We start from the raw sequence: 57671 nt of genomic DNA on the forward strand, positions 1-57671 counted from the left end.
CACTTGGAACCTGAATTCGGGATTCATAAACTGTGGGGCCTTAAAAAGCAAAACGTAGTGTACGCAATTGGTAAATCAATCACCAACCGTACCTCAAACACCAATGTTGGCGAGCTATGCTTAAAATATAATGGTGGCGGGCACTTAAATGCAGGTACTTGCCAAGTAGAAACAAGCCAAGCAGAAGCCGTACTTAGTGAGTTAATCGATACAATTACAAGTGATGGTTAGGCATTAAAATTTAGCATTTTTTAAACTATTAATAGAGCGAGTAAATTGACGTTTACTCGCTTTTTTTGTGTATAAAAATACTAAAGTATGCTTACAAAGCTATTACGATGGAGAACTCATACTCAAAGTAAAAGGCTTGTAGTTCGCTAGTAAAGCGGCTTTTACAAGGTAGTAGCACTAGGCATTGCACGTGGAAGGTAGAAAAAGCATAACCTAAAGCTATAACGTATTAGCTAAAGCTCATCACGTTCAAATAAAATTGCAGTTAAATGCAACCTTTCAAATAGTTAAAGACCTTACTAAGCTCTAGCTCATATTAAACACCAAGAAAAAGCCAAAAATTATCTTTAGCTAGCTACTTACCGGAATGGCAAAAAGGACCTTACTTGGCGCTCTGTAAATAACTGTACTGAATAAAATAGTAACCATTCTCGCTTTCATAGTCAGTATTGGGCGATGAGCTGTCAGTCAGAGTTCCTCTGTATGAAGTGAAGTTTTATGCGTTTGACTATCAGCTTGTTGGCAATTTTTTCAATTCATTCTTAAAATTTATTTTGTTGTTATTCTTGAGTAGTTATCGTTTAATAACATAATGTTCTTTAAAGATAACGACTAGCAAACCTTCATCTCTTTAATGAAAGCTAATGTCGGACCACATATAAGGAAATAGGTATAAAATGGACACTACAATACGGAAAGCTGAATCAACCGATATCCCTGCAATAAAAATGCTGTGGCAGTTTTACCAATATCATCAGAGTATATTTGACTTAGAAGATGTTGGTTTAGATGGTTGCTATGATATTGATGAAGGATATTTAGAATGTGTAGTTCGTGGTGAGGAAGACTGCATTATTTATCTTGTACTCGTTTCTAACCAAATTGCTGGTTTTGCTACCGTAGAACCAACTGAGATCGCTGGCAAAGAAATACCTGAGTTGGCTGATATTTTTATTCTACCCAAATATCGCAAACAAGGCATTGCCAAATTCGTTATTCAAAATTTGATACCTGTTGAAACAAATCAGTGGCATGTAGCAGTTCACTTAAACGATAGTTTAGCGTTGAAATTTTGGAATAGTTTGTTTGCTAAATTAAATGTTGTGCGTGTTGATAAAGTTGATCCTCCTGAAACAGAAGGTTACCACGAGTTTGTTATCACAAATGCCCAATAAGATTACAAGGTCTTCTGAGCTTTAGTCAAATTCGGTAAAGAGCGAAAAGCAGACGTTAAATCTCATCAAAACGATTAAAAGGATAAAGGATTAAACAGGACGGACCGATTAAACAACCTAAATCCAAAAGTGCAAACTATTCTGAAAATTGGGGGTAACAATGACATTAAGAGAGAGAAAAAAGCTATTCATCTCTAAGCTAGTTGAAAAAATGAATGATAAAAATGCTGTCCCATGTTTCTTTAACATTGAAAAAGTTATTAAAGGGGTAGGTTTAGCAATTGACTGCTTAATTGAAAACGAAGCAAATGAAAGAGATAAAACTATTATTTTTGTTAGCTATGGTGACGAAAACAAAGAGGCGGCAAAGATACTTAAAGAGTTTTGTTTAGAACAGTACCCGACAGCATGTAAAAACAGCTTTGACTACGAAATTTTACACCTACCAAACAATTCGGTAGAGGCTGCTCTTTTAAAGTTGGTTGATATATCCCGTAATAGCTCAAGCATGCTCTATTGGGCGGACAGTCTTAACTGGTTCAAAAAATTGCCATCAAATACCATGCACGTTATCGACTTTAATCCATCCGAAGTCGTGCGAGGGGTAAATAAACAAGACCAAGAAAGCATCACTGTTAACAATAAGTCTTATAATCAGGATAACGTCAATGAAGAGTACTTTGGATTAATAAATGCTCACCCCACATTACGAGATAGCTTGGAAGGTTCTCTGGCGGATTTATTTTTTGAAGAAGCTCAAAGCTTAATAATTCGCCCTATACCAGCTCCCATAGGTTGTAAATATGATGACCCAATTACTATAAACTCACCAGCCTGGCAAAAAGAAGCCTGTGTTGCATTACGCCGCTATCAGGGCAAGGAGTGTAAAGACGGGTTCAAGTGGGATACTTCCAATGACGCTTGGAAAGACGTAGTTGTCCACCCAATTGTTGAAAATGTTCGAATGATCGACAGTCTAGAAACTAGACAGTGTTTAATAGGGCAAGTAACTATGGTTACACCCAATAATGCCGATGCTTACTTATCTACGGCGTGGCTTCACCCTTTTTACAGAAGAGAAGGCAAGTTATCATACCTGTATCAGGGGTTAGCAAATATTTATGGTAATTTCCAAGTTGAGCAGCCTAATACCAATATGCAAGCATTTATAGTCAAGAATAAAAGTAAACTCGATGTAGGTTGAATGTCTTCTTTTTGGCTATTTTAATGAAAGGACACAGCAATCCCCTACAAATTCAACTTACGGTGCTACATATGTGCTACACATAAAGCAAAAGCGGTTACAATATACATCATAACTCATTGATTTAATTGGTAGCCCCTGCAAGAATCGAACTTGCAACTGCCCCTTAGGAGGGGGCCGTTATATCCATTTAACTAAGAGGCCACAAATAAGCGTGTGCTTAGAGGTGTGAATTATAACGGTATCTGGTTTTTTATATCAAGCGACAACTGAACTTAATTGCTTGATAAGTATATATCTTCTTTATTTAGTACGTATAACGGTATTAATTTTCGGCTAGTGGCAACAACTTGCTTGGTGTCTATGTTAATAACACGCGCATTGACCGCAACCCCATTACGTCGATAAATTAAAGTACCTGCAAGTACGTGGCTGGCCATTTGGTCTTCATTAAGTTTTGCTATATCACGCGATAAAACAAAGTCGCCACGGCTATTTACGTCTATGGTTTCTGTGGTTTTAAAATCGACAACACCATAACCAAATTTTTGTAATTGATGGATTAAGGTTTCAGATATTTGATTTCCAAGCTGATTTGTGTTGTTCAGTGTGGCATCTAAATTAACTAAGGTTGTAACCGCAATATTTAAATGCGCATTAGTATCATTACCTGATTCGAGGGTGTCGACTAGATCGAGGGCCATTTGCTCTACGTAATTAACCAATGTTTGATGGTGGTTAAGGGGCATAAATTGTTGTGATGAATCGTATTCGTCATGTACATCTACTTTAGCCGACGACAGCATTTCCGGTGTTTGCTCATGCTGTGTGTTTACATCTACGCGGGTATTTGTGTTTTGTTGCTGTTGAGTAATATGTGTCATAGAACACCCAGCCAATGCTAGCATGCTAAAAGCGCTAAGCACACTGTTTAATGTATAACGCATAATCACCTCACTCATCCGCTTGCTTAAGCATTATGCCATCAGTTCGGTAGCTGCTGTTAAGCGCATCAACAACTGACTGAGGAATAAAGCCTTGTGCACTGCCTACAACCGCTTTACTTTTCAAACCAACAATACGAGCATTTACTAATACCCCCCCTTGGTGGCTCACTAAGGTACCGGCTAGGACGTAGTTAAAATTTTGATCTTGATTTAACTCTAAATAGTCGCGACTAAATACAAAGTCACCCGCCGGTGTTACTCGCATAAAGTCGGTTGTTTTAAAATCAATGACCGGTATACCAAAACTATGCAGTTCGTGCATAAAGCTTTCTGATATCTGATTTCCTAATAAACTGCCATCGTTGTAGTTATCATCTAAAAATACAAAGCTTGAAACAGCAAGTGGTGTTTTATCATTTACGTACTGTAAGTTTTCGACCATGTCTTGCATTATGCCACGCACGTAATGGTTAATATTTTTACGCTTGGCGGGCATTGATTTAGTGTAGTTATTTTGCTCAACCAACCCAGACTGAAAAAGTTGATTATTTACAACAGGCGACGCAACTTCGCGTTGCTCACTTACAAGCATTACAGGGCTATTGCTTTGCGGTTCTTCTACTTGTTCTGACTCCATGCCATTAAACATTTGCGAACAGCCAAATCCCAATGGCAAACATAATGTAATTAGTAGGTTTCTCATTTTGTGCTCCAAATTAGTATTCGCTGCGGTATAAAAGGCCGTCGCGCTGCTGAATTTTTTCATTTCCCCACATTACATTAATAGGGATCTCGGTACTGCCTGCTGATAAAACTTGTTTGCTGTTTATATTAACTAGTCGCGCATTTACTATATATGCATGCTGCTGACGAGTCACAGTACCGGTAACTATTAAGTCAATTTTTTGACGTTCACGTAATTTATTTAAATCGCGACTTAGTACATTATCGGCATTACTCGATAATGTTATATTATTGTCTAATCTATACTCTACCGTATGGTAACCAAGCTGAGTCATTTGGGTTAATAGACTTTCTTGGATTTGCTGGCTAAGCCCTGAAGCTTGCTCTGTCATTAACTTGGTGTCGAGCCCATCAGCAAAATAAAAGCTACTTACACCAATGCGGGAGTTACGACTTAACGGCTCTTTTAAATGACTAAGCTGCACTGTTAGCGTATTTACATAATCATTAACTGTGTAAGGTGCCATAGCCGCTTTAGGAGCGCGTGTGCTTATACTTGGCGCTGGTTGCGGTATCAAACTGCAAGCGGCTAAGTTAACTAATAATAGGGGTAATAAAAGGCGCATAATTGCCATCCTCTTTCAAATATACAAAAGATAAAGCAATTATTATGCCTAAAAGGTGTTTGAATAATTTTGCTCGTTAACCTACACTAATGCTTAACCTAAACCCGATTAACATGCCTACCTCAACTATTTGTTTAAACTATAGTTTAATGGGTTTATCTGTGTAACTACTTACTATGCAATCGAGTTTATAAAGTTTAAATACTTCGCAATCCGCTTTGGCGTTATTTAACTTTTGATATGAACCCAGTTTTAAGCGGTAAAATGTTTTATCGTTAATACGGATTTGCTCTACGTTAGTCTCTATTTTTTTTCTAAACAATGGAGCTGCCTGTATGTTCAGGTTTTGCCATACTTTTTTTAAGCTTGGCTCAGAGCTAACTGATGCCACTTGTAATGAAAATGAATGCTTAAGCGTATTTAATTTTACAGCTCGTTTTTTACTGTAGCTATGTTTAGGCGCTTTCGAAAGCGCTTTTATGGTATGAGCAGCTATAGGATTGCGTGTATCAGCACGAGTATAACGTTGGTTGGATTGCGTTATCGCTTTAGTGTTAATAATGTCGATATGGTTAACTAAATAAGTGATCTCTTTTTCGAGCCTTAAAATACGCTCAAGGCCCGCTCTAGCTTGTTGCCATTGCATTGCTGCATCTTTTAACTGAGCAAGCTCTAAGGCCGTAATTGACACATATTCTGGTAAATTACTTGGTTTTTCTAACTGGTTTACTTCTGACGTAGAAGCACAGGCAGTACAAAATACAAACGTTAAAAGACTCAGAATTATATTTTTATTATTATTTTTATGTTTAAACATGTATTCGTTATCCTGAAAGCAGTGTAATTACACTTACATTTCAACTAAACATTCTTATAAATTATACCAATTCGCTTAATTAAACATTATTGCAAGTTGGTACTAAGTGTTTAACTTTAAATAGGCCATGGGAACAACTCATTTCAGCTTTAATTGTGTTTTAAAAAACAATTAACGCGGGTCCCTTTATCCTTAAGAAAACATTTAATACAAATTTAGTGCCAATTAACACAAAAACAACAATATAACTTAAAAACCGCGCATTTAAACATATTCAATCCTTAAAATAACAACAGTTTTTGAGTTGTTGTATTTTTAGATACTACGTTTGCAACAGTGTATTTAACCCACAATTTCGATAATAACTTCATCCCCAAAAGCTATTGACGCGTAAATTAGCCTTGTTTTCACTGAAAACCTCTGGCTAGAGAAAATAAATTTAAATATCACCATAATTCAATATGTTAGTATATCTCTTAACCAGAGCTCTGGTTAAACATTAAAAAAGGCGCCATGTTGGCGCCTTTTTATTATTAACGTTATCTTTTAAATTAAATCAACGCTTTAATAAATGCTTTTAGTTCATCTGCAAATTCATCACGGCGTAGTGCAAATTCAATAGTCGCTTTTAAATAACCAACTTTACTTCCACAGTCGTGGCTACGGCCTTTTATAGCGTATGCATCTACTTTTTCGTGTTCCATTAGCATCGCAATTGCATCTGTTAACTGAATTTCATCGCCTGCCCCTTGCGGAGTTTTTGCAAGTAAAGGCCAGATATTTTCACTTAACACATAACGACCCACTACCGCTAAGTTTGATGGTGCTTCGTCTACAGGTGGTTTTTCTACCATATTCATAATTGGCGAGCTTTCGCCCTGCTTTAACTCAACGTCACCTAAATCAACTACACCAAATTGGTTTACTTGTGCCATTGGTACTGGCTCTACCATAATTTGGCTGTGCTTGGTTTCGTTAAAGTGTGCGATCATTTCTGCTAAGTTATCTTTTTTAAGATCGCTCTCTACATCATCAATAATTACGTCTGGTAAAATAACTACGAACGGTTCGTTACCAATAATCGGTGCCGCACAGCTAATAGCATGCCCTAGGCCTTTGGCTTCACCTTGGCGTACGTGAATAATGGTTACGTCTTTAGGGCAAATAGCTTGCACTTCGGCAAGTAATTGCCGCTTAACACGCTTCTCTAAAGTAGCTTCTAGTTCAAAACTGGTGTCAAAGTGATTTTCGATTGAGTTTTTACTTGAATGCGTTACTAGCACTATCTCTTTAATACCGGCAGCAACTGCTTCATTAACTACGTATTGAATTAAAGGACGGTCTACCACTGGCAGCATTTCTTTAGGAATTGCTTTTGTTGCTGGTAACATGCGAGTACCAAGGCCCGCTACGGGGATCACTGCTTTCATTATGTTTTCCTTAATCTTTTATTATACTGAAAATGGATATTGAATCGCTTCGTGGCATTGATAGCCTGTTACTTCGAAATCGTCTCGTGTTACCCACGTTTCTATGTCTTCTAACGATTTAATTTTTGGATTAATTTTTAGTTGAGGCGATGCAAATGGCTGACGTGTTAACTGCACATCTCGCATCAACTCAAGTTGGTTTTCATAAATATGTGCATTGGCAATTTTATGGTATGCCTTACCCGCTTTATGACCAGTAATTTGAGCTACTAGCGCCAATAATACAAAGCATTGTATTTGATTAAAGTTCAAGCCAAGCGGCACATCACAACTGCGCTGATAAGACGTTAAATATAAGGTATCGCCAAGCAACGAAAAGGTGTGCGTATGCATACACGGGCGCAAACAACCAAGCTCAAATTCGCCTGGGTTATAAAACGTGATTATCTCACCACGGTCATCAATGCCATTTTTTAAGTTATTAATAACTTTAGCGAGCTGATCAAGTGTTGAACCATCTGGGCGTTGCCAACCACGCCCTTGTACGCCGTAAACGCGTCCCATGTCGTCCTCACCTTTACGGTTAGGATTATTAAGCCATGCGTTATTATCGTTCGCATTAGCATCCCATGTTTTACAGCCAATATCACGAAACTGCCCAGCACTGTCGTAACCACGTAAGTAACCTAGTAATTCAGCAATCGCTGCTTTGTAGTAACTTTTTCGTGTGGTGATCATCGGAAACTGATTATTAGCTACATCGTATTCTAAATCAGCATTAATTACAGTTAAACAACGCGTACCTGTACGTTTGTTTTCTACCCACTGCCCTTCGTCAACAATACGCTGACATAACTTTAAATATTGTTTCATGTTTTTTGTATTATGCCTTAGCTGTTGTAACGTGTTGTGGTTGCTTATAAGCCCAAATTAATAACCCTAATCCGCCTACTATCATAGGAAGCGAAAGTATTTGCCCCATTGAAATAAAGTCAGCAAATAAACCGAGTTGTGCATCTGGTTGGCGGAAGTATTCAATACAGAACCTAAACACGCCATAACCTAATAAAAACACACCGGCTACGCTGCCTGCCGGACGAGGCTTTTTAATAAACCATTGCAAGATTAAAAAGAGCACTAAGCCTTCAAAAAATGCTTCGTATAATTGCGATGGGTGACGCGCAAGCGGACCGCCCGTTGGAAATACCATTGCCCATGGCACGTCGGTAACTCGGCCCCATAACTCACCGTTTATAAAGTTACCAATACGTCCGGCTAAAAGCCCTACAGGAACCAATGGTGCAACAAAGTCGCCCACTTGAAGCAGTGACTTTTTGCGCGTCCACGAAAAAATTGCGACGGCGGTTATAACGCCAAGTGTTCCACCATGAAACGACATGCCGCCCTGATCTATTCTAAATAAATACAGTGGGTTTTCTATAAAGTAACTAAACTGGTAAAACAATACGTAGCCAATACGCCCGCCTAGTATTACCCCTAACATGCCGTAAAACAGTAAATCGCTTACTTGGTCTTTAGTCCAACCAGAGTTTGGTTTTGACGCTTGACGATTTGCAAACCACATCGCAAATGCAAAACCTATTAAATACATTAAGCCGTACCAACGTACGCTAAGTGGCCCAACTGAAAAAATTATTGGATCGATTTGAGGAAACTCAAGTGCCATAAAAATAAACCTTTAGCTAAAAACCATTTTGATTGCGATAACTACAAGCAGCACCGCGAAAACTTTCTTAATTGTATTAACAGGTAAATAATGAGTTGCTTTAGCACCAATAGGTGCAACAAACCACGACGTTAATACAATACCAAATAACGCAGGAAGATACACAAATCCTGCAAAACCATGTTCTAAATCAGTCACGTGCCAGCCGGCACTGACATAGCCAACAGAGCCAAATAATGCAATAACAATTCCGCAGGCTGCGGCACAACCAATTGCTTTTTTTATATCAACCGAAAAATAATTAAGCATAGGGACTATTAATGCGCCGCCACCAATACCTATCAAACCTGATAACCCGCCCATTATTGCCGAAATCCCGCCTAAAATAGGACCTGCTGGTAACGGTTTTTCTGACATTGGTTTATTACGAGTTGAGAGCACCATTCTCCCTGCTATAAATACAACACTTACAGCAAACACAGTGCGCAATATTTGCTCTGGAATAAGGCTTGCTGCAAAGCCGCTAATAAGCGCGCCTAAAGCCACACCCGACATAACCCAAGGCGCAATTGCCCAAGGCACATTATCATTTTTATGATGAGCCAACGCTGAAGAGGTGGAGGTAAATAAAATAGAAGCAAGTGACGTTGCAATAGCAATCACTAATACATGATCTGCTGAGGTTACATTAAATGACAGCAGTAACGCACTGAGTACTGGGACAATAATTAAACCGCCGCCAATGCCTAGTAAACCCGCTAAAAACCCGACAATACAGCCTAGTAGTGCGCAGCTTGCGACTAACAAACCTAAGTCATACATAGTAATCTCAAATACCCTTTGGAGACTTATATATTAAAGGATTATAAAACTAATAGCATCTTCGTATTTAAATTAATTCGACGCACTTAGTTATTTTGGCGTGTAAAACAAGTCACCTAAGTGATGTTCTAACATAAAATTACGTGTTAAACGCAGTACTTGCTTTGCAGTCGACTGCGCCAAACATGCAGTTAGTAATTGTTCCATATCACTTACACTTAAACGTCTGAGTACCCACTTAACTTTATTAAGTGATGATAGATTCATGCTTAAACGTCTGTATCCCATAGCAATAAGGAGTATTGCACCTTCAGGATCGCCGCCTAACTCTCCACATAAACTAAAAGGTAACTCATACTGTTCGCACTCGCAGGCTATTTTATTAAGCACTCTAAGTACGCCAGGGTGATAGGGATTAAACAACTCAGCAACTCGGGCATTTGCTCTATCTACCGCTAATAAATACTGCGTTAAATCGTTACTGCCTACGGAGCAAAAATCAACTTTTTTAGACCACTCTGGCAGCATAAATACGCTTGATGGCACTTCAAGCATAATACCTATATCGGGTCTTTCTATTTGTTGTTCTGGGTATTTTTCACTTAGCTCAAAATAAGCCTGCTCAAACAATGCGAGTGACTCGTCTACTTCTTCGGTTCCGCTGATCATTGGCAGCATTATTTTTAAATTACCTAAACCTATATTGGCTTTAAGCATGGCTTTGAGTTGATCTAAAAACAATTCAGGGTGATCAAGGCTGATACGAATACCACGCCAACCTAAAAATGGGTTTTCTTCGGTTATGTTAAAGTAATCAAGAACCTTATCGCCACCTATGTCTAATGTTCGCATAACCACAGGATTGGGATGATAGCTAGTTAGTACTTCTCGATACCAATTTTCTTGCTCTGATTGCGAAGGAAACTGACCTTTTTGCATAAACCACGCTTCGGTTCGATAAAGCCCTACACCGTCACAAATATGTGAACTACTTTGCTCGGTATTAAGCTCAAGGCCTGCGTTCAATAATAAGCTAACATGCTCACCGTCAAGCGTAATTGATTCTGAGTCTTGCTCTGCTAAAAAGCGATTATTAAGTAGATTATCTTGATGCTGTAATTCGGTGTATTCATCCATTAACATTTGCGATGGCGATATGTATAAACGCCCTGCAAATGCATCTAAAATCATTGATTTACCGTCAAACTGCAATAAAGGTAAATCCTCTATACCCCAAATAGCAGGAATACCCATTGCACGCGTTAATATAGACGCGTGACTATTTGCTGAGCCATTTACACTAACGACACCGGTTAAATGCCCTTTTGGTACTTCTGCAAGCATTGCTGGTGTTAACGTATTGGCAATCAAAATTGTATTGGGAGGGTAATTTTTAACAGCATGTTCGGTATTTACAAGATGATGCAGTACCCGCAAGCCAATGTCTTTAACATCAACGGCGCGCTCTTTTATGTAAGGGTCTTGCATGGCATTAAATTGAGATATTAAACGCTCTATTACAATTTTTAATGCACTTTTAGCACACCAGCCTTCTTGTAATTGCATTTCTACATTGTGGCCTAAACTTTTTGCATCAAGCAGCTGTTGGTAAACATCAAATACAGCAAGAGCTTCGTGCGGAATAGAATCACTTAGCGTCATCGAAAGGGTACTAAATTCTTTACGCGTTGCAGCTACGGCTTGTGTAAACAAACGGCGTTGCTCTGTTGTATCATGATCTTTTTTGAGTTCAATCGATTTAAAATCAAGTTTAGGCAAAAGCACAAATGCCTGTCCAATACCGATACCCGGCGCACTCGATACGCCTTTTAATACCGATGTTTGATGAGATGATTCATCTTGGCGCAAAACTTCTTTAATTTCGGCATGTGCTAACTGTGAAGCCAGTTGAGCAGAAAGCGTAATTAAAAATGACTCTTCATCTTGGCTAAATACACGCGCCATTTTTTGTTGAACGACAATAACACCCAATACTTTTTTTTGATGAACAACGGGTACAGATAAAAAAGCGTTGTAGCCTTCTTCATTTACTTCAGGGGAGAGCTTAAAACGCGGATGCGATTTAGCAAATGCAATATTAATAGGTTCTTCGCGTTGCGCTACTAGGCCAACTAAACCTTCGGTAAAACCAATTCTAAACTTACCTACCGCATCGGGGTTTAGTCCTTCGGTTGCCATAAGTACAAAATTGTCTTGGCTGTAATCTGCAAAATAAATGGAGCAGCACTGGGTTTTCATGGCATCTTTCACCATTTGCACAAAGCACACTAATGCGCTGTCTAAATTCGCTTGCCGCGATACAGACTCCGCAATAGATCTCAGTGTAGCCAGCATACCCTGCTCCTTTATTGTATCGAGAAATTACTACCTTTTACTTCGCCAATGATCTTTATGTTGTTCTCTCTTATTAAAAGGCATGGCGAAAGGAGCAAACTCTTTCATTACTCGTCGATAAACATCCCGTTTAAACGATACAACCTGTCTTACAGGATACCAATAACTTACCCAGCGCCAATCATCAAATTCAGGATGATGGGTTTTAAGTAAATTTACATCTTCGTCTTTACAGCGTAATTTTAGTAAAAACCATTTTTGTTTTTGCCCAATACACACCGGACTAGAGTCTCGGCGGATTAATCGTTTGGGTAATTTATAGCGTAACCAATGTTTTGAGCTTGCGACTATTTCTACATCTTCTGGTCGCAGCCCTACTTCCTCGTGTAACTCGCGGTACATGGTTTGTTCTGCTGTCTCACCATCATCAACACCACCTTGGGGAAATTGCCAAGAATGTTGACCATAGCGTCTGGCCCAAAACACCTGTCCCTGATTATTGCAAATTACAATTCCGACATTGGCACGAAAACCTTCGGCATCAATCACCTTAGTGCCTCATTTGTAAGTCGATTTTTTATGATTGTTCCACATAACCCGCAATACGGCAAATACTATTACGAGTTTTACTCTGCTTACCCACAGCTTGTGCATAACTTTTGTAAAACACGCTCATTTTGCAAACAAATCCACAATATGAGATCTAAAAACTGACTTTCTCCACAGAATCTGTGGATAAACTTGTTCATACATCTGTATTTATCCCTGCAACTCTAATCTCACTTAATTAAAGCTGAACTATAAAACACAAAATTACAAAGCAGTTCAGTTACTTAAGTTAATTCGCTCACTTTTTAGCGTGTGTAAAATTACAGCAAACACCTCATGTACAAAAAACACACAAACGCAAAGATATCCACGGCTTAGCTGATTTGCTATCATGACAAGGTGATTTATTCAACTCAAATTAGTGATATGCGACCAACAAAACCACATTCAATTAATGACCTAATAAAGCGGGTTGATAATATTGCAGGCCTGACACTTGGCCATTTAGCCAATGAGTATAACTTTAAAACGCCTGACGATTTACTGCGAGAAAAAGGCTGGACGGGACAATTAATAGAATACGTTTTAGGTGCAACTGCAGGCTCTAAACCACTACCCGATTTTGAAGATTTAGGCATAGAGCTAAAAACACTCCCTATTTCTTATAAAGGGAAACCACTGGAAACAACATTTGTATCTGTAACGCCACTAATGAACGTGACGGGGATGACGTGGCATACCAGCAGCGTTCGCAAAAAGCTTAATCACGTTTTATGGCTACCTATTTTAAGCGAGCGTGATATTGCTCCATTTGATAGAACAATCGGCAGTGGCTTTTTATGGCAACCCACACCTGAGCAGGACGCTTTATTACAGCGCGACTGGGAAGAGCAAATGGAGTTAATTGCACTTGGCCGAATTGACGAAATATCGGGCCATTTAGGCGATGCAATGCAAATACGCCCAAAAGCGGCCCATAGCAAAATAGTCACTGATGCCATTGGCCCTAATGGGCAAATAATAAAAACCCTGCCCCGTGGCTTTTATCTAAAAACCAGCTTTACTGGCGAGATTTTAAAACAGCAATTTCAGCTTTGAGTGCTCTGTAAAGTAATAAGACTTAAACAAAGAGTTATTATTTGTGAATTTTCCTTTTCGCACTGCGTGCGCGTCAGCAAGCTTAACACCTACAACTTATTTTCATCTCTTTGAATAAAAGTATCAGGCATAAAAAATCCCCGCTTGTGCGAGGATTTTATCATCTAAAATTAAAAATTAGATTCTATATAAAATAGAATTACTGACCTTTAACTTCTTTAAGACCGTTGTACGGTGCTTTATCGCCTAATTGCTCTTCAATACGTAGCAATTGGTTGTACTTTGCAACACGGTCAGAACGGCTCAATGAACCTGTTTTAATTTGACCTGCAGCAGTACCCACTGCTAAATCAGCAATTGTTGAATCTTCAGTTTCACCAGAACGGTGAGAAATAACAACAGTGAAACCAGCGTCTTTCGCCATTTTAATAGCTGCTAACGTTTCAGTTAGTGAACCGATTTGGTTAAACTTAATTAAGATTGAGTTAGCAATACCGTTGTCGATACCACGTTTTAAAATCTTAGTATTAGTTACAAATAAATCATCACCTACTAATTGGATTTTATCACCCATTAGCTTAGTTTGATGTGCAAAGCCATCCCAATCAGACTCATCGAGACCATCTTCGATAGAAACTATTGGGTACTGTTCAGTAAGATCTTGTAAGAAGAAGTTAAATTCTTCAGAAGTGAATTTTTTACCTTCACCCTTAAGGTCGTAGATGTTTGCTTCTTTGTCGTAAAACTCAGATGCAGCACAATCCATTGCTAAAGTAATATCTTTACCTAGCTCGTAACCTGCGTTTGCGACAGCTACTTTGATTGCAGCAAGAGCCGCTTCGTTAGATGCAAGGTTAGGCGCAAAACCACCTTCATCGCCAACTGCTGTTGAATGGCCATCAGCTTTAAGTACTTTAGCAAGGCTATGAAATACTTCAGCGCCCATACGTAGACCTTCGCGGAAGTTAGTAGCGCCAACAGGTTGGATCATAAACTCTTGGATGTCTACAGAGTTATCTGCGTGCTCGCCACCGTTGATGATGTTCATCATTGGAAGTGGCATTGAATAAACACCCGGCGTGCCGTTTAAGTCAGCAATATGTTCATAAAGCTCAACCTTTTTAGATTGTGCAGCTGCTTTTGCTGTTGCTAGTGATACAGCTAAGATTGCATTGGCACCTAGTTTTTCTTTATTTTCGGTACCATCTAAATCTAGCATTACTTTATCAACAGTACTTTGCTCTAATGCATTTTGACCAGCTAAAGCGTCAGCAATTTCTTTGTTGATATAACCAACTGCTTTTAATACGCCTTTACCTAAATAACGCGTTTTGTCACCATCACGTAACTCTAATGCTTCGCGAGTACCTGTAGATGCACCAGAAGGTGCTGCAGCACGGCCCCATGAACCATCAGCTAAATGAACATCAGCTTCAACAGTTGGGTTACCACGCGAGTCCATAATTTCGCGACCAATTACTTTTACGATTTTTGACATCTTGATTCCTCTATATTCCCAAAATGGTGAGTTCGACTAACTTTACTACGTTTTATATAGTTTATACCAATTGCATTAAATTAGTGAGCTATTATAGCGCTAAGAAAATAGCTCAATAACAAGGCAGAAATTATGACATATAGTTGTTCTATATGAGTAATTTTTAACGCAGTGAGTAAGTTATTTAATGCGATACAATGCTCATGTTTTTAATAAAATGGGTATTAGTCAGCCCTTAAAACAAAAAAGCCGTGCAATATGCACGGCCTTTTTAAATTACGATGACGCTTTTTGGTGGATATGAGCGGCTGCTACAAACCCTTCAAATAGCGGGTGACCATCACGTGGGGTTGACGTGAATTCCGGGTGGAACTGCGCGGCAATAAACCAAGGGTGATCTTTATTTTCGATAATTTCTACCAGTTTTTTATCTTCTGATAAACCGGTAAAGCTTAAACCTGCTTTTTCTAATTGCTCTACAAAGTTGTTGTTAACTTCGTAGCGATGGCGATGACGCTCAACAATTTCATCACTACCGTATACTTCATGTACTTTAGAGCCCGGTGTTAAATGACATTTTTGAGCGCCTAAACGCATTGTGCCACCTAAATCAGATTCAGCATCACGCGTTTCAACATTGCCTTCTGCATCTAGCCATTCAGTAATTAAACCAACAACAGGTGCTGCAGATTTTGCATTAAACTCGGTTGAGTTTGCATCACTAAGGCCTGCAACATTTCGTGCATATTCAATAAGCGCTACTTGCATACCTAAACAAATACCTAAGTAAGGCACTTTATTTTCACGCGCATATTTAGCCGCTAATATTTTACCTTCAACACCACGACCGCCAAAGCCGCCTGGCACTAAAATAGCATCTAAATGCGAGAGTAACTCAACACCTTTACTTTCAAGATCTTGTGAATCTACGTATTCGATATTAATTGTTAAACGGTTTTTAAGGCCCGCATGCTTTAATGCTTCGTTAACCGATTTGTACGCATCTGGTAATTCAATGTATTTACCAACCATACCAATTGTCACTTCACCTGTTGGGTTAGACTCTTGATAAAGTACTTGTTCCCACTCAGCTAAATCAGCTTCTGGTGGATCTAAGTGAAAACGACGACATACAAAATTATCTAATTCTTGCGACTTTAATAATGCTGGAATTTTATAGATGCTGTCTACATCTGGTAGTGAAATAACCGCTTTTTCTTCTACGTTTGTGAATAATGAGATTTTTGCACGCTCATTATTTGGTAGTTTACGGTCAGAACGACAAATAAGAATATCTGGTTGAATACCGACTGAGCGTAACTCTTTAACAGAGTGCTGAGTTGGTTTAGTTTTCACTTCACCGGCAGGGCCTAAGAATGGCACTAACGTTAAGTGAATAAATAGCGCGCGTTCGCGGCCAATTTCAGTTCCCATCTGACGAATTGCTTCAATAAACGGTTGTGATTCTATATCACCTACTGTGCCGCCAATTTCTACAATAGCAATATCATAACCTTCAGCACCGTCGTATACACGTTGCTTAATATCGTTAGTGATATGTGGAATAACCTGAATAGTTGCACCTAGGTATTCACCACGGCGCTCACGACGTAATACGTCTTCGTATACACGGCCTTGTGTGAAGTTATTACGACTAGTCATTTTGGTACGAATAAAACGCTCATAATGACCTAAATCAAGGTCAGTTTCTGCGCCGTCTTCTGTAACGTATACTTCACCGTGTTGAATTGGGCTCATTGTGCCTGGGTCAACGTTGATGTAAGGATCCAGCTTTAAAATGGTAACATTTAAACCACGGGCTTCTAAAATAGCTGCCAACGATGCTGCTGCAATACCTTTACCCAACGAAGAAACAACTCCGCCAGTAACGAAGATAAATTTTGTACTCATGCGAACCCTAGAATATCAGGAATTAAAAGGAATATAACACCCAAAGAAGAGCCTAAGGGTATATCATCAAGACGGGGCGAAATTGTACCAAAACACGGCTTATCAATCCAGCTAAAAATAGCAAATGTGTGCACAAAAAATGTGCATAATTAAATTACAATTTTTTAATCGCATCCCATGCGCGATCCATTTCTTCAAAGGTGGCAGTATCTAAACTTTTGCCTTGTGCATGCAAATAAGCGTTTACCTTTTCAAAACGCGCTGAAAACTTATCATTAGCGCTACGAAGCAGTTGTTCGGGATCTCGTTTAACATGGCGTACAACATTAACAGTGGCAAAAAGTAAGTCGCCAAGTTCTTCTGCGGTATGATCCGACAAAGGGTCCTGTTCAATCGCTTCTTTTACTTCAAGCACTTCTTCGCTCACTTTATCAAGAGCACCATGATACGTTGGCCAATCAAAACCAAGAGAAGCCACGCGTTGTTGGATTTTTTTAGCTTTGCTTAAACTTGGCATATTTGCAGGAATATCTTGCCAAAAGGAAGGTGATTCGCTTTTTGCTCTGGTACTGCGTTCTTGCGCTTTTATTGCTTGCCACTGCTGCGATAATTGCTCAGCAGTGAGTACTTTTTTATCGGCAAATACATGTGGATGACGACGGATCAATTTGCTGTTTAATTGCTCAACTACATCATTAAAATCAAATAGGTTTTGCTCTTGAGCTAGTTGGGCATAAAACACGATTTGAAATAACAAATCACCGAGCTCACCTTTAAGCTCACCTAAGTTGCCTGACTCAATACAGTCAGCAACTTCGTATGCTTCTTCTAATGTATGCGGCACAATAGATTTAAAATCTTGCTTGAGATCCCACGGACAACCGCCCTTGGGATCTCGCAGTGTGTTCATTATGCTAAGAAGTTGTGTAAGCGCTGCATTATCATTCATGGTTAATGACCACGCTTGGCATCGTGTACACCTTCAATTTGGTGTAACTTAGAAAGAACACGGTTAGTACCCGATAAGTCATGTACTTCTATTTGCATTGTGAACACTGCTAACTGATTATCTTCAACTGTATTTACATTCATATTAAGTACGTTGACTTTTTCGTTAGCAAGTACTGAGCTTATATCGCGTATTAGCCCTGAACGATCGGTTGCTTCTATTTTAATACTTAGTGCGTATGAACCACTAATATCGTCTGACCAACTCACTGCAATAACACGCTCTGGGTGTTGTGCCTTAAGGTGGTTAAATGAGTCACAATCCTCACGATGCACCGCAATACCACGCCCTTGCGTAATATAGCCGATAATTTCATCGCCAGGTACAGGGCGGCAACATTTTGCAACATGGCTCATTAAGCTACCAACGCCATCAACTACAATGCCGTTTTTATCACCCGTTACTTTACTGGGTGCTTTAATACGAATTACCGGTTCGTCTTCTGTGCGGTCGGTAACAAAATTTAGCATTTGATTGAGGCGTACATCACCCGCACCAATGGCAACCATTAAATCGTCAAGCTCTTTAAAGTTAAACCGCTTTATTGCTGGCTCTAGAGCTTTATAGCTTAAACCTAATTTTTGCAGTTCATTATCAAGTATTTCTTTACCAGCACTTAAGTTTTTGTCGCGATCAAGTTGCTTAAACCAATGATGTATTTTAGCTCTTGCACGCGATGACTTAATGTAACCTAGTGACGGGTTTAACCAATCTCTACTCGGATTAGGTTGCTTTTGTGTCAGTATTTCTACTTGATCCCCAGTTGTAAGTTGATGCGTAAACGGCACTATTTTGCCAAATACTTTTGCACCAATACAGCGGTGGCCAACGTTCGAATGAATATAATAAGCAAAATCAAGCGGTGTAGCGCCAAGTGGCAAATCAATAATATCGCCACTGGGTGTAAATATGTATACGCGGTCTTCAACCACCTGATTTTTAAGCTCTTCAGCTAAATCGCCGCCATCAACTACTTCTTCTTGCCATTGCAGTAATTTACGTAGCCAGCTAATTTTTTGCTCATAACCCGAGCCACGCCCTGGTAATGCGCCTTCTTTATATATCCAATGCGCTGCCACACCCAGCTCTGCATCTTGGTGCATATCTTGGGTACGTATTTGAATTTCTACAGTTTTACCTTCAGGGCCAAATACCACGGTATGAATAGACTGATAGCCGTTTTGTTTCGGCGTCGCGACGTAATCGTCAAACTCTTTATTAAGATGACGCCAATTGGTATGCACAATACCCAACGCACCGTAGCAGTCTTGCAAGCGCTCAACCACAATACGCATAGCACGAATATCAAACAGTTGATCAAATTCGTAGTTTTTTTGCGCCATTTTTTTATAAATACTGTAAATGTGTTTAGGTCGACCGTAAACTTCAGCCTCTATGCCTGCTTCACTCAAACGGCTTTTGACTTGCTCCACCATATCTTCCATATAAGCTTCGCGTGCTAAACGTTTATCATCGAGTTGCTTAGCAATATTTTTGTAAATATCAGGACGAAGATACCTAAACGATAAATCTTCAAGCTCCCACTTTAATTGCCCAATACCGAGTCGATTAGCTAGTGGGGCAAAAATATCGGCAGTTTCTTTTGCAGCAATAACGCGATCTTCTTCGCCAGCATCTTTTACGTTACGTAAATGGCAAACCTGCTCAGCTAACTTGATAACCACTGCACGGACATCTTCAACCATGGTTAACAGCATTTTTCGAATGTTATCGACTTGCACCGTGCCTTTGCCTTGATGCGATAAAGTGCTAATAGTCGCCATTTGCGCAACGCCTGTTAGCAGTATGGCCACATTACTACCTAGCTGCTCTTCGATCACTTCTAAAGGCACTAAGCCATCTAAAAAATATGGGGTTAAATACGCCGTCGCTAACGATTCAGCATCAAGATTTAACTCAACTAAAATCTCAACCATTTCAATGGCTGTGTTTTGTCGACTCTGACTATTACTGTTAACACACAGTGCTTGCGCTTGATTAAGCATCTCCGCCTTTTCAGCACAAAGTTTGAGTACTTTAAGACGAGTCGCAAAATCACCTGTTTCAACTTGCTGATGTGATTGACGTGTAGCTACCATAATGCGCTTTACCTCCGTTGAAATAACGCCATAGTTTCGATATGTCCTGTATGAGGAAACATATTCATTAGCCCTATTTTATTAAGCTCAAAGCCTGCTTGCGAAATAATAGCGCTATCACGGGCTAAAGTAACAGGGTCGCAAGAGACATATAAAATTGTTTTAAACTGCTTTAAAGGTAGTTGCTCTAAAACAGCCATTGCACCAGTACGAGATGGGTCTAACACTAATACATCTAAATCTTTACTAAACCACGGCGCATTTTGTATTTTTTGCGTTAAATCAAAGCAATAAAACTCGGCATTGGTAATAGAGTTAGTTTGCGCATTTTGAGCCGCCATTGCAACCGCTGAAGTAACACCTTCTACGCCAATAACTGTTTTTGCTTGTTTTGCCAACACGAGTGAAAAGTTACCAATGCCGCAAAATAAATCTAATACGCTTTCATCGCCATTTAAATTAAGCCAGTCTGCGGATTGCTTTAGCATAGCTTGATTAACTTGCGCGTTTACTTGGATAAAATTACCTAAACCAAATTCAAACTTAAGATCAAATTCTTTTAAATAATAATACGGCATCGCAAAGTGTGAATGTTCAATCACGTCACTTTCACTTTGCCATACAATCTCATATTTATGACTTGCAGTAGCCTGCTCGACTAATATTTTAAACTCGTCGGGGATTGTTTTTGTATGACGAATAACAACAAAGCTGTGCTCGTCGCTTTCACACAATTGCAGATGACTGATACTGTGCAGCGACTTATGTTGATTAATTAAACTATCAAAAAGTGTAAATACATCTGCGAATGCTTCACTCAATACTGCACACTGGTTAATACTAACAATATTTTTAGAACCACTCGCCCTATAACCCACGCGTATTTTTTTAGCCGCTTTATCAAACATAACAGCAATACGGGCGCTGCGCCTGTAATGCGTTGACTTGCTTAATAATGGCGCCTCCCAATTTAAGTTTTTTTGTTTGGCGAACTTTTCAAATAACTGGTTAACCGCCGTTTGTTTTTCAATGACTTGTTGGCTTGTCTCTAAATGCTGTAATTGACAGCCACCGCAGTGATTATAATGTTCACAAAAAGGGGTTACGCGTGCATCACTTGCTTTAATAATCTTTTGCGTTGCCGCGCTACTGTAGCGGGCTTTATCATCGATTATTGTTGCTTTAACTTGTTCGTTAGGTAAAGCACCACTAACAAAACACACTTTATTATTATGCTTAGCTATACCACGCCCTTGATGATCCATTGCTGTTATATCAAGTACCACTGACTTTTTTTGTAGCGGCTGTTTTTTAGCTTTAAAAATTTGTGCCATTTGGCATTACCTTAAATAATTATTGGTTAAAACAATTGATCTTCAACGATGGTAGATGCTTTGAGAATAGGTGTTGATCCGTATATACTCAAAGGATACTAATAATGATAAAAATGCTTCCATTATGACCAAATTAGGCTTACGCGATTCTGTTTTAACACTGACCCTGATCCCGACGGTGATCATTGGATTGTTACTTGGTGGGTATTTTACAATAAATCGTTACATTGAGCTTGATGAAATTTTATATCAACAAGGGACTACTATTTCAGAGCCTTTAGCAATTGCGCTTGAACAACCACTACAAGAAAAAAACAAACAACTACTTAATCGACTAATTAGCTATACTCATAATAAGCACTCACCCACAGTAAAATCGATTGCCATTTTTGATGATAATAATCAGCTCATCATGACCAGTAATTATCATCGCTCTTTTGATAAGTTAATTAATCAAAAAGCAATGCAAAACTTAAATACTACTCAAGTGCAAAAGTCAGATGAACTCGTCACGTTTTTTACCCCCATTTTCAATCACACTAGCCAAGATTTGAAATGGGAACCGAGTCAATTACAATCACCTTTAGGCACGGTTATTTTACAGCTAAATAAAGATCAAGCTGTAATAGGCCAACAACGTGCGCTATTAATAAGCGGTATTGTTATTATTCTATCTTTGGTGTTTGCCGCTATTTTAGCATTAAGACTTAGTCGTATGTTTATGACGCCGCTTAATAAACTCGTACTTGCCACCGACAAGTTGGTTGAAGGAAAAAGAAATACGGGACTAACTGATACCATGATCGGTGAGTTTGAACTATTGCGGGAAGGTTTAAATACGATAGCCCATACAATGGTAATGCAAAAAGATGAAATGCAAAAAAACATCGATCAAGCAACCAGTGATTATCGTGAAACATTAGAGCAGTACGAAACTCAAAATATCCAGCTCACGATGGCAAAAAAAGAAGCGCAAGATGCCAACAGAGTTAAGTCTGATTTTTTAGCTAAAATGAGTCACGAACTACGTACCCCTTTAAATGGGGTGATTGGTTTTACACGACAACTTTATAAAACACCGCTAAATAAACACCAAAAAGACTATTTAGACACAATTGAACTTTCTGCAAATAGCCTGATGACGATTATTAGTGATATTTTAGATTTTTCTAAATTAGAAGCCGGTGCAATGGAACTTGAATCAATTCAGTTTCAACTTAGGGATGCCATAAACGAAGTAATGACATTGCTCGCTCCGAGTGCTCATGATAAGCAACTTGAATTATCTATTTATATTAATCAACAAGTCCCTGATGACTTAACTGGCGATCCAACTCGTTTTAAACAAATACTTATAAACTTATTAAGTAACGCTATAAAATTTACTGAAAAAGGCTCTATAAAAGTAGATGTGAGTTACCGATTACTTGATGAAGAGCGTGCTTCTTTATTAGTTTCAGTAACTGATACGGGTGTTGGTATTCCTATGAATAAACAAGACTCACTGTTTACCCCATTTGGCCAAGCTGATTCAAGTATTACCCGAAAATTCGGTGGCACGGGCTTGGGGCTTATCATTACCAAACATATTGTTGAAGCAATGAATGGCCGAATAACACTCAACTCAGCACCTGGTAACGGCACGTGTTTCACATTCAACAGTATATTTAGATTACCGAATCACGTATTTACCAACGATTTACCGAGTAAATCTCTCATTGGTAAACGTATTTTATATTTAGAACCGCATGAGCATACTCATCACGCTGTTCTATCGTTATTAACACAGTGGCAAACATCAGTTACAGCCTGCTTTAACGAAACCAGTTTTTTAGACGCTATAACAAATAAAGAGCATAAATACGATATTTGCTTAATAGGCCACATGGCTTCTGTTGATGATATGCAGCAATTAAAAAGCTATGTAAAATCAGTTCGCGAATCGACTGACTACTTATATTTAATGTTAAATACAGTTTCGCACAATATGCGAGAAGCGTTTATAGGCAGTGGTGCTGATGCGTGTTTAAGTAAACCACTTAACCACCGAAAACTGTGTGAAGTACTTGCAGCACCATACAGACTAGACCACCCTGTTCATAATATTGAGCAGAATGAACACCAGTTACTTCCACTTAAAGTACTCGTCGTTGATGATAACGATGCTAATTTAAAGCTTCTCCATACTTTATTAAGTGAACAGATTGAAGTAATAGAAACCGCTCATAACGGCTCACAGGCTTATAGTTTAAGTAAAAGCCATAAATATGATGTCATCTTTATGGATATACAAATGCCAATTATGGACGGTATTACTGCATGTAAACTTATTCAAGAGTCATCTCTAAACGAAGATACACCAATCATTGCAGTGACTGCTCATGCACTGAATAGCGAAAAAGAGCAGCTACTTAAAGATGGCTTTAAAGGTTACCTAACCAAGCCTATTGATGAAGACATGTTGAAACAGATAATCAGCGAACATAGCCCGCAGACACCTGTTAATCGTGATAAAACCAAAAATGAAGTACCACAAAGCCCTGCTCCTTTCGAAAGTAATCGTATAGATTGGGCATTAGCACTGCAACGTGCTGGTGGTAAAAATGAGCTTGCTCTTGAAATGCTCAACATGCTGTTATCAAGCATACCTGAAACACTTAGCTTACTTGCAAAAGCAATTGATGATACCAGTTGTAAACAAGTGCTAAGCATTGTCCACAAGTTCCATGGAGCGTGTTGTTACACAGGTGTACCAAGACTTAAGTCATTGGCAGAGACCATCGAAACATCACTTAAGAGCGAATGTATACTTGAGAGTATAGAACCAGAGCTTTTTGAGCTACAAGATGAACTTGAAAGCTTACTTCTCGATTCAAAATCAGCTGAAAAATCTGAAATAGACACGCTATAATAAGCGTGTCTTTTTAACTAAAATAACTTAAGTTCGTGCTTCAAGCATTAGGCGTTTCATATCGCGGACTGCTTTTTCCAATCCATCAATCGCGGCGCGAGCAATGATAGCATGACCTATATTAAGCTCGTAAATTTCTGGCATTGCTGCAATCGGTTTTACATTATGATAATGAAGTCCATGTCCCGCGTTAACAATCAGCCCCAAATTCGCTGCGTATTTAACACCTTCACGAATGTGCTCTAACTCTTTGTGTAAATCGGTATCATTTGTTGCATCAGCATACGCGCCTGTGTGTATCTCTACATAAGGAGCACCACATTCTTTGGCTGCATCTAATTGCACTTTATCTGCATCAATAAATAACGATACTTTAATGCCTGCGTCAGTAAGCGTTTTTGTTGCGGCTTTAATTTTATCTATATTACCCGCTACATCTAAGCCACCTTCGGTTGTTAATTCTTCGCGCTTTTCAGGTACTAAACACACGTACTCAGGTTTTACTTCAAGCGCTATTTTTATCATTTCATCGGTAACAGCGGTTTCAAGATTCATACGTGTTTGAATCGTTTTAGCCATCACGTAAACGTCGCGGTCTTGAATATGGCGACGATCTTCACGTAAGTGAATTGTAATGCCGTCGGCGCCTGCGTGCTCAGCAACACTGGCTGCATGAGCAGGGTCTGGATATATAGTTCCACGCGCTTGGCGAAGCGTTGCAATATGATCAACGTTTACACCCAAAAGAATATCTTTCATTATTTTACCTGTAAAATTACGATTATTGAGAAGCACTAAAAAGCTCACGGCTCTTTAATGGCTTATTACCTAACAAAGGCTTTAATAAATATCGACTTAATTGTTTTGCCATATATAACACATCCGTTTGGCTAAAGTCATGATTTGCTATCGCATTTAGTTGTAAACCGCTAAAGCCAGAACGCGTATCTTCTTGCACTAAAAAACCAAACTCAGGAAAGTAACTATACGTTTGCGTCTCGTCTATTGGTTCACCACTGGCATCAAAACTAAAATCGACGCCATAGCCAAGTAGCTCTAATAATTGAAACTCGTATGAGCGAAGCACAGCTTGTAAATTAGCCCCACTGTTTAGGTTTTCTAAATGCGTTTTATAAAGATGAAAAACCTGTTCTATAGGTTCATTAATAGGCACTATTCGGTTAGTTAATTCATTTAAATAAAAGCCACAATAAAGCTCATCACCTTTTAAAAAAAGTGGTGTGCCATGTAGCTCAAACTTATTGATGTATTTTAGATCGTATTTACCACTGTAATGGACAAGTAGTGGTTGAAAAGGTTGTAACTGAGCTTTATGTTTAGTGGCCTGGCGGCCACTAATGCGTGCAATCATTCTAAGTTGCCCAACGCCTTCTACAAGCATATCAAGCATTACTTGCGAGTCACTGTAAGGACGTCGATGCAATAAATAAGCAGTGTAGAAGTCGCTATCCATAGATAATACTAATTATTGGTTTAGTCTTCACCATAACCTAAGCTTCGTAGTGCTCGTTCATCATCAGCCCAACCAGATTTAACTTTCACCCAAAGCTCTAAAAATACTTTGTTATCAAGCATTTCCTCTATGTCTTTACGGGCTTCACGGCCAATGGTTTTTAGCTTTTCGCCTTTATTACCAATAACCATGCGTTTTTGTGTTTCGCGCTCAACAAGAATTAATCCGTTGATATGCCAAATACCGTTGTCTTGCCATTTAAACTGTTCAATTTCAACAGTAACAGAATACGGTAATTCTTCACCCATGAAGCGCATTAATTTTTCACGGATAACTTCAGCTGCCATAAAGCGCATTGAGCGGTCAGTGACGTAATCATCCGGAAAATAAAACTCACACGGTTGTAAGCGCTTAGTTACTTCAGCTTTGATTAAGTCTATATTTTTTCCCTGTTTTGCAGACACAGGCATAATACCAACAAAATCAAACTTATCGCCTAACCACTTCATATGAGGCAATACAAGATCGCGGTCTTTAACTTGGTCTATTTTATTAATAACCAATAATACCGGCTTACCACTTTGCGATACTTTGTTCAGTACCATGTCGTCATCAGCATTCCAGTGAGTGCCTTCAACTACAAATATAATAAGCTCTACATCACCGATTGAGCTAGACGCTGCACGGTTCATTAAGCGGTTAATAGCACGCTTTTCTTCAACGTGTAGCCCTGGCGTATCGATGTAAACAGCTTGATGTTTACCTTCGGTATGAATACCCATAATACGATGGCGCGTTGTTTGTGGTTTACGTGAGGTAATACTTACTTTTTGCTCAATGATCTCATTGAGTAAAGTCGATTTACCAACATTTGGACGTCCTACAATTGCGACCATGCCACAAAACGTATCTACATCACCTTCACGAGGCTGTATTAGGGTATCAAGATTCATTTTTAATTATCTTCAATGCTTTTTCGGCAGCTTTTTGTTCAGCCTTGCGGCGTGAGCTACCAACAGAAATTATGCTATCCATTCCATCAACAATACATTCAACCGTGAATGTTTGATTATGTGCCTGGCCTTTAGTATCAACCACAGTGTAACCTGGAAGAGGCAACTTACGGCCTTGTAGATGCTCTTGCAGCAGGGTCTTCGGATCTTTTTGATTAAGCCCTGGTGAAATAGCATCCAAGCGAGATTCATACCACGCTAATATAAGCTCGCCACAGCGGTCGATACCTGAATCTAAAAATGCAGCACCAATAATTGCTTCTACTGCATCGGCAAGCGTTGACTCACGACGGAATCCGCCACTTTTAAGCTCACCCGGACCTAAGCGTAAATAATCGCCCAAGCCAAATTCAAGACCAAACTCGGCAAGAGTTTGACCTCGTACAAGTGTTGAGCGCATACGGCTTAAATCACCTTCACGCGCTTTAGGGAATTTGGCATAAAGTGCATTAGCAATCACAAAGCTCAAAATAGAGTCACCTAAAAATTCTAGTCGCTCATTATGTTGACCTTTGTGGCTGCGGTGCGTCATTGCCTGCTCAAGTAAACCTTGATCAGTAAATACATAGCCAATTTTGTCATATAATTCTGTTACATTTTTTTTCATTGTTACTGAATATTACCTAGGCGCTCAAAGCGAACACCAGTTGGAACCCATCCTGGTAAAATATCATCAGGGCCATTCTCAAATTCAAAACTCATCCATATAAAGACAGCTTTACCCACCAAGTTTTCTTTTGGTACAAAGCCCCAAAAGCGACCATCTTGGCTGTTGTCGCGGTTATCACCCATCATAAAATAATGATCAGCAGGAACAGTCCATTCATCAGAAGGCGTGCCCGGTTGCTGGTAATAACGCCCTTTTCTTTCAGGCGCTTGTGGGTTGATTAAAATATCATGCGTAACTGTTGTTAAATTTTCATTTACGCGAGCTAGAGGCATTGGGCCTTGTTTAAATTCGTTATCATTAATTAATTTAAAATCAATTTTATTGAATTCATTACATAAAAGCTCACCCTGCTGGGTTTCGCCTTCTTTACAATTAGGCTGAATATATAAACGTTTATCACGATAAACAACTTTATCGCCAGGTAAACCTATTGTACGTTTAATATAGTCAACTTTTTCATCTAACGGGTATTTAAAAACAACAATATCACCACGTTCAGGTTCACCCATATCAACTAATTGGGTACGCCAAACAGGGTCTTTTATTCCATATGAGTACTTTTGCACTAAAATAAAATCACCAACTAGCAGCGTAGGCATCATTGAACCCGATGGAATTTGAAACGGTTCAAAGATAAATGATCTAAAAATAGTAATCGCAGCAATCATCGGAAAAATCGACTTTGCCGTTTCTGTTATTACTGGCTCTGGCGCTATTAATGCAGCTGTTTCGTCATCTAACGGCGCACCTGCAGACTTTTGCGCTATATCTAAAAGCACTTGCCTTTTAGGTGCATACAGTAAGTGATCTATTAACCATATTAAGCCTGAGCCCAAAGTTAATAGCACCAATAAAACTGAAAAATAACCAGCCATTTATAATCCTTTGTTTTTATTTACCAACTTTTAAAATAGCTAAAAACGCTTCTTGAGGCACTTCAACATTACCTACTTGCTTCATTCGTTTTTTACCATCTTTTTGCTTTTTAAGTAATTTTTTCTTACGACTCACATCACCGCCATAACACTTAGCGATTACGTTTTTACGTAATTGCTTGACTGTGGTACGTGCAATAACATGCTGTCCAATCGCTGCTTGAATCGCAATATCAAACATTTGACGTGGAATAAGTTCTTTCAATGCATCAGCTAACTGACGACCACGAGATTGTGCACCATCTCTGTGAACAATAATCGCAAGCGCATCAACACGTTCACTGTTGATCAAAATATCAACACGCACCATGTCTGATGTTTGGAAGTGCTTAAAGTTATAGTCAAGCGATGCAAAACCACGGCTTGTAGATTTTAATTTATCAAAAAAGTCCATGACCACTTCAGCCATAGGTAGCTCATATGTAACAGCTACTTGCTTACCGTGATAAGTCATTTTTGTTTGACTACCACGTTTTTCAATACATAAGGTAATAACATTACCTAGGTATTCTTGTGGTACCAAAATATTTGCTTCAACAATTGGTTCACGAATCTCTACAATATCGTTTACAGCAGGTAGATCAGACGGATTATCAATCTGAAATGTACCTTCTTTAGTAACTATCTCATAGATTACCGTAGGTGCAGTTGTTATTAAATCAATATCGTATTCACGCTCTAAACGCTCTTGAATGATTTCCATGTGTAGCATGCCTAAAAAGCCACAGCGGAAACCAAAACCTAGTGCGGTTGAATTCTCTGGTTCAAAGAATAACGACGCATCGTTTAGGCTTAATTTGTTAAGTGCATCACGGAATGATTCATACTCATCTGATGCAATTGGGAACATACCCGCATAAACCTGAGGCTTAATCTTTTGAAAGCCAGGTAAACGAAGTGGAGCTGCATTTTTTTGATGAGTAATAGTGTCACCTACTGGCGCACCATGTATCTCTTTAATGCCCGCAATAACAAACCCTACTTCACCTGTTCTTAAAATACCGGTGTTGGTTTGCTTAGGTGTAAACACACCCACTTGGTCGGCAGTATGGATATGCTCGTTCGACATTATTTTTATTTTATCGCCAGTGCGTAATTCACCGTGCTTAATACGCACTAGTGATACAACGCCTTGGTATGGGTCAAACCAAGAATCGATAATAAGTGCTTGTAAAGGTGCATCTTTGTCGCCTACTGGTGGCGGAACATCTTTAACAATCATTTCAAGTACTTCAGCAATACCTACGCCTGTTTTAGCACTACACTGCACAGCATCTAGGGCATCAATACCAATAATCTCTTCAATTTCTTCTGCAACACGTAAAGGGTCTGCTTGCGGTAAATCGATCTTATTAAGTACTGGAATTACTTCTAATTCCATTTCAATAGCGGTGTAACAGTTAGCTAGTGTTTGTGCTTCAACGCCTTGGCCTGCATCAACAACGAGTAGCGCACCTTCACATGCAGCTAAAGAACGCGACACTTCATACGTAAAATCAACGTGTCCTGGAGTATCAATGAAATTAAGTTGGTAGGTTTCGCCGTCGTTCGCTTTGTAATTCAACGTTACACTTTGCGCTTTAATGGTAATACCACGTTCGCGCTCAATATCCATTGAATCCAAAACTTGTTTTTGCATTTCACGGTCGGTTAAACCGCCACAAACTTGGATCAAACGATCTGAAAGGGTCGATTTACCATGGTCAATATGGGCGATGATCGAAAAATTACGGATATGCTTCATAAACTGGATTCTATACTTCTATTTTAATGGACTAAATATGAATACCTAAGTGACTTGAAAATACTTGCTTTAGGATGCCATAAGCTCAGTTTGTAAATTACAGACTTAGCTCACGCTTTTTAAGATGGGTTATAATCATTTTATTTAATGAATAACAATAAGTTATGCTTAATAAACTTAAATAAGTCAGTCAGATAAAATAATTTTAAAAACCACAATTCCCTGTATTTCCAAGTTACTTTGGTATAAAACGGCAATTTTACATTTAATTGGCGTCAATCACCATCTATTTGAGTTAAAGGGATACTAATTGGATGAATTTTTATTACTTTTATATCGTGCTTAAGTGATTTAACACGAGTTTTAGCAATAAAAAATCCAGTAATGCCACCTAAAGCCGCCGCTAAGATTTGCCAACCTTCGGCCATTAAAAGTAACTCAGAAGCAATAAATGCAAACGTTAGACTTAAAAATAAAGGTAACATATATACAGCAAAAGCATGTTTAACAACGAGGCTATCATCAAGTGACAAAGTAACTTTTTGACCGACCTCGACTGGTAAGTCGAATCTATATGGAAAGGTTTTTTTTGCGGTGCCGAATAACTTGCCAAACACTTGTGAGCCGCAACGACCATTGCAGCCTTCACAAGCTTGTTTTTGCTGTGCTTCTAAATAAGCAATGTGGCCATCAAGGGCCACAACTGTGAGGGTTTGTTCAATCATAACAATCCTTACGGAATCGTCTATAGTGCGCGGGTAACTGACTCTGCAATTGCTTTTGCGGTCATACTCGGTACATTACCAACAACCGATACATCAAAATTACCGCCATTATGCACATATACCGTCGTTGCACCAGATGTTAATGCACCGCTTAAACGCTTACCAGGTAAAGGTCGCTGTATAAATATAGAGATCTCAACAAAACCATCAGAAAATAAATAATAGTCTGTTAACTCATTATTTAAATCGAGTTTATGCCTGTCAGATTTTAATAATTCAAAGCCATTAGGTAACCAGTTTATATTCCAATTCTTTGCTGTATTCTCTGCACCACCTAAATCACTTTCTGGTAGAGGCGTTGGAAAGTTACGATTGAGTACTTCCAACAGCATACTAGCAGGCTGTTCAGTAACACTAACATGAGTTAGCTGTAGCTGTTCAAGCGCCTCACCTTCGTGGTTCACATACGCTGCTTTTAAAAGTAAAGACGACTCCATATCAAGCCAAATCCAGTAGTTATATTTGAATTCATCTTTGGATTCAATTCGAACTAATTGAGCCGCACGACCTGCAATGCGCCCTTTACCACCCATTACAAAATCATAATGTGCGCTCAAACGCTCAATGTCTTTAAATAACACTTCAGGAATGGGGCCAGCAATCGAATCAGTTTTAAGAGAGTATGGCTCTGACTGCGGTTCAAAATAAGTGACTTGATTATTAACACGAACCATTTCAAGGCCTGCGCCATTGAGTAAACTTAAATGCTCAAGCTCTGTGTCGCCTTGTTTGGCATGGACCCAACGATATGGTTCCATTGTTTTACCCTTAACAACCACAAATGAAGCATCAAAATTACGGTTATGTACGGCATTAGCCATTTTAAGTAATAAATCTTTGGCAGGATTTATATCGTTGGCAAATGCAGTAAAGCTAACTACCAACGACAGAATAAAAGTGATTACTTTCATTTAATTAGTTTTTTTCCTCTTGCGCTTTTATACTATTTTGCGCTGTTTGAAGCGAGTTAGCAACACGTGCTTGTCGTTGATGCTCTAAAACTAATGCGCCAATACGTTGTTGCTGCAATTCACGTAAGCCTTGTTCAGCATTTTCAAGCGCTGGCTCAGATGAGTAACTTACTGGCGAAGCCATACCTGTTAAAGGGGTAGTTTGCAGTAAAGGGATTTCGCTTTGCTGCTGATTGTTACTTTGCGGAAGTGTATTAACGCCCACAATAGCAAACATTGCCACACTTGCTGCAATCGCTAGTTGGGCAACAGGTTTGCGCCAATTAAAAGCAACTACATTATTTTTTACAGTTTCAGTGACTGCTTGAGGCTCTGTGTTTGGCTGGTTGAAGTCAGCATAAACAGGCTCGCTTTCTAATGCTAATGCAACGCGATCGCTAATATCAATATGTATGTCATTATTATTTTTTTGAGCACGCATTGCATCACCAATTAACGCATAACGGCCAAACGTGGTTACATCTTGCTCTGCAATTTTTGCATCAGTTAGATGTTGTTCGCCATCAAGTAATGCCGATAACACTTCGTTATCTAACTTGTTAAGGTGTGCTTTCGTCATACTAAGACTCGCCTATTAATGGGTTTAATTTGTTATCAATTGCTTCTCGGGCACGAAAGATACGCGAACGCACCGTCCCGACAGGGCAATCCATGACCACTGCTATTTCTTCATAGCTCATCCCTTCGATTTCTCTTAGGGTTATCGCAGTTTTAAGATCTTCAGGCAAACTATCAATCGTATTAAAAATAACAGCGCGTACTTCTTCGCTTAAAAGTAGATTTTCAGGGGATGCATTTGAACGCATCGAATCCGCACAGTCATAAAATTCAGCTTCTTCAGCGTCGATATCATTTGCTGGCGGTTTACGGCCCTGTGCTACTAAGTAATTTTTAGCACAATTAACGGCAATACGGTATAACCAAGTATAAAAGGCACTATCACCTCTAAAGTTTGGAAGTGCACGATAAGCTTTTATAAATGCTTCTTGTGCTACATCTGCAATATCACCTTGGTTTGATACATAACGTGATATCAAACCTGCAATTTTATTTTGATACTTCTTTACTAATAGATTGAAGGCGTTTTTATCACCCTGCTGAACCCTTTTTACTAGCGCTAAATCTAATTCCTGCTCGCTCATTCGAGCCGGTACTCCTATGTCTGATTTTTGCTTGTTATTCATAGTGTCGCTATTGTTCACAAATACTCTGACCTCTACATGAATAAAAAGTTCTGTTTAATATTATTTTTTTATAAAATAGTTCATAAATAACAGCGTTAGGCTATTAAAATCACTACGTAGTAATATGACAAATATGATACAACTACAGATATTGAAAACAAATATTGCTCTATACGAGCATTGTAACCGCAAAGTACCTCTGACATGAACCAAAATAAACACCACATTGCTGATGTCGCTATTATCGGTAGCGGCGCAGCAGGCTTATCACTAGCTTTATCTTTAGCTAATTTTTGTAACGTTACCGTAATTAGTAAAGGGGCTCTGACAGAAGGCTCTACATTATATGCTCAAGGCGGTATAGCTGCTGTATTTGATAAACAAAATGACAGCATAGAATCCCATGTAGAGGATACACTCGATGCTGGCGGCGGCTTGTGCAACAGAGAAGCCGTCCACTACACTGCAAGCAACGCCCATGATTGCCTGCAATGGTTAATTGATCAAGGCGTGCCTTTTGATATGGAATTTGATAGTAAAGGCAAAGAGCGCTTTCATTTAACGCGCGAAGGCGGTCATAGCCATCGTCGTATTTTGCATGCAGCTGATGCGACTGGCAAAGCAGTACAAACTACATTAATAAGCCAAGTAAAAGCGCATAAAAATATTACACTTTTAGAGCAATACAACGCAATTGATTTAATTACTGATAAAAACACCGAAAAAACAGCTTCGCATATTCACGGTATGTATGTGTGGAACAAAAAAGCTAAAAAGGTAGAAACCATTTCGGCAAAATTTGTTGCCCTGGCGACCGGCGGGGCAAGTAAAGTGTATTTGTACACCTCAAATCCTGACGTATCAAGTGGCGATGGTATTGCAATGGCGTGGCGGGCGGGCTGTAAAGTGGCCAATATGGAATTTAATCAGTTCCATCCAACAAGTTTATATCACCCTGAATTACAAAACTTCTTAATTACTGAAGCTATGCGTGGTGAAGGCGCTTATTTAAAACGCCCTGACGGCACTCGCTTTATGAAAGACTTTGATGAGCGTGAAGAACTTGCTCCACGCGACATTGTTGCACGCGCAATCGATTTTGAAATGAAACGCCTCGGCGCAAACTGTGTTTACCTTGATATTAGTCACAAAGATAAAGATTTTATTATTGAGCACTTTCCTACTATTTATGCGAAATGCTTAAGTGTAGGGCTTGATATAACCAAAGAAGCAATCCCAGTTGTCCCCGCTGCCCACTATACTTGCGGCGGTGTAATGACCGATTTTAACGGAAAAACCGATTTAGATAATTTATACGCTGTGGGTGAAGTAGCTTATACAGGCCTTCACGGTGCAAATCGCATGGCAAGTAACTCATTACTTGAATGTATTGTGTTTGCCCATGCTGCTGCAAAAGATATTTTAAGTAAAATAGAGCATGCGCCAGAGCTTATAGCACTTCCATATTGGGATGAAAGCCGAGTTAGTAACTCCGATGAAGAAATTGTAATTACCCATAACTGGCATGAACTACGATTATTCATGTGGGATTACGTTGGTATTGTTCGATCAACTAAGCGTTTAGAGCGTGCACTGCATCGAGTTGAACTATTACAGCAAGAAATACATGACTACTATGCTAATTTTAGAGTCAGTAATAATTTGTTGGAGCTACGTAATTTAGTGCAAGTAGCTGAATTAATCATTAGAAGTGCAATGGAACGCAAAGAAAGCCGTGGCCTTCATTACACTATTGATTACCCTGAGCAAAACGAAAATCCAACACCAACTATTTTGACCCCGCAGCGCCACTAATAGCGCTAAGTGTTGCACGTTTTAATCGAGCATAGCTTTGTTCGTTAACTCCATTGGCTGAAATAATTAGCCAATGGTTTTTACTAAAGCCTTTAATATAAAGCCATACACTGCTACCAAGTATGCGACTTTGAGTACTTATTTCACCTTGAATTTTTAGCGACTGACTTTCAAATCTAAATAGGTTTGGCTCTAAAATAACAACTCCCCGTATCGGGTGAGCAGCTAAAACTTTTCGCCAAACAAATAATCCAGCCACTGTATTTACTACAACACAAAAAAGCATTGCCAGTACAGAACTTAAAAATAAGCATAATATCAAAGCCAGCATACAAAAAAAGACCACAACTGGTTTATGGTCTGCTTTATTATCTGTAACTGTAAATCTATACACGAACTCTATCTAAAATAAGTGAAACCATTGTATTTAACTGCTCATCTTTACACTCTTGATGCCCCATAAACCATGCAAATAAATCAGGGTCTTCTTCTGTTAGCAAACGCTGAAAGATAGCTTGCTGCTCTGTGTTCAAAGAGTCGTATGCTTCTTCTACAAACGGCATAAACAAAACATCTAGCTCTAACATGCCACGACGGCAAGCCCAACGAATACGTGCTTTACTATGAATTTCAACCATTTTAAACCTCATACTTAATTGACTCGAGTTTAACAAATGCGTGTCAACTTATCAGCTATTAATCGCCGATTAAAATAATAATCCACGCCAATTAGCGCTTGTCTGTACCATACGTAACAACTGCGTTATTATGTCACTTCATTTATATTGCAAAGAAGGTTTTTATGTCGAGCGTTTATGCATGTCCGTTATCTCATCAACTTATTAGCCTTAGCGGTGCTGATAAATTATCTTATTTGCACGGGCAAATTACTCAAGATCTCAATAAATTAACCAGCAGTAACTATTTATGGACTGGCCATTGCAGTGCCAAAGGAAAGCTTTGGGGTGTATTTAAATTATTTTCTCATCAAGATAACTATTACCTTACAGGCAGCGCAGCCGAAGTAGAAAAGTCGTTAGTTGAACTTAAAAAATACGCTGTATTTGCAAAGGTCGATATAAATGTCTCCTCTGAGCGTTTAATTGGCTTAATCGGCGATGACTTAACAGACGTACTTGCTCAGCTTAGTATAACATTTGAAGACGATGCTACTGCGTGCGACTTGAGTTATGGTAAAGCATTAAAGTTAGCAGATAATCGCGTGTTATTGATGGTTGATAGCCAATTTAGTATTCCTGATAATATATCGACTCTTGATAACGATGCGCCCTGGAAACAAGCAGCAATTTTAGCCGGCGAACCACAATTAAGTAGTGAAGCTATTGGGGAATATGTTCCGCAGATGGTTAACCTACAAGCTATTGGTGGCATTAGCTTTAAAAAAGGATGTTATACAGGTCAAGAAACTGTGGCCCGTATGAAATACCTTGGTAAGAATAAACGCGCAATGTATATCGTTTCAGGACAAAGCGAAGGGATTCTTTCAGAGCCTGATTTAGAAACCCAATTAGGCGAAAACTGGCGCCGTGCGGGTAAACTTATAACGCAAAGTTTTGATGAGCAAACAAATAAACTAACAGGCCTCGTTGTGTTGCCAAACGATACTGATGTAACTCAGGTACTTCGTGCAAAACACACACCTCAGGTGGAGCTAAGCATTCTGCCTCTACCCTACTCTCTTGAAGATGAATAAATAGGAATGACTATGATCGTTGCGGCAAACAAAGTGGTAAAAATGCATTATTCGGTAATGGATAATGATGGCAATAGCATTGATAACTCGTTCGGTGGTGAGCCGCTACACTTTATCATTGGCACAGGCTATTTAATTTCAGGCCTAGAAAATGCTTTGCTGGGCAAGCAACCAGGCGACACGCTTAGCGTAAAGGTTGAACCTGAAGAAGGTTACGGCGAGCGCCACGACAACCTAATGCAAGCGGTACCTAAATCAATGTTTGAAGGTATGGAAATTGAAGTTGGCATGCAATTTCGTGCATCAACAGATGATGGCGACCAATCAGTAATGATCATCGATATTCAAGATGAAGAAGTGATTGTAGATGGTAATAACCCGCTTTCAGGTATAACACTTAACTTTGATGTAGAAATTCTAGAAGTGCGTGATGCAACACAAGACGAATTAACTCACGGCCACGTACATGGCGAAGGTGGGTGTGGCCACGACCACTAATATTGTATACAGCAGATAAAAAAGCGCCTAAGGCGCTTTTTTTATATCATATTGTTGCGCTTAACCACTTCAGTTTCGCTTTTTTTCTTACTAGGAAGTGCTATTGATACTTTCTTTTCTTTCAATGCGGCTAGTAAACCTTTTTGATCGTTTGTACCTACACGATACATAGTGCCATCCTTAAGCGTTAGCTGTATTGCACTAAAACCAGATACTGTATACACCCAACCATCGTGAGTAATACGGATACCTATACCATGGCGATATGAATTTTGTACTGCTTTTACTTCAGTAATCTCGCTAAGCAAAATACTTTGCCCAGCAACACCAGGCCCAAACGCCCAACTTATTTTATTATCATCAACTTTTACTGTTAAGCCATGAAACAAAAAGCCCACCAGCACTAAAATACCAGTAAATATCATTAAAGGTCCATCTGCACCTAATAAGTTCCACGCTAGTGCAACAAATCCGCCTATCCATGCTAATACAAAAAAAATGAACACCGCGTACTGCTTATGCTGATACATAACACTCTCTAAAATTAAATAAATACTTAAAAGTTATAAACCAAGGTTGCACTAAGCTCTGAATCAAACTTAAGTTTATCATCCTCGGGTTTTGAATTATAACGGTACATATACGCAAACTTAAGTGATACAGCACCAACGACTTGGCTTATTAATGCTGTTTCTGATTTAAAACGAGAATTAAGACCCGAGAGCGATTGCTCTACACTGACATCTTGATTAAAACGAGTTCGCTTAGAAACCAAACGCTCCCATTGCATTGCAACTCTGACTAAATAACCCGTTTTATTTATATCGTCCTCACTTACATCTGACTCTTCATCAGCAACGGAGCGATATAAACCGGGTCCTACATCAATATCAACTTTGTTTTTAACACCTTGATATACACGAGTACCGTAACCGGTTGCGATTGTGCTTTTAAAATCTAAGCCGCTAAATTCATCTTCTTCGTAATCGCCGTAAATAAAAAAGGATGAGTTTTTCACACCCACTTTATAATTACCCTGTGCAGAGACAAACACACGATTAGCTGTTACATCGCTGTCGCCTGTTTCATCGTTTTCATCGCGCTTATAAAGGGAGTCTATTTTGAATTGATTACGCCACTTCTCAAAGTCTTGATATAAATTACCTTTGAGCTTAAAACTGGTCGAATTAGCGTTGCCTTTGCTAAGAATAAAGCCAAACTCAGTATCCCCATAAAGCATTTCACCTTTGTGTAACTCATGGATCTCTTCATCCGAAAGCTGTCCATATTCATGAAAATCTTCAAAAGGATCAACAGCCCAGCTTGGGCTACTAATCAATAAGAGAATTAAAAATAAATACTTACGCACAAATACGCTCTCTTGCACACAATTATAAACAAACAAGCCATATGGGCTTATTCACTTTCTTTCCATAAAATATGACAAAACGGCGCGTCTTTATCACGACTAATTAAAATTTTTGCAAATAAGGCATCTTCATTTTCAAATTCTAAACCGACTAACACTTGAATAAAGTGCTCTGGTTCAATTTCAAGTGCCACAAAATCTTGCCATTGGTCATCTGGCTCATCTTCTTCAATAAAGCCAAGATCTTCTCGGTATTGATTAAAGTCTTCAACATCTTTATCGCTCAAGTTATTTGGCGCTAGCTCTAAAAAAATATCATAGGCTTGATGAGTTGCTTCTTCTATCGTGTGTAAACGTGGGCCAGACATGAGTGATTAACCTCTAAGCTTTTAAGTGACATCATAATAACAAAACTAGCATCTATATAGATAAAAAAACGCTTAAATACCTTACTTTTTTATCATCACTGCACTCATTTCGAAATATTTATATTGTTATTAGCAAGATCAACAATATAAGACTTTGAATTACTCAATTAATTCATTTTTTGTGTAAAAACTTTCTCTCTTTACTTAATTAACTTAACAACATAAGCTCAAGTAACAGGTCAGAGGAGTGTGTAATGATAAAACTAGAAAAACAACATGGCATTGCTACCGTCACGCTTAGTAGAGCAAAAAAGCAAAACGCATTAAGCTTTCAAATGTTTGTAGAGTTAAACAAAGCCATTAAAAGCATAAAAAGAGATCGCAGTATTCGTGCTGTAGTAATAAAAGGCGATGGCGAGCATTTTTGTGCAGGCCTTGATATATCAGCTGTCATGGCGGCACCATTGAATATTATAAAATTATTGCTCAAATGGTTACCTGGCAATCAAAACTTAGCGCAAAAAGTAGTATTAGGCTGGCAGTCACTAAGCGTTCCTGTTATTGCACAAATTGATGGCAACTGTTTAGGAGGGGGCTTACAAATAGCACTAGGTGCCGATTACAGGATTGTTCATGTTGATGCCAAGCTTGCCATTATGGAAGCACGCTGGGGGCTGTGCCCCGATATGGGCGCAAATGTAATCATGAGCGCTTTAGTTAAGCGTGACCAAGCACTTTGGCTTGCAAGCCACGCAAACCCAATCACAGCACAACAAGCAAATGAGCTAGGTTTGGTTACTCAGCTTACCGATGATACTCAACAAGCCACGCAAAACATGCTCAATACATTACTCGAGCGCTCACCCGATACGCTTGCTGCTATTAAACGTGTTACACAACTTAGCTATAAACCAAACCAACGAAAAATACTCGCTAAAGAAACCTTCAGCCAAATTCGCTTATTGCTAAACCCAAACACTAAAAAAGCAATTGCTAAAGCAAAAGGAAAAGCGGACATAACCTACGCAGATACAAAGCACTGGTAGACAATGCATAAAAGAGTTTGATTTGTTAAAGTTAAGCTCTTATCTTTTCTGTGAGCCACTTTGATGAAATATCTGCTCAGTAGCGCTATTATTTTACTATGTTTAGCCTGCGCTAAACTCATTATGCACTTTATTGGTGGAAGCTTTCCTGCACCGTTACTCGCTATGGTTATTTTATTAGTTTTACTCTTATCGGGTATTGTAAAAGAGCAACATGTAAAACCATGCGCCTCCCCTATTTTAAATATTATGCCTATATTTTTCATTCCTGCGGGTGTGGGATTTATTGAACATCTCGGCCTTATAAAATCGCACTGGGCATTTTTAGCATCAGTTGTGTTGCTAGTTCCTATAACTACCTTATTGCTTGTTAGCAGTGTAATTGCGTACTTTAAGGGAAAAGAAAATAATGACTGATTTTACTTTTTCCGCTATTTCAGAGCTACAGCCCAATTTATGGTGGCTAAGTATTCCTTTTATAATTGCATTGTTTTTAGCACTAAGGGCCGTAAACCAAAGTATAAAAAATAGCGTATTAAAATCGCTCACCAACCCCGTATTTTTAAGTATTAGTATTATCGCTTTATTCCTCGTTAATCTAAATTTGCCTTATACGCAATTTGCCACGCACAGCAAATTACTAAGCTGGTTATTAGAGCCCGCAATTGTCGCTTTAGCGCTTCCTTTATATCAGCAGTTTACACACGTACGAAAAAATCTATTACTTATAGTCGCAACATGTAGCTTAGGTATTGTTAACGCAACCGTTGTGGCATTTTTGCTAAGCATATTATTTAATGCGCCAGCGCAGCTAAGTGCATCTGTTGCCGCACTCAGTGTCACTACACCTATATCTTTAATCGTCACTGATTCATTGGGTGGAATCAGTTCACTTGCTGCAGCTTTAGTTATTTTTATTGGTTTACTAGGGGCTTTATTTGGTTTTATGCTTTTTAAACTCGTTAATATTTTTAATCACGAATCTCAAGGCGTTGCCATGGGCACAGCTTGTCATGCAATTGGGACTGCCGCTGCTATTGCCGAGCATCCAAAAGTTGGCGCTTACTCATCGGTTGCAATGGCGCTAAGCGCTTTACTAACAGCGATTATAGTACCGCTGTTATATCCATTTTTAGTCAACATTTTGCTATAGTTGGAAAAATACAACATAGCCCTAACATAGAGCGCTTTATGATCAGTTCTGAAATCGAACAGTTTGAAAAATATTACACCATGCTTACTGAGTATATGGTTACCTACAGTATGCAAATTGTCGGTGCTATTTTTATCGTCCTCATTGGTTTGTGGATAGCGCAAAAGCTTGCCAAATTTGTAGCTGCGTTAATGACCCGCCATAATGTTGACATTACGCTCACTAACTTTGTCAGTAGCGTGGTAAAAGTACTGCTAATTGTAATGGTTATAATTATTGCACTTGGCAAAATAGGTATCAGCGTTACGCCATTTGTAGCAGCTATTGGTGCTGCGTCTTTAGGTGCAGGTTTAGCACTACAAGGAATGCTCTCTAACTATGGTGCAGGCCTTGCCATTATAGCCACTCGACCTTTTGTTGTTGGTGATACTATTGAAGTTAAAAATGTAAGCGGCCAAGTTAAAACAATTGAGCTTGGCTACACAATTTTAATCAATGAAGAAAAAGTAGAAATTACTATTCCAAATAAACATATTGTGGGCGAAATACTTCACAACTCGTTTAGTTACTCATTGGTCAAAGGTGAAATAGACATAGCTTATAGTGCATGTTCTGATAGCGCCATTAGTCTTATTGAAGAGGTACTTAAAGCGCACAAACTGGTCGCACAAAACCCATTATCGCAGGTCGGTATTGAACGTTTTGCCGATAGCGGTGTTACAATCAGCTACAGATATTGGGTGCCTACTACTAAAATTATCGAAACCAAACTGGCTATTAACGGCGGTGTTTATAAAGCAATTAACAACGCTAAGATTGAAATTCCATTTCCTCAACGCGTTATTACAATTAATAAAAACGGTTTAGAAAGTTAATTTAGTTTTAAGTGTGAGCCTGCTTAGCCGCAAGCTCACACATTTTAGAACAAACTAAATATCAATTAGTAAACCATCGTCTTGTTTAATTTTTTCAATCACCATATAAGTGTGGTGCGTACCGACTCCCGGTATATCAACTAAATCCCCCAATACTTGTCTATACTCTTCCATGTTAGACACGCGTATTTTTAATAAATAATCATAGCCACCAGCAACCATGTCGCATTCAACCACTTGCTTAATTTTTAAAATATGCTCTCTAAACACTTTAAATACGGCTGTATTTGAGGTAACAAGCGAAACTTGCACATGAGCAACTAAGCTTTGATTTAGCTTAGCTTCACTAAGTTTTGCATAATAGCCTTCTATGTAGCCCTCTTGCTCTAAACGTTTAACACGATCAAGGCATGGGCTAGGGCTCAAGTTAACCTGTTTTGCCAGGTTAACATTAGAAATTCTGCCGTTCTTTTGTAGAACGTCTAGTATGGCTAAATCGATACGATCTAGCATGCGTAATCTATTTGGAATTGTCATAACAGAATTTTATGCGGATAAGTTAAATTTATGCCCTGTAAATTATCGTAAATCGCGAAATTTAACCAGCATATTCTGCGGAATTTTAATTAGAATGCACTCACAATATCACTGATAATTTATTGGTAATTAATTTTACTTTAAATCCTAAACACTCCTGAGGGTTGCTTATGTTATTCAACGGCGATTTAACTACTAACTGTCCTATTAGACAGAAAATTCGTGACTTTTACCGCATAGACGAAAATGCGGTTATCGATCATATTTTACCGCTTGCAGAAGTGGGCGTAAAAGCACGAAGCCGTGCATGGGAAAGAGCCCGCCAGATTGTTTTAAACATTCGTAAAGAGCAAGATGGACAAGGCGGTGTTGACGCACTTTTAAATGAATTTTCACTCTCTAGTGAAGAAGGTGTTGTATTAATGTGTTTGGCCGAAGCTCTGCTTCGCGTACCAGACAAAGCAACTCAAGATGTACTTATTCGCGACAAATTGGCCAAAGGTGATTGGAGCTCTCATTTAGGAAGCAGCGATTCTTTATTTGTAAACGCGTCTTCTTGGGGATTATTAGTTACCGGTAAAATGGTTAACTACACAGACAAAACGAAAGAACAGCAGTTTGGTATGCTTAAAAAGACCATTGGTCGTTTAGGTGAGCCAGTTATTCGTAAATCTGTAAACTTTGCTATGAAAATTATGGGCAAGCAATTCGTTATGGGCCGTACCATTGACGAAGCAATTGAACGTGCTGCCGATACAGAGCAAAAAGGTTATGTGTATTCTTACGATATGCTAGGCGAAGGCGCGCGCACAATGAAAGATGCGAAGCGTTACTTTGACAGCTACATGAATGCTATACACTCAATTGGTAAAGCGGCTAATGGTCGTGGTCCAATTAAGAGCCCTGGCATTTCAGTTAAGCTTTCTGCTATTCATCCACGCTATGAGTTCACTCATAAAGACCGTGTGATGGAAGAAATAGTCCCTAAGTTAAAAGAACTTGCTCTTGCCGCTAAAAAATACGATATCGGCTTTACCGTTGATGCCGAAGAAGCTGACCGTTTAGATATTTCATTAGATGTAATTGAAGCGGTATTCAGTGATGAAGATCTTGGTGATTGGCAAGGGTTTGGTTTAGCGGTTCAAGCGTACCAGAAACGTGCTATTTTTGTAATTGAATGGCTAACCGAGCTTGCGACCCGCGTTGGTCGTAAAATGATGGTACGTTTAGTTAAGGGTGCTTATTGGGATACAGAGATTAAAACCACACAGCAAGATGGTTTAGATCACTACCCCGTATTTACACGTAAAGCCACAACCGATGTTTCCTACAAAGCATGTGCAATTAAAATGCTTGAAGCGCGCGATGTGCTTTATCCGCAATTTGCTACACATAACGCTTACACTGCTGCGACTATTTTAGAAGTAGCAAAAGGCGACAACACTGGTTTTGAATTCCAACGCTTGCACGGTATGGGTGAATCATTATTCGATCAAATCGTTAACGAAGAAAAAATTCAGTGCCGCGTATATGCCCCTGTTGGTCAACACGAAGATTTACTTGCTTACCTTGTTCGTCGTTTATTAGAAAATGGCGCTAACTCATCATTTGTAAATGCCATTGTAGATACATCTAAACCTGTTGAATCGCTATTACCAGATCCTGTAGAAACACTACAAGGCTTACGTAACAAGTATAATACGCAAATTAAAATGCCAATTAATTTATACGGTGAAGAACGTGCTAACTCTAAAGGCATGGATTTAACCGACATTAACGTTATTACCCCTTTCAAAGAGAATCTTGAAAGCTGGTTTAATGAGCATTTAATTGAGCAAAGCCAAGTACCTGAAGGCTCATTAGCCGTTAAAAATCCAGCGAATCATAAAGAAATCATCGGCCACGTTAAATTACAAACTGGCGAAGAGATGAAAGTATTACTGGCTAACGCAGAAGCAGCTTTTGAATCATGGTCGCAAACATCAGTAAAAGAACGTGCAAATTTACTGCGTCGCGTTGCTGATATTTTAGAGCGTCATCACGACGAACTAGTCGCTATCTGTATTAAAGAAGCGGGTAAAGTAGCACAAGACGGTATTGATGAAGTGCGTGAAGCGGTTGATTTTTGTCGTTACTACGCGGCGCGCGCTGAAGAGTTATCGCAAGATGAACGCTTTGAAGCCCGTGGCGTTATTTTATGTATCAGCCCGTGGAACTTCCCGCTTGCAATATTCTTAGGCCAAGTTGCTGCTGCCATTGTTACAGGTAACACAGTAATAGCAAAACCTGCTGAACAAACAAGCTTAATTGCCCTTCGTGCAATTGAACTAATGCTGTCTGTTGGCTTACCTGAACATGTTGTTCAACCGGTTATTGCTCGTGGTAGTGAAGTAGGTAAAACAATTGTTCCTGATGAACGCATTCAAGCAATTATGTTTACCGGCTCTACTGAAACAGGCACATTAATTTCTCAAACACTTGCTGCACGTAACGATATTCAAGTTCCGTTAATTGCAGAAACTGGTGGCCAAAACTGTATGATTGTTGACTCAACGGCGCTTCCTGAGCAAGTAGTTGACGATGTGATCAGCTCTGGTTTTCAAAGTGCTGGGCAACGTTGTTCGGCTCTTCGTGTTCTATTTATTCAAGAAGACGTAGCTGATGGCATCATCGATATGCTTAAAGGGGCTCTAGCTGAGTTACACATTGGCGATCCATCGTTACTATCAACTGATGTAGGCCCTGTAATTGATGAAAAAGCACTTAAAAACTTAAACGACCATGTTGAGTACTTAAAAGGTAATGCAACACTGCATTACGAGTGCAAAATTCCTGATAATACATTAAATGGTGCATTCTTTTTTGCGCCTCGTTTATATGAAATTAAGGACTTATCAGTACTTAAACGTGAAGTATTTGGCCCATGTGTTCATATTGTGCGTTTTAAATCGAGCGAACTTGATGATGTGATGGATCAAATTAACAACACAGGTTATGGCTTAACAATGGGTGTACATTCACGTATTGAAGAGCGCTGTGAATACCTTGCTAAAATGTCACGTGCGGGTAATGTTTACATTAACCGCAACATGATTGGTGCTATTGTTGGTGTGCAACCATTTGGTGGCCGTGGTTTATCAGGTACTGGCCCTAAAGCCGGTGGCCCTAACTACCTTCAACGTTTAGTAAAAGAAAAGGCATCACCAGATAACGTGCAAATGACAAACCTGACGCCAGATGAGCTTGATTTACACCACTACAGCGGTGCAAATGAACAAGTTAAAAAGCTAATGGCTAACTCAATGCGCGATGAAAAGATTTGGCGTGCAACACCGCTAAATGACCGTGTTTCGGCTGTACGTCAGTTGCTTGCTAAAATCGCGACGGTAGAAATTATCGACGATTTAGCAGACGATTTGGCATTAACACTATCAGAAGCTCGTGCACAGCTTAACCGCCTTGAAAAGCACATGCGTAAATTTACTACCCTGCCTGGGCCAACGGGTGAGTCTAATACACTTCATCTAGAAGCGCGTGGTTGTGTCGTGTGTTATGCAGATAAGAGCACATCATTTAACTTCTGGGCATTGTCTATCATTACCGCTATTGCCGCAGGTAATACGGTAATTACTGTAGCGTCTGAGCTGTTTTATGATGAAGCTGTTGCCTTTAAAGATAAATTTATCTCTACAGGTGTTGCTGAAGGTGTTTTCCAAGTAGCTAAACCTAATCAGTTACAAGCTATCTTGGCTCACCCTCATTTAGCAGGTGCAGTAGTTGCTGCTCGCTCGTCTCGCTTAGGCTACTTTAGCCAGCAGCTAGCACAGCGTAAAGGTGCTATTTTACCAGTAATTAGCTCTGAGTATTACGATACGTTAATCAAACGTCTTATTACTGAAAAAACAATCAGTATTGATACAACAGCATCAGGTGGTAACACATCACTAATGACGCTTGTTGAAGATGATGAGTAATTAGAAAACTAATTTCTTAATAGACACGAGAGGCACCTAATGGTGCCTTTTTACTATGTAAATAGCGTAAAGTTTGTTACTTTATAGTTAGTCAAACTATATAAGTTATTAAATTGAAAACCATTCTTATTTCACAATTACTTCCTGGTATGTTTGTACAACATGTTACTAAGCAAACAGGTCGCATTAAAGTTAAAAGCCAAGGCTGGGTTAAAACTCAAGCGGATATTGATAAGCTAAAAAAAGCAGGGATCTTAGAAGTAGAAATAGATCCTGATAAAACCCTTGTCAATACAGTTCCTGAAAAAGAGCCAGAAAGCACTTCTGCAGTAAAAATCAAACGAGACCCTTGGCAAAAAGCACACAGTGCAGGACAAGAAATGGGCAAAGCTAAAAAGCTTTATGACGAAGCTAAAACACTTCAACTCAAAGCATTTAAAGAAATAAAAGCTGGCCGAAAAATAGATATAGCCCCTTTTAGAGAGCTTGCAAGTGGCTTTATGGATTCAGTGTTTAGAAATCAAGATGCGTTAGCGTGCCTTACACAAATGCGTCAAAAAGATGCTTATTTACTTGAGCACTCTATTAATGTTTCTATTTTAATGAGTATTTTTGCTAAGCACTTAGAAATAGATAAAGAGATTATCGAACAATTAACAACAGGTGCTTTGTTACATGATATTGGTAAAATAAAAATACCTGACGAAATTCTCAATAAACCGGGTCGTTTTAGCGACGCTGAATTCGAAATAATGAAAAAACATTCCCTTTTTAGTAAAGAAATTTTAGAAGGGTCTGGCTTAAAAGGAATCGCTGTTGATATTGCTGGTATGCATCATGAGCGTTTGGATGGCAAAGGTTATCCGTTTGGTAAAAAAGGCAATGAAATAAGCCAGTATGTGCGCATGGCTTCAATTGTTGATGTTTATGATGCATTAACCGCTGAACGCGTTTATAAAGCTGGCATGGAACCTATTAAAGCATTTAAAATATTAAAAGAAGGCTGCCCCGATAGCTTTGACCCTGTGCTGCTTACTAAATTCATTCAATGCATTGGTATTCACCCGGTTGGGACTTTAGTAAGGTTATCAAGCCAAAAAGTCGGACTAGTGACTGAAAGCAACCCTGCATCGCCACTAAAACCGATAGTAAAAACATTTTACAGCGCTAAACACAGCCGTTATACGGAAGTACAAGATATAGATTTAGCCAATAAAAAGACTTTAGATACCCTTGAATCTACTGTTAAACCAAAAGAATATAATATTGATTTAGAACGTTTTTATAAAAATTCAATACTGCCATAGAGTGGTCGCTTATTGCGGCCAATCTTGCAATGCTTTTAAACTAAATTCGTAACCGTCAAAATCAAGGACGCTCTGCTCTGGTGTTATTTCTCTAACCGTTAGCGCACCAATACTCTCTCCTTCATGTAGCTCTCGTCCATTTAACTTTATCCAACGTTTATCAGCACTGGATGAATAAATATGCGCTTGGTATTTAATACTAGGCAACATTGATTGCAAACCATCAGGCAGTAGCTCCACAGGCTCAACACGTGATGACGTTTTTGATGCTTGAGTAACTTCATAATCTTGATTTTTTTCGACATCTTGTATCGCTTGCGCAAATGCATTTTTAAGTGTTGTAGGCACGGCATCAAGTTCAGGATCGCTCACTTGTTGAGATTGATTACTACCATTAATTGGCTTACCCAGTACTTTATATTTACTCATATCTAGTTGAGCCGATGCGGTATTTTGATTTTGCCCGAATACCGAAGTATTTTGTGCATTATTTGGATTGTAATTATTTTGTGGGTTAAACGCTGGCTGATTATAATTTTGAACCGGCATTACTTGTTGCATATTTTGCTGATTATAACCTGCTGCGCTCGTGACCTGGCTCGACGGCATAGGAATATACTGGCCATTTGGGGTTAATAACATTTGCTGTACACCATTGGGGGTTTGCACATGCACAAGTTGACCTTCAATTGTTGCAGTATTTGTTGGAGCTACTTTTGCAGGCTCTAACTTAGCTACTTGCTGCTTTTCAACTTCAGTATCTATTTTTTTAGCATCTTCTTTAGGTGCTGATTTTTCGCTTTCAACCACCTTAATTACAGCGGGTCCCGCTGCGTTTAATAAGGTAGAACTTTGAAACCACTTACCGACAGTAAAGCCACCAGCGACAGCAATAAAAGCACCTAAGCTTGTACCAAAAACTAATGCTAATCGCCTATAACGCTTGAGTGCTTGCTGCTGTTTTAACTGTTCTGATTGCAAGTCGTACTGCTCAGCACTCATATCTGATTGCTGCGACTGCTTTAGCGCATCTAATAAATAAGACATAACTTACCTAACTATAAAATAAATGAAAGCCCAATACCTACGGCAAATAAAGCAGCGAAAGCAAAGCTGTATGATACAAATGATGTTCCCTTGTTCGCTTCATTAACTGGCGCTACAAAATCCATTGGTAATGACTCATGTGCTGATTTTTTTATTATATCGCCATCAACTATCAACTGCTGCTTTGCAAATGTGCCCACTAAAGCACGTTCACACACCAAGTTCATTAGGCGCGGCACACCACCCGTTAATTGATGAACTGCTTGCATCGCATCCATCGAAAAAATCCCTTTATCGCACCCTGCAACGTGCAAACGATGCTTTATATAAGCCACGGTTTGGCCTTGCGTAAGCGGCAATAAATGGTAACGAGCTGTTATTCGCTGAGCAAGTTGTCTTAATTCATTGCGCTTTAAAAGCTCTTGGAGTTCAGGTTGGCCCACAAGCACTATTTGTAATAGCTTTTTATGATCGGTTTCTATATTTGTCAGCAAGCGCAATTGCTCAAGCACATTAGGAGCAAGTAACTGTGCCTCATCAATGATAAGTATGGTGTGACCACCCGATTTATTATTAGTCTCTAAATGCTTTTTTATAATATCGGTAAGGCTTTTAAGCGTCGAATTATTAGTATCGTAACTAATATTAAGCTCATCACAAATACTGGCTAATAACTCTAGCTCCGAAAGTGCTGGATTATGGATCATTGCGACTTGGGTATTTTCAGGCAATTGCTCAAGCATACTGCGAGTGATCGTGGTTTTTCCGGTGCCCACTTCGCCCGTTAATAATACAAAGCCGCCATCTTCACCCAATCCATAGGTAAGGTGCGCTAAGGCTTCTTTGTGCCGTTCACTTAAAAACAAGTAATGGGGGTTAGGCGAGATAGAAAAAGGTTTTTCGTTCAGGCCAAAATAGCTTAAATACACCGTGATGTTCCTTCATAATTAAATCACGGCCTATAATGGCAAAAAAAGCCCCTAAGTGACAACACTGTGAGTGCTTTATTATTGAAATAACGTAAATTTATGAAAAACAAAAAAGCGCAGCTGTTTTAAAGTTGCGCTTCATACCTTTAAATTTACACTTTTTTATTTTTCATAGCGCACTAATCGTAAATACACATTACTTGTTTTAGCATGCAAACTATTTAGGCCACTATCAAACTGATAGACCCATGCAGAGCTCATTGTGCTCACACCCGATGTATTTGACCAATAATTTTGAAGCTTAGTGCCAAAAAATACAGTTTCATTAATACTCGGCTCTGTGCAACTGTGCTCTAAAATACTCGCCAATTCTTTAATGTTAGGCATTTGCCAATCATCGTGATCTGCGGTTGTATCATTTTTAGCACCGCGTAGTGCCTCTTGCCAAGTGAGAGAAGGTGTTGAGCCTTCACAAAGTTGTGTCTCTGTATTGTAAGTCTGCCCATAACTACAGCGTTGCCACATAAGGCCAGTTTCGCTATCAGACACTGTGCCATCTGCATTTATAGTAAATCTATCTGTCGGTGTTGTGGTATCTGCACCGTCGTAGCACGTTTGCGCCGCTGCAATATTAAAGCTCAAACTTATAGTTGCTATTGCATAGAGTAATTTTAATTTCATTATTTTCTCCTAACGACTTCTAACTAAACGTACATAAGCAGTATTTTCTTTTGGATAAGCAAGATCGTTACCATCACTCATATCAATAATATACGCTTGCGATAAACTTGTACCATCAGCTGCTGTTTGTGAGGTCCAGTAACGTAAATGGCTTAATGCACTTTCACTTGGCATATTAGGGAAAAATGCCTCGTCAATTAATACACTTTGACCTTGTTTTCCGTAATCAATTAAACCTAAAAGCTCTGTATAACTAGGTAATCGCCAGTTCGTACCGCCACAAAAATCTAAGTCATTTACTTCGTTTATATAGCTTTGTACACCACAACTTGTATTATCAGGGCACGTACTATTCGCTGAACTTGTATCTGTAAAGGTCGTGTTGCCTACATCCCAAAAATAATGATTTTGACCATCACGTAACGAAGTATTTGGTACCGTGCCAGATGCCGCACTTTTCACCTCCCAAACCAACCCTGTTACGTTATCGCGAATACAACTAAAACTATTGCTGGTGTCAGACACTTCATCGGCAAATTCATTTAACTTCGTATAATCAAACGCTAAATTACCTTTACCTACTTTATCCAAACGATTTGCAAAGCTGTCGCGGCCAAGTTCTGCATCTTGCGCGGGAAAGTCATCGCTTTCACAATTAATACGCTGGGTATTGTTATAGCACTCACCCACACCACTATCATTTATAAGCCCGAGAGCTTTTGGCGATACATCTACAAATAAAGAATCTGTGTCTGTACGTCCTTTTGAGTCAGTTACCGTTACTTCAAAGCTCAATGTGGTCTCGGTGTCTACATCTGAGGCAAAAAATGTCGTTGTGCACTGATTACTATTGCTTAATGTTTCGGTATTACCGGTAAGTTGTTGCCATTTACATTGGTATGTATCGGTTACGGTTTCACTGCTAGTTGCATCAAGTGTTACCTGCTCAAACTCTTCAATATTTTGATCAGCACCCGCATTTGCATCCACTAATTCATTTGTTTTGTTGAGGGTCATTGAATATTGAGTGCTTGCCTCACCGCCTTCATCATCTATAACAGTTAACTGCCAAGATAAATTTACGTTACTTTCAAGCAATGGATGAGAAAAGCTGAGTGTTGACTCATTAAAGCTCGCAATATTTAACTCAGGCCCCGATAGCAATTGCCAAAAATAGCTATCAATTTGGCCATTTTCATCCGGATCGCTTGACTCAAGACCACTTAAAGTGACCGTGTCTTTGTATACAGAAGGAAGTGTTTCAGGCGATGTTTGTGTAACAGTAACAAGGGGAAGCTGGTTATTAGAACTAACTGAGATGGAAATGTCGTCACTAACGGCGCTAGTGCCGGAGCTTTGATAGCTCACTCTTAAAACTATTTCACTGTCAGTTTTTACATCTGGTGCGGTAAGCGTTTGTTCTGCTCCCTCTAACGGAAAGCCTTCTAAGCTTGGACCGCTTACTTGTTGCCAAGTAAAAGTTCCATCCGCAGGAGAACCCTGTGCTGTAATGGAAAAATCGGTTTTTTCAATAACTTGTAAATCGTTTCCAGCATTAACAGATGATTCTACATCGGCATCATCGCTGCCACCACCGCCTCCACATGCGCAAAGCAAAGCAATAAGAGGAATTAAAGCAAACGCTTTCATACAAAGCACCTTTTATGTCAAATAATTACTATAGTGTAATCATAAGCAATAAAGATGCCATTAAAGTGCTACATATAAGTATCTTGATGAATACGTACAAACAACTTAGTACCGATTTTACTGTAATCTACTTTGTATTCACGCCCATCTAAGGCTTGAATGAACAATAGCTGTTTTTCTTCACCAAACACGTCTGGGCTTCCAACATACACTATTTCTAAATAACGATCTTTTGCATCACGTCGATTTTTTGGCAACTCTTCTTTAAAAGGCTCTAGGCCATTTTGTGTTACTTTAATTCGCGGATGAATTTCAGAGTTAACAATCACTAAATCGTGTTTTTTATCTTTATGTATTATGGTATTTCGCCCACTTTTTAAAAAGGATCTGTCTTGACTCATTACTATTCCTACTACCGCACTAGAGTATTTACGTTATTTACTCTGCGTCGCTATAAACTGACTGGGGTTTTGCTTCCACTTATTTAAGTTAGCACTAAACGCCCAAATATCTCTATCTAATACACTGGCAGGTAACAATAAATCATAACCTGTTAACAGCTGAAGGTGCTTTGTTCTATTTGCAAACATAGCTATAAGCCCATTATAGCTTATTCCCCTTTGAGAGATATACTGTGTATCTTCTATTAACCATTCTGATGGGCAATGACCATTTTTGCAATGTTTTTGAACAGCTTGCATAAATAAATGTCGTTGTTCTATTAGCAGTTTCCCTGCAATTCTAGGTGATAAACTTGCTAAAAACTCATCAATATCATTTACTTTGATACCCACAGTATTTAACTCAATGTATTCAACCCCGTCCTCAACCTTAGGTATACCACTATACCTAAAATTACTTTGAAAAAGGTGCCATGCTCCATACTTATGCTGATATATAAGTTTAGATTCACTTAATACTAAACTATAGAAGGGTTCTTGGGTTTTTAAAAACCCAATAAAAATAGCACCGATACAAGCACTCACTAAAAAAACTTCAACAATACTTATTTTATCTGGACGTAATAAATTAAAACCCATAATAAGCACCAACCCAATGGCACCCACTATTAATATTTCGATGCCATTACGTGCGCCTTGTGCCCTGTATTTCACATGGTTTCTATCGTTTTTATCCATGCTGATAGAACACCATATAAAATATCAACATAATAATAGCCCATAAAATAACTTTGCGGGCAGTTATACAAGCCTTACAGGATGTTTTAAAATTCATATATTTACCACTTTATATGTAACAAAAGAGGGACACTGCATCAGGATCATTAACTTTTACGCTTAACGCACAAATTTATGAGACACATAACCGCCTTTCTCCGGTCTTATTTCGTACAATACTTACAATTAATTTTCAGGTATGAAAACGATGTACTCAAGACAATCAGGCAAAGCTCTTTTTCCATTTATTATTACGCTACTTTTGATATTTAGCGTTTACTTATATTTACCGTCAAGCCATGGTGAACAAGCCGACTTATCTAAAATGTCTACTCAGGTATCTGCGCATACGGTGACATCACAAGAAAACGCGGTAATGATAGAAGCCATTGGTAGTGCACGTGCTAACCAAGCTGTTTATATTAAAAGTGCCCAAAACGATTATGTCACAGATATTTACTTTAAAGACGGTGACTTAGTTAGTAAAGGCCAAAAATTAGTGCAACTACAAAGTAAGCAAGAACAACTTGCAGTTAAAGAGCTTGGCATTAATTTACAAGAAGAGAAACGTCAACTCAACCGCTTAACCGAACTCTCACGCTCTCAATCAACTGCAAAGTCATTGTTAGAAGAGCAGCTATCTCGCGTTGATGCAACAGAGGCGCAACTAGAAAGCGCTAAAACTAAGTTAAATGAAATGACTATTACAGCCCCTTTTTCTGGCCTGCTAGGTAAACGTGAAATATCAGTCGGTGCATACGTAAACAACGCTACAATAATCACCACACTTGATGATATTAGTATTATTAAAGTTGATTTTAAAGTGCCTGAAAAATATTTAGCACAATTAAACATGGGCATGAAAGTACTTACCCAAAACGATGCCTACCCAGGGCAGACATTTAACGGCAAGGTAACGCATATTAGCTCACGTATTGATTCGGTAACACGCAGTGTTGAAGTAACAGCAAGCTTTGCGAATAAATCAGGATTACTTCGCCCTGGTATGTTACTAAATACAGCACTTGAGCTAAGCAGCAACCAAGCTTTAATGGTGCCAGAAAAAGCGGTTATCCCTTTACAAGACAAACACTTTGTTTTTCAAATTCAAGACGGAGTAGCCAATAAAGTTGAAGTACATGTTGCAAGCAGAAATAATGGCTGGGTTGCTATCGACGAAGGTTTAACTGATGGTCAGCAAATTGTTACTGAAGGGCTAATAAAAATTCGCTCTGGAAGTAAAGTAAGCGTAAAGGGGTAATACGTGAAAATTACTGATACTAGCGTTAAACGCCCCGTTTTTGCCATTGTAATTAATTTACTACTTCTCACTTTTGGGATAGTTGCGTTTACGATGTTACCGCTTCGTGAATACCCTGATATTGAAACACCGATTGTAAATATCAGCACTGAATACACTGGTGCTTCTGCCGAAATTATAGAAACCAAAATAACGCAAATAATAGAAAACCGTATTTCGGGTATTGAAGGTATTAAAAGTATTAACTCATCAAGTCGTAATGGGCGTTCAAACATTACCATTGAGTTTGATATTAACCGCGATATAGATGCCGCATCTAACGATGTACGTGAACGTGTAGCACGTGCACTTGATAGCTTGCCTGATCAGGTACGCCCACCAGAAGTGTCTAAATCAAATAGTGATGAAAGCCCAATCGCCTGGTTTGTATTAAACAGCGAAACAATGGACTCGTTACAGCTCTCTGATTACGCGCAGCGTTTCATTGTTGACCGTTTAGCCGTTGTAGATGGTGTATCTAACGTGCGTATTGGTGGTGAGCGCCAATACGCCATGAAAATTTGGTTAAACCGCCAAGCAATGGCTGCACGCGGTATTACCTCAAGCGATATTGAAAATACACTGCGTACAGAAAACGTTGAATTACCCGCCGGCGAAATAGAATCAATAGATCGCGACTTTACCGTGCGTACCGCACGTAGTTATAAAGATCAGCGCGATTTTAAAAACCTTGTTATTAAACGAGGTGAAGAAGGCTATTTAGTGCGTTTAGGTGAAGTTGCCGACGTACAATTAGAAGCTGCCGATGACGAAAGCTTATTTCGTGGTAACGGGCGCAACATGATTGGCCTAGGTATTGTAAAACAAGCTAAAGCAAACACACTTACCGTAGTAGATAACGCGCGCAGAGAGCTTGAAAAAATCAAACGAAACTTGCCTGAAGGCACCACAATTCAAGACAGCTACGATTCATCAGTATTTATTAAAGAATCAATTAGTGAAGTTTACAGCACACTTGCCATCTCTATGGGTTTAGTCGTACTCGTTATATTTTTGTTTTTAGGCAATATACGAGCAACGCTTATCCCTGCGGTCACCGTACCGGTCGCACTTGTTGGTAGCTTTATGTTTTTGTTGGCAATGGGCTACTCAATTAACTTACTCACTTTACTTGCCTTAGTACTGGCCATTGGTTTAGTAGTAGATGATGCCATTGTAATGCTTGAAAATATTCACCGTCGTATTGAACTGGGTGAGCCGCCGTTACTAGCTGCATTTAGAGGCGCGCGTGAAGTAGGTTTTGCCATAGTAGCAACCACGCTTGTACTAATATCGGTGTTTGTGCCATTAGTATTTGTGGATGGCCGTATAGGTGCATTATTTACTGAGTTTGCTATGGCGGTAAGTGCTGCCGTATTTTTCTCAAGTGTTACAGCACTGACTCTCGCACCAGCCTTGTGCTCTAAAGTACTTAAAGTATCAGACAAACCAAATAAATTTAGTCAATGGATGGACCGCCAGTTTACTAAAATTGAAGTAAGTTACCGTAATTCACTCTCCACCAACATAACCCGTAAATGGGGTTTAACGGTGAGCTTATTATTAGCTGGCTTTGTTAGTTACTCGTTGTTTTTACAAGTTCCTTCTGAGCTAACGCCAAAAGAAGATCGTGGCACATTCTTTATCATGATGAGCGGCCCTGAGGGCGCAAGTTACGAAAATAACGCCGCTAATATGGCTAAAATTGAAGAGCGCTTAATGCCTTATTCGCAAGCGGGTGAGCTAAGCCGTGTACTTATCCGAGTGCCTGGCTGGGGTGGCAGCGGCGGTGTTGCAATTGTTGGCATGGCCGATTGGGATAAACGCAAACGCTCAACGTGGGAAGTAATGGATGAAATAAGCGGTAAAATGCAAGAAGTTACCGATGTACGTGCGTTTGCCATTATGCGCCGTGGTATCGGCGGTGGTGGCTCATCTCGCCCAATTGAGTTTGTATTGCAAGGTAATGATTATGCGCAACTAGCCGATTGGCGTGACCGTATAATTAAGCGTGCTGAACAAAACCCAGGTTTAGTAAGAATCGATCATGATTATAAAGAAACCTTTCCGCAGTTTTTAGTCAGCATAGATAAAAACAAGGCCGCTGATTTAGGTGTTTCTGTATCTGATGTAGGCCGTACACTTGAAACAATGCTTGGCCAGCGCCGTGTTACAACCTTTATTGACCGTGGTGAAGAATACGATGTAATTTTAAAAGGGACTAAAGAAGACTTTACTAACCCTACTGACATTTCAAATATATACCTTAAATCACGAAGCGGTGAACTAGTTCCACTTGATAGCCTTATAAGCTTAAAAGAAGAAGCAACCGCATCGCGCTTAAACCGTTACAACCGTATGCGTGCAATTACCTTAAGCGCCAACTTAGCCGACGGTTATACACTTGAACAAGCGCTTAACTTTTTAAACGAAGTAGCCGCGCAAGAAAACGATATAGATGGCGCCGTAGATTACAAAGGCGAGTCGCAGCTTTATTACGAAGGCGCATCAGCGATGACCTACGTATTTATACTTGCACTCACCGTTACCTTTTTAGTACTGGCAGCGCAGTTTGAAAGCTTTATGCATCCGTTCGTCATTATGCTTACCGTACCACTTGGTTTAATGGGCGCTATGTTCGGACTTTGGGCTACAGGACTTACTTTAAATATTTACAGCCAAATAGGTATTGTCATGCTCATAGGGCTAAGTGCTAAAAACGGTATTTTGATTGTAGAATTTACTAACCAACTGCGCGATAAAGGCGTTGAATTTAGTGAAGCTATTTTGCAAGCAGCAACTCAGCGTTTGCGCCCTATTATTATGACCTCGCTGACTACGGTTATGAGTTCGGTACCTTTAGTACTTGCTTCAGGTCCGGGCGCTGAAAGCCGTATGGTTATAGGTGTGGTCGTGTTTACTGGGGTTATTGTATCGACCCTACTAACTCTTTTTGTTGTACCTGCTGCATATTATGCACTTGCACGTAACACTCAATCACCTGAGTTTTTACAGCAGAAATTAGACAAACAAGCCGCTGAAAAACCTTTCGAAGAGATCTAGCCTC

At 39.2% G+C, this 57671-nt stretch carries 52 protein-coding genes, 1 tRNA gene and 1 pseudogene; 16 read left to right on the forward strand and 38 right to left on the reverse strand.

Going from position 1 to position 57671, the window contains the following annotated elements; all coding sequences use genetic code 11:
* The 3 genes and pseudogenes from DO88_RS0118370 to DO88_RS06140 all read left to right on the forward strand — a co-directional run.
* Positions 1-231 (forward strand): annotated as a pseudogene (locus tag DO88_RS0118370) (exopolyphosphatase); the annotation flags it as partial.
* Positions 232-908: 677 nt separating this feature from the next.
* The gene (locus tag DO88_RS06145; RefSeq protein ID WP_033040026.1) at positions 909-1406 is read left to right on the forward strand and encodes a GNAT family N-acetyltransferase; all 498 of its coding nucleotides are present in this window, start codon (positions 909-911) and stop codon (positions 1404-1406) included.
* Between the two features lie 160 nt (positions 1407-1566).
* A complete protein-coding gene (locus DO88_RS06140) occupies positions 1567-2610 on the forward strand; it encodes a hypothetical protein (protein WP_050482455.1) in 1044 nt (347 codons plus the stop codon).
* A 129-nt stretch (positions 2611-2739) separates the two neighbouring features.
* Here the strand turns inward: DO88_RS06140 and DO88_RS06135 are convergent.
* The 11 genes from DO88_RS06135 to rppH form a co-directional block, all read right to left on the reverse strand.
* Positions 2740-2814 (reverse strand) — tRNA-Arg (locus tag DO88_RS06135).
* Positions 2815-2885: 71 nt separating this feature from the next.
* Positions 2886-3557, reverse strand: coding sequence for a FlgO family outer membrane protein (locus tag DO88_RS06130; RefSeq protein ID WP_007377505.1), 672 nt, complete (start codon positions 3555-3557; stop codon positions 2886-2888).
* A 7-nt stretch (positions 3558-3564) separates the two neighbouring features.
* Complete coding sequence (locus tag DO88_RS06125; protein ID WP_007377506.1) at positions 3565-4260, reverse strand: FlgO family outer membrane protein; 696 nt, start codon at positions 4258-4260, stop codon at positions 3565-3567.
* Between the two features lie 13 nt (positions 4261-4273).
* Complete coding sequence (locus tag DO88_RS06120; RefSeq protein ID WP_033040028.1) at positions 4274-4867, reverse strand: FlgO family outer membrane protein; 594 nt, start codon at positions 4865-4867, stop codon at positions 4274-4276.
* A 139-nt stretch (positions 4868-5006) separates the two neighbouring features.
* On the reverse strand, positions 5007-5684 hold the full coding sequence (locus tag DO88_RS06115; protein WP_033040029.1) for an SPOR domain-containing protein: 678 nt from the start codon (positions 5682-5684) through the stop codon (positions 5007-5009).
* 551 nt (positions 5685-6235) lie between these two features.
* Complete coding sequence (gene galU / locus DO88_RS06110) at positions 6236-7114, reverse strand: UTP--glucose-1-phosphate uridylyltransferase GalU (protein WP_007377510.1); 879 nt, start codon at positions 7112-7114, stop codon at positions 6236-6238.
* 21 nt (positions 7115-7135) lie between these two features.
* Positions 7136-7987 carry a thymidylate synthase gene (locus DO88_RS06105; RefSeq protein WP_007377511.1) on the reverse strand — a complete coding sequence of 284 codons (852 nt, stop codon included), beginning with the start codon at positions 7985-7987 and terminating at the stop codon, positions 7136-7138.
* Between the two features lie 10 nt (positions 7988-7997).
* Positions 7998-8801, reverse strand: a complete 804-nt coding sequence (gene lgt / locus DO88_RS06100; RefSeq protein ID WP_007377512.1) for a prolipoprotein diacylglyceryl transferase — start codon at positions 8799-8801, stop codon at positions 7998-8000.
* A gap of 12 nt (positions 8802-8813) precedes the next feature.
* Complete coding sequence (locus DO88_RS06095) at positions 8814-9623, reverse strand: sulfite exporter TauE/SafE family protein (protein ID WP_007377513.1); 810 nt, start codon at positions 9621-9623, stop codon at positions 8814-8816.
* Between the two features lie 90 nt (positions 9624-9713).
* Positions 9714-11978, reverse strand: a complete 2265-nt coding sequence (gene ptsP / locus DO88_RS06090) for a phosphoenolpyruvate--protein phosphotransferase (RefSeq protein ID WP_007377514.1) — start codon at positions 11976-11978, stop codon at positions 9714-9716.
* Positions 11979-12008: 30 nt separating this feature from the next.
* Entirely contained in the window at positions 12009-12527 is a 519-nt protein-coding gene (gene rppH / locus DO88_RS06085) for an RNA pyrophosphohydrolase (protein ID WP_002958704.1), read from the reverse strand.
* A gap of 426 nt (positions 12528-12953) precedes the next feature.
* On the opposite strand from rppH, the gene mutH reads away from it, so the two are divergent.
* Positions 12954-13625 carry a DNA mismatch repair endonuclease MutH gene (gene mutH / locus DO88_RS06080; RefSeq protein WP_033040031.1) on the forward strand — a complete coding sequence of 224 codons (672 nt, stop codon included), beginning with the start codon at positions 12954-12956 and terminating at the stop codon, positions 13623-13625.
* A gap of 199 nt (positions 13626-13824) precedes the next feature.
* On the opposite strand, the gene eno is transcribed toward mutH, so the two are convergent.
* The 5 genes from eno to rlmD form a co-directional block, all read right to left on the reverse strand.
* Entirely contained in the window at positions 13825-15123 is a 1299-nt protein-coding gene (eno, locus tag DO88_RS06075; protein WP_007377517.1) for a phosphopyruvate hydratase, read from the reverse strand.
* A gap of 276 nt (positions 15124-15399) precedes the next feature.
* Positions 15400-17034, reverse strand: coding sequence for a CTP synthase (locus DO88_RS06070; protein WP_033015319.1), 1635 nt, complete (start codon positions 17032-17034; stop codon positions 15400-15402).
* A 154-nt stretch (positions 17035-17188) separates the two neighbouring features.
* Positions 17189-17983 carry a nucleoside triphosphate pyrophosphohydrolase gene (mazG, locus tag DO88_RS06065; protein WP_033040033.1) on the reverse strand — a complete coding sequence of 265 codons (795 nt, stop codon included), beginning with the start codon at positions 17981-17983 and terminating at the stop codon, positions 17189-17191.
* 2 nt (positions 17984-17985) lie between these two features.
* The gene (relA, locus tag DO88_RS06060) at positions 17986-20142 is read right to left on the reverse strand and encodes a GTP diphosphokinase (protein WP_008134814.1); all 2157 of its coding nucleotides are present in this window, start codon (positions 20140-20142) and stop codon (positions 17986-17988) included.
* 8 nt (positions 20143-20150) lie between these two features.
* Positions 20151-21476 carry a 23S rRNA (uracil(1939)-C(5))-methyltransferase RlmD gene (gene rlmD, locus DO88_RS06055; protein WP_007377522.1) on the reverse strand — a complete coding sequence of 442 codons (1326 nt, stop codon included), beginning with the start codon at positions 21474-21476 and terminating at the stop codon, positions 20151-20153.
* Positions 21477-21600: 124 nt separating this feature from the next.
* On the opposite strand from rlmD, the gene barA reads away from it, so the two are divergent.
* On the forward strand, positions 21601-24387 hold the full coding sequence (gene barA / locus DO88_RS06050; RefSeq protein ID WP_033040035.1) for a two-component sensor histidine kinase BarA: 2787 nt from the start codon (positions 21601-21603) through the stop codon (positions 24385-24387).
* 27 nt (positions 24388-24414) lie between these two features.
* On the opposite strand, the gene pdxJ is transcribed toward barA, so the two are convergent.
* From pdxJ to rpoE, 10 genes are all read right to left on the reverse strand, one after another.
* Positions 24415-25146: a pyridoxine 5'-phosphate synthase gene (gene pdxJ, locus DO88_RS06045; protein WP_033040037.1), complete on the reverse strand. Its 732-nt coding sequence runs from the start codon at positions 25144-25146 to the stop codon at positions 24415-24417.
* A 22-nt stretch (positions 25147-25168) separates the two neighbouring features.
* Positions 25169-25861 (reverse strand): DNA repair protein RecO, encoded by a 693-nt coding sequence (recO, locus tag DO88_RS06040; RefSeq protein WP_007377525.1) that lies wholly within the window; start codon positions 25859-25861, stop codon positions 25169-25171.
* Between the two features lie 20 nt (positions 25862-25881).
* Positions 25882-26814 (reverse strand): GTPase Era, encoded by a 933-nt coding sequence (gene era, locus DO88_RS06035; protein WP_033028994.1) that lies wholly within the window; start codon positions 26812-26814, stop codon positions 25882-25884.
* Positions 26804-27481 carry a ribonuclease III gene (gene rnc, locus DO88_RS06030; protein ID WP_007377527.1) on the reverse strand — a complete coding sequence of 226 codons (678 nt, stop codon included), beginning with the start codon at positions 27479-27481 and terminating at the stop codon, positions 26804-26806. The genes era and rnc overlap by 11 nt, the downstream gene beginning before the upstream one ends.
* A 2-nt stretch (positions 27482-27483) precedes the next feature.
* Positions 27484-28419 carry a signal peptidase I gene (gene lepB / locus DO88_RS06025; protein ID WP_033040038.1) on the reverse strand — a complete coding sequence of 312 codons (936 nt, stop codon included), beginning with the start codon at positions 28417-28419 and terminating at the stop codon, positions 27484-27486.
* A gap of 16 nt (positions 28420-28435) precedes the next feature.
* Positions 28436-30223 carry a translation elongation factor 4 gene (gene lepA, locus DO88_RS06020; RefSeq protein ID WP_007377529.1) on the reverse strand — a complete coding sequence of 596 codons (1788 nt, stop codon included), beginning with the start codon at positions 30221-30223 and terminating at the stop codon, positions 28436-28438.
* A gap of 275 nt (positions 30224-30498) precedes the next feature.
* Positions 30499-30948 carry a SoxR reducing system RseC family protein gene (locus tag DO88_RS06015; RefSeq protein ID WP_033028992.1) on the reverse strand — a complete coding sequence of 150 codons (450 nt, stop codon included), beginning with the start codon at positions 30946-30948 and terminating at the stop codon, positions 30499-30501.
* A 20-nt stretch (positions 30949-30968) separates the two neighbouring features.
* Positions 30969-31919, reverse strand: coding sequence for a MucB/RseB C-terminal domain-containing protein (locus DO88_RS06010; protein ID WP_033040040.1), 951 nt, complete (start codon positions 31917-31919; stop codon positions 30969-30971).
* Between the two features lie 4 nt (positions 31920-31923).
* Positions 31924-32538 carry a sigma-E factor negative regulatory protein gene (locus DO88_RS06005; protein ID WP_033028990.1) on the reverse strand — a complete coding sequence of 205 codons (615 nt, stop codon included), beginning with the start codon at positions 32536-32538 and terminating at the stop codon, positions 31924-31926.
* A 1-nt stretch (position 32539) separates the two neighbouring features.
* Complete coding sequence (gene rpoE, locus DO88_RS06000) at positions 32540-33121, reverse strand: RNA polymerase sigma factor RpoE (protein WP_007377533.1); 582 nt, start codon at positions 33119-33121, stop codon at positions 32540-32542.
* A gap of 246 nt (positions 33122-33367) precedes the next feature.
* Here rpoE and nadB point away from each other — a divergent pair, with 246 nt between their 5' ends.
* A complete protein-coding gene (gene nadB / locus DO88_RS05995) occupies positions 33368-34978 on the forward strand; it encodes an L-aspartate oxidase (protein ID WP_007377534.1) in 1611 nt (536 codons plus the stop codon).
* Here nadB and DO88_RS05990 read toward each other — a convergent pair.
* Both DO88_RS05990 and DO88_RS05985 read right to left on the reverse strand, forming a co-directional pair.
* On the reverse strand, positions 34953-35309 hold the full coding sequence (locus tag DO88_RS05990) for a hypothetical protein (protein WP_007377535.1): 357 nt from the start codon (positions 35307-35309) through the stop codon (positions 34953-34955). The genes nadB and DO88_RS05990 overlap by 26 nt on opposite strands.
* A 55-nt stretch (positions 35310-35364) precedes the next feature.
* Positions 35365-35616 carry an FAD assembly factor SdhE gene (locus DO88_RS05985; RefSeq protein ID WP_007377536.1) on the reverse strand — a complete coding sequence of 84 codons (252 nt, stop codon included), beginning with the start codon at positions 35614-35616 and terminating at the stop codon, positions 35365-35367.
* 164 nt (positions 35617-35780) lie between these two features.
* On the opposite strand from DO88_RS05985, the gene ygfZ reads away from it, so the two are divergent.
* On the forward strand, positions 35781-36692 hold the full coding sequence (ygfZ, locus tag DO88_RS05980) for a tRNA-modifying protein YgfZ (RefSeq protein ID WP_033040041.1): 912 nt from the start codon (positions 35781-35783) through the stop codon (positions 36690-36692).
* A gap of 12 nt (positions 36693-36704) precedes the next feature.
* A complete protein-coding gene (locus tag DO88_RS05975; RefSeq protein WP_007377538.1) occupies positions 36705-37190 on the forward strand; it encodes an FKBP-type peptidyl-prolyl cis-trans isomerase in 486 nt (161 codons plus the stop codon).
* Positions 37191-37231: 41 nt separating this feature from the next.
* On the opposite strand, the gene DO88_RS05970 is transcribed toward DO88_RS05975, so the two are convergent.
* The 3 genes from DO88_RS05970 to DO88_RS05960 are packed head-to-tail and all read right to left on the reverse strand — an operon-like array spanning position 37232 to position 38927.
* Complete coding sequence (locus DO88_RS05970; protein WP_033040043.1) at positions 37232-37720, reverse strand: hypothetical protein; 489 nt, start codon at positions 37718-37720, stop codon at positions 37232-37234.
* Between the two features lie 26 nt (positions 37721-37746).
* Positions 37747-38559 carry a DUF481 domain-containing protein gene (locus DO88_RS05965; RefSeq protein ID WP_007377540.1) on the reverse strand — a complete coding sequence of 271 codons (813 nt, stop codon included), beginning with the start codon at positions 38557-38559 and terminating at the stop codon, positions 37747-37749.
* A gap of 47 nt (positions 38560-38606) precedes the next feature.
* Positions 38607-38927 (reverse strand): HI1450 family dsDNA-mimic protein, encoded by a 321-nt coding sequence (locus DO88_RS05960; protein ID WP_007377541.1) that lies wholly within the window; start codon positions 38925-38927, stop codon positions 38607-38609.
* Positions 38928-39181: 254 nt separating this feature from the next.
* On the opposite strand from DO88_RS05960, the gene DO88_RS05955 reads away from it, so the two are divergent.
* The 4 genes from DO88_RS05955 to DO88_RS05940 all read left to right on the forward strand — a co-directional run bounded on the left by DO88_RS05955 (position 39182) and on the right by DO88_RS05940 (position 42001).
* Positions 39182-39973 (forward strand): crotonase/enoyl-CoA hydratase family protein, encoded by a 792-nt coding sequence (locus tag DO88_RS05955; RefSeq protein WP_033040045.1) that lies wholly within the window; start codon positions 39182-39184, stop codon positions 39971-39973.
* A gap of 63 nt (positions 39974-40036) precedes the next feature.
* On the forward strand, positions 40037-40390 hold the full coding sequence (locus DO88_RS05950; protein WP_007377543.1) for a CidA/LrgA family protein: 354 nt from the start codon (positions 40037-40039) through the stop codon (positions 40388-40390).
* The gene (locus tag DO88_RS05945) at positions 40383-41126 is read left to right on the forward strand and encodes an LrgB family protein (RefSeq protein ID WP_033040048.1); all 744 of its coding nucleotides are present in this window, start codon (positions 40383-40385) and stop codon (positions 41124-41126) included. The genes DO88_RS05950 and DO88_RS05945 overlap by 8 nt, the downstream gene beginning before the upstream one ends.
* Before the next feature lie 38 nt (positions 41127-41164).
* Positions 41165-42001 carry a mechanosensitive ion channel family protein gene (locus DO88_RS05940; RefSeq protein ID WP_007377545.1) on the forward strand — a complete coding sequence of 279 codons (837 nt, stop codon included), beginning with the start codon at positions 41165-41167 and terminating at the stop codon, positions 41999-42001.
* 54 nt (positions 42002-42055) lie between these two features.
* Here DO88_RS05940 and DO88_RS05935 read toward each other — a convergent pair whose 3' ends face one another.
* Positions 42056-42538 (reverse strand): winged helix-turn-helix transcriptional regulator, encoded by a 483-nt coding sequence (locus DO88_RS05935; RefSeq protein ID WP_033015324.1) that lies wholly within the window; start codon positions 42536-42538, stop codon positions 42056-42058.
* Positions 42539-42708: 170 nt separating this feature from the next.
* Between DO88_RS05935 and putA the strand changes: the two genes are divergently transcribed.
* The gene (gene putA / locus DO88_RS05930) at positions 42709-46512 is read left to right on the forward strand and encodes a bifunctional proline dehydrogenase/L-glutamate gamma-semialdehyde dehydrogenase PutA (RefSeq protein WP_033028985.1); all 3804 of its coding nucleotides are present in this window, start codon (positions 42709-42711) and stop codon (positions 46510-46512) included.
* 113 nt (positions 46513-46625) lie between these two features.
* The gene (locus DO88_RS05925) at positions 46626-47819 is read left to right on the forward strand and encodes an HD-GYP domain-containing protein (RefSeq protein WP_033040049.1); all 1194 of its coding nucleotides are present in this window, start codon (positions 46626-46628) and stop codon (positions 47817-47819) included.
* A gap of 9 nt (positions 47820-47828) precedes the next feature.
* Here the strand turns inward: DO88_RS05925 and DO88_RS05920 are convergent, their stop codons facing one another.
* From DO88_RS05920 to DO88_RS05895, 6 genes are all read right to left on the reverse strand, one after another.
* Positions 47829-48866 carry a general secretion pathway protein GspB gene (locus DO88_RS05920; protein ID WP_033040052.1) on the reverse strand — a complete coding sequence of 346 codons (1038 nt, stop codon included), beginning with the start codon at positions 48864-48866 and terminating at the stop codon, positions 47829-47831.
* Positions 48867-48877: 11 nt separating this feature from the next.
* Complete coding sequence (locus DO88_RS05915; protein WP_033040054.1) at positions 48878-49795, reverse strand: ExeA family protein; 918 nt, start codon at positions 49793-49795, stop codon at positions 48878-48880.
* A 162-nt stretch (positions 49796-49957) separates the two neighbouring features.
* Positions 49958-50476: an Lcl C-terminal domain-containing protein gene (locus tag DO88_RS05910; protein ID WP_033040055.1), complete on the reverse strand. Its 519-nt coding sequence runs from the start codon at positions 50474-50476 to the stop codon at positions 49958-49960.
* A 9-nt stretch (positions 50477-50485) separates the two neighbouring features.
* Positions 50486-52126, reverse strand: coding sequence for an Lcl C-terminal domain-containing protein (locus DO88_RS05905; protein ID WP_033040057.1), 1641 nt, complete (start codon positions 52124-52126; stop codon positions 50486-50488).
* A gap of 68 nt (positions 52127-52194) precedes the next feature.
* The gene (locus DO88_RS05900) at positions 52195-52527 is read right to left on the reverse strand and encodes a hypothetical protein (RefSeq protein ID WP_007377553.1); all 333 of its coding nucleotides are present in this window, start codon (positions 52525-52527) and stop codon (positions 52195-52197) included.
* Between the two features lie 33 nt (positions 52528-52560).
* The gene (locus DO88_RS05895; protein ID WP_033028982.1) at positions 52561-53265 is read right to left on the reverse strand and encodes a DUF2982 domain-containing protein; all 705 of its coding nucleotides are present in this window, start codon (positions 53263-53265) and stop codon (positions 52561-52563) included.
* A 247-nt stretch (positions 53266-53512) separates the two neighbouring features.
* Here DO88_RS05895 and DO88_RS05890 point away from each other — a divergent pair, with 247 nt between their 5' ends.
* Both DO88_RS05890 and DO88_RS05885 read left to right on the forward strand, forming a co-directional pair.
* Positions 53513-54565 carry an efflux RND transporter periplasmic adaptor subunit gene (locus DO88_RS05890; protein WP_007377555.1) on the forward strand — a complete coding sequence of 351 codons (1053 nt, stop codon included), beginning with the start codon at positions 53513-53515 and terminating at the stop codon, positions 54563-54565.
* A gap of 3 nt (positions 54566-54568) precedes the next feature.
* Positions 54569-57667 (forward strand): efflux RND transporter permease subunit, encoded by a 3099-nt coding sequence (locus tag DO88_RS05885; RefSeq protein WP_033040059.1) that lies wholly within the window; start codon positions 54569-54571, stop codon positions 57665-57667.
* Positions 57668-57671: the final 4 nt, after the last annotated feature.

The sequence above is a fragment of the Pseudoalteromonas sp. S3431 genome, assembly GCF_000690035.1.
GTDB classification, from domain to species: domain Bacteria; phylum Pseudomonadota; class Gammaproteobacteria; order Enterobacterales; family Alteromonadaceae; genus Pseudoalteromonas; species Pseudoalteromonas fuliginea.

Bases quoted from the DNA above. Each gene is read 5' to 3' on its own strand.
- DO88_RS06145 (WP_033040026.1), top strand. From the start codon at position 909: ATGGACACTACAATACGGAAAGCTGAATCAACCGATATCCCTGCAATA.
- DO88_RS06140 (WP_050482455.1), top strand. From the start codon at position 1,567: ATGACATTAAGAGAGAGAAAAAAGCTATTCATCTCTAAGCTAGTTGAA.
- DO88_RS06130 (WP_007377505.1), bottom strand. From the start codon at position 3,557: ATGCGTTATACATTAAACAGTGTGCTTAGCGCTTTTAGCATGCTAGCA.
- DO88_RS06125 (WP_007377506.1), bottom strand. From the start codon at position 4,260: ATGAGAAACCTACTAATTACATTATGTTTGCCATTGGGATTTGGCTGT.
- DO88_RS06120 (WP_033040028.1), bottom strand. From the start codon at position 4,867: ATGCGCCTTTTATTACCCCTATTATTAGTTAACTTAGCCGCTTGCAGT.
- DO88_RS06115 (WP_033040029.1), bottom strand. From the start codon at position 5,684: ATGTTTAAACATAAAAATAATAATAAAAATATAATTCTGAGTCTTTTA.
- galU (WP_007377510.1), bottom strand. From the start codon at position 7,114: ATGAAAGCAGTGATCCCCGTAGCGGGCCTTGGTACTCGCATGTTACCA.
- DO88_RS06105 (WP_007377511.1), bottom strand. From the start codon at position 7,987: ATGAAACAATATTTAAAGTTATGTCAGCGTATTGTTGACGAAGGGCAG.
- lgt (WP_007377512.1), bottom strand. From the start codon at position 8,801: ATGGCACTTGAGTTTCCTCAAATCGATCCAATAATTTTTTCAGTTGGG.
- DO88_RS06095 (WP_007377513.1), bottom strand. From the start codon at position 9,623: ATGTATGACTTAGGTTTGTTAGTCGCAAGCTGCGCACTACTAGGCTGT.
- ptsP (WP_007377514.1), bottom strand. From the start codon at position 11,978: ATGCTGGCTACACTGAGATCTATTGCGGAGTCTGTATCGCGGCAAGCG.
- mutH (WP_033040031.1), top strand. From the start codon at position 12,954: ATGCGACCAACAAAACCACATTCAATTAATGACCTAATAAAGCGGGTT.
- eno (WP_007377517.1), bottom strand. From the start codon at position 15,123: ATGTCAAAAATCGTAAAAGTAATTGGTCGCGAAATTATGGACTCGCGT.
- DO88_RS06070 (WP_033015319.1), bottom strand. From the start codon at position 17,034: ATGAGTACAAAATTTATCTTCGTTACTGGCGGAGTTGTTTCTTCGTTG.
- mazG (WP_033040033.1), bottom strand. From the start codon at position 17,983: ATGAATGATAATGCAGCGCTTACACAACTTCTTAGCATAATGAACACA.
- relA (WP_008134814.1), bottom strand. From the start codon at position 20,142: ATGGTAGCTACACGTCAATCACATCAGCAAGTTGAAACAGGTGATTTT.
- rlmD (WP_007377522.1), bottom strand. From the start codon at position 21,476: ATGGCACAAATTTTTAAAGCTAAAAAACAGCCGCTACAAAAAAAGTCA.
- barA (WP_033040035.1), top strand. From the start codon at position 21,601: ATGACCAAATTAGGCTTACGCGATTCTGTTTTAACACTGACCCTGATC.
- pdxJ (WP_033040037.1), bottom strand. From the start codon at position 25,146: ATGAAAGATATTCTTTTGGGTGTAAACGTTGATCATATTGCAACGCTT.
- recO (WP_007377525.1), bottom strand. From the start codon at position 25,861: ATGGATAGCGACTTCTACACTGCTTATTTATTGCATCGACGTCCTTAC.
- era (WP_033028994.1), bottom strand. From the start codon at position 26,814: ATGAATCTTGATACCCTAATACAGCCTCGTGAAGGTGATGTAGATACG.
- rnc (WP_007377527.1), bottom strand. From the start codon at position 27,481: ATGAAAAAAAATGTAACAGAATTATATGACAAAATTGGCTATGTATTT.
- lepB (WP_033040038.1), bottom strand. From the start codon at position 28,419: ATGGCTGGTTATTTTTCAGTTTTATTGGTGCTATTAACTTTGGGCTCA.
- lepA (WP_007377529.1), bottom strand. From the start codon at position 30,223: ATGAAGCATATCCGTAATTTTTCGATCATCGCCCATATTGACCATGGT.
- DO88_RS06015 (WP_033028992.1), bottom strand. From the start codon at position 30,948: ATGATTGAACAAACCCTCACAGTTGTGGCCCTTGATGGCCACATTGCT.
- DO88_RS06010 (WP_033040040.1), bottom strand. From the start codon at position 31,919: ATGAAAGTAATCACTTTTATTCTGTCGTTGGTAGTTAGCTTTACTGCA.
- DO88_RS06005 (WP_033028990.1), bottom strand. From the start codon at position 32,538: ATGACGAAAGCACACCTTAACAAGTTAGATAACGAAGTGTTATCGGCA.
- rpoE (WP_007377533.1), bottom strand. From the start codon at position 33,121: ATGAGCGAGCAGGAATTAGATTTAGCGCTAGTAAAAAGGGTTCAGCAG.
- nadB (WP_007377534.1), top strand. From the start codon at position 33,368: ATGAACCAAAATAAACACCACATTGCTGATGTCGCTATTATCGGTAGC.
- DO88_RS05990 (WP_007377535.1), bottom strand. From the start codon at position 35,309: ATGCTGGCTTTGATATTATGCTTATTTTTAAGTTCTGTACTGGCAATG.
- DO88_RS05985 (WP_007377536.1), bottom strand. From the start codon at position 35,616: ATGGTTGAAATTCATAGTAAAGCACGTATTCGTTGGGCTTGCCGTCGT.
- ygfZ (WP_033040041.1), top strand. From the start codon at position 35,781: ATGTCGAGCGTTTATGCATGTCCGTTATCTCATCAACTTATTAGCCTT.
- DO88_RS05975 (WP_007377538.1), top strand. From the start codon at position 36,705: ATGATCGTTGCGGCAAACAAAGTGGTAAAAATGCATTATTCGGTAATG.
- DO88_RS05970 (WP_033040043.1), bottom strand. From the start codon at position 37,720: ATGTATCAGCATAAGCAGTACGCGGTGTTCATTTTTTTTGTATTAGCA.
- DO88_RS05960 (WP_007377541.1), bottom strand. From the start codon at position 38,927: ATGTCTGGCCCACGTTTACACACGATAGAAGAAGCAACTCATCAAGCC.
- DO88_RS05955 (WP_033040045.1), top strand. From the start codon at position 39,182: ATGATAAAACTAGAAAAACAACATGGCATTGCTACCGTCACGCTTAGT.
- DO88_RS05950 (WP_007377543.1), top strand. From the start codon at position 40,037: ATGAAATATCTGCTCAGTAGCGCTATTATTTTACTATGTTTAGCCTGC.
- DO88_RS05945 (WP_033040048.1), top strand. From the start codon at position 40,383: ATGACTGATTTTACTTTTTCCGCTATTTCAGAGCTACAGCCCAATTTA.
- DO88_RS05940 (WP_007377545.1), top strand. From the start codon at position 41,165: ATGATCAGTTCTGAAATCGAACAGTTTGAAAAATATTACACCATGCTT.
- DO88_RS05935 (WP_033015324.1), bottom strand. From the start codon at position 42,538: ATGACAATTCCAAATAGATTACGCATGCTAGATCGTATCGATTTAGCC.
- putA (WP_033028985.1), top strand. From the start codon at position 42,709: ATGTTATTCAACGGCGATTTAACTACTAACTGTCCTATTAGACAGAAA.
- DO88_RS05920 (WP_033040052.1), bottom strand. From the start codon at position 48,866: ATGTCTTATTTATTAGATGCGCTAAAGCAGTCGCAGCAATCAGATATG.
- DO88_RS05910 (WP_033040055.1), bottom strand. From the start codon at position 50,476: ATGAAATTAAAATTACTCTATGCAATAGCAACTATAAGTTTGAGCTTT.
- DO88_RS05905 (WP_033040057.1), bottom strand. From the start codon at position 52,126: ATGAAAGCGTTTGCTTTAATTCCTCTTATTGCTTTGCTTTGCGCATGT.
- DO88_RS05900 (WP_007377553.1), bottom strand. From the start codon at position 52,527: ATGAGTCAAGACAGATCCTTTTTAAAAAGTGGGCGAAATACCATAATA.
- DO88_RS05895 (WP_033028982.1), bottom strand. From the start codon at position 53,265: ATGGATAAAAACGATAGAAACCATGTGAAATACAGGGCACAAGGCGCA.
- DO88_RS05890 (WP_007377555.1), top strand. From the start codon at position 53,513: ATGTACTCAAGACAATCAGGCAAAGCTCTTTTTCCATTTATTATTACG.